The following is a 54,995-nucleotide window of genomic DNA, read 5'->3' as shown; positions in this document are numbered from 1 at the left end:
CCCCGGCGGCGGGCCGCCCGCCGGCGGCGCGGGGGGCGGCTCACGGTACGGGTAGCGCGGGTCGTCGGGCTTGCCGGTGATCGCGTCCGGCAGGTTGAGCCTCGGCTCGCCGCCCTGACCGGTGCGCGGGAAAGGTACCGGCAGGGCCGGTGTTCCGGGCTGACCGACCTGCGGATCGGTGAGCTGGGACGGCAGCAGCACATTCGGGTCCAGACCCAGGTCGGAGAACGCGGCGTCGACGAAGGGCTGGATGAATTGCCCGGGGATGAGGTTGGCGATGTAGAAGTTGAACCAGGGGCCCGTGGACATCGACTCGCCGAGCGACAGCGCGTAGTCGTCGAACTTCTTGATCGCCTGCCGCACTCGTTCTTTGCGATTGTCGACGATCGCCAAGACCTCGTTCAGCTTGTCCAGCGCCGGTTTGAGGGTTTGGCGGTTGTCGGCGATGAACCCTTTGATCTGCCGGCTCACCGCCGCGATGTTGCCGGAGATCTGGTCGAGCGCCCGGCTTTGCCCCTGCAGTTGCACGAGCAGCGCGTTGCTGTCCGCCACCAGCCGGGTTATCTGGTCGCTGCGTTCGGATAACACGGTGGTCGCTTTGTTGGCGTTGGTCAACAGCTTTCGCAATTGCGCATCACGGTCACTCAATGTCTGCGAGAACCGCGCAACGCCGGCGACCGCGATCTTCAGGTCGGCCGGGGTGTCGGAGAACGTGTCGGCCAGCACGGCCAATGATTCGGACAGCCGGTTGGTGTCGATCCCGCTGATGGCGGCGCCGAGGTCACCGAGCGCCTCGGGCAGCTGGTAGGGCGCGTGGGTGCGCTCGAGCGGGATCGGTCCGGACAGCCCGCCGTCGCCGCGGGTGGTGATCTCCAGGATCTTGGCGCCCAGCAGGCTCTTCGTCTTGATCGACGCCTCGCTACGCTCTCCGAGCCGGATGTGTTTGTCCACCTCGAAGGTGACCAGCACCCGCGGGCCGTCCAGCGCGATGCTGTCCACCGTGCCCGCCTTGAAGCCCGAAACCTGCACGGCCGCACCGGTTAACAGCCCGCCCGCTTCGGCGAAGTACGCCGAGTATTCCCTGCCCGATTTGAAGAAGGGCAGCTTGCTGTAACTCAGCGACGCCGCCACCACCCCACCGACGACCACGATTCCGATCGCGCCGACGGCCAGCGGGTTGCGTTCCGAGAAGTACTTCATCGCGGCGTGCACCTCCCCGAGGGCTGGCCGATCACCTTGACGTAAACCGGCTGCCCCCCTTTGCCGTTCAGCTTGAAGAGCATCTCGCAGAGATAGAAACTGAAGAAGTCGCCGTACAGGCCCTGCCGGTTCAGCATCTGGTAGGCGTCCGGCAGCGTGTTGAGGAAATCGTCGAAATAGTCCCGATCGGCCAGGATGAGGGCGCCCGCCCGGTCGCCCTCGGTGAGGATCTTCGTCAGGGGCGCATGGCCTTTCGCGATGAGATCTGCGATCGATCCGGCAGCCGCATTGGCGTAGGCGATCCCGTTGCTGATGTCTCGCTTACGGTCGGCGAGCGTTGCCAGCAGCCGGGACAACGAGTCGACGGCCGTTGCGAACTGAGCGCTCTGGTCTCCGAGGGAGCCCAGGACGGTGTTGAGGTTGACGATGACCTGCCCGATGAGCTGATCCCGGTCCGCCAGGGTGTTCGTCAGCGCGGCGGTGCGCGCCAAGACCGAGCCGATCGTGCCGCCCTCGCCCTGGAACGCCTTGATGAGCTCGCTGGACAGGGTGTTGACCTGGTCGGGATCCAACGCGCGGAACAACGGGCGGAACCCGCCGATCAGCGCGTCCAGGTCCAGCGCCGGCGACGTCCGGGACAGCGGAATGGTGTCGCCGGGCCTGAGTTGCCTTGTGCCGCCGGGGCCTTCCTGCAGCGCCAGGTAGCGGCCGCCGATCAGGTTCTGGTAGCGGATGACCGCCCTGCTCCCCTCTGTCAGCACCACGGTGTCGTCGGCGCTGAAGTCGACCACCGCCGTGCCGTCGTCCTGGATCGAGATTTTGCGGACCTTGCCGACCTCGACGCCCGCGATGCGGACGAAGTTGCCGGCCTCGAGGCCGGAGACATTGCCGAACCGCGCCTTGTACGACAGTTCGTTGCCGAATCGCAGTTGCGCGAAGATGGCCAGCATCGCGGCCAGGCCCAGGGTGCACACGACCATGAAGGCGGCCAGGCGCCAGATGGTGCCCGGCAGGTTCTCTTTCACGGTGGTTGGCTCCTTGGTTGCGTGGTCGGCCCGACCGTCACGGCGGCGGCGGTGCGGGGGTGGGCTGCAGCTGGGCGGGGGCCGGGATCACGGCCGGCTCGGATCCCGGCGGCGGGGGCCCCGGTTCGCGTGGCGTGCCGGGCGGCGGGGCGGGCGGCAGACCGGGATACAGGGGCGTTCCGTCGGGGGCGTATCGGGGGGCGCCATAGGGTGGCGCTCCCGGATACGGGATCGGTCCGGGCGCGGGACCGCCCGGATAGCGGATGCTGGGCGGTTCGGGGATTCCCCGGGTGACGGGCAGGTAGTCGGCGTATCCCGGGAACGCGATTCCGGGGTTGGGCCGGATATCCAGACCGGTTCCCCAGCCGGTGTTGGTGATCAGTTGGCGCAGTGGCCAGTTGGCGGCGACGTCCGGCAGCGATCCGCAGCCCGGCTTTCCGCCGGGGCCCCCCTTGGCGCCGACGATCGGCAGGTTCTGCGGGTACCGGTACTGGTCCGCGCCGAACAGCGGTGTGCTGTCGATGATCAGCGAGTACCCGTTGGCGCCGCCCATCGCGTCCCGGTACCCGGTATCGAGGGCCGTCTTGGCGCCGACCAGCATGCACGTCAGCCCGGGTTGGTATTTCATCAGCAGGCTGGTCGTCGGTTCGAGCAGACTCACGGCCCTGATGAGGTTGTCTTTGTTGGGGCCGACGAGGTTGATACCGCTGCGCGAGAGGCCGATGACGCCGGCGAGCAGCGAGTCCAGCGCGCCCGCGTCATCGGTGATGGCGCCGCTGGTGCCGCTGGCCGCATCGAGCGTCCGCAGGATGTCTTGCGCGGCAGGGCTGTAGGTGTCACCGACACGCTTGACGGCCCGAAGGTCCGCCGCGACGGTGTCGGCGCGCGGATTGATCGCGCGCAGCACCTCGTTGGCGTCGGTGAGGCCCTGACCCATGGCCGGGCCGCGCCCGCGCAGGCCCTCCGCGACCGCGGACAGGACGCTTTGAAGCTTCGCCGGGTCGATCTCGTCGAGCACCTTGACGAGATTGGCGAACAGCGTGTTGACCTCGGTGCCAACGTTGTCGACGCTGATCACCGCCCCGGCCGCCAGGCGCTTCGGGGTGGGCCGGCTCGGGTAGACGAGGTCGACATATTTGGCGCTGAAGAACGTGGTGGCCCTGATGCGGGCGTGCACGTTCGCGGGGATGTACTTGACCTCGTCCGGGTAGAGGTCGAGCCTGAGGACCACCCGGTCCTTCCCGCTGGTGATCTCGGCGACCCGGCCGACCTGGACGCCACGCATCTTGACCTTGCCGCCGCGGTCCATCACCAGGCCCGCGCGGTCGGATATCACCGTCACCGGCACATACGACTTGAACGAACCGGAGAAGAAGGCGGACGTCAGCACGATGGTGCCGAGGGTGGCGACGACCAGGATCAGCGTCCACCACGCGGGATGCAGGCCCTCCGGGCGCGATTCCGTCATGTCCCTACCCCGACAGATTGAAGTGGCCGGACTGGCCGTGTACGGAAAGCGAGACCGTCAGCACGATGAGCGTCAACACGATCAGAGACGTGCGGACCGAGTGACCGACGGCCCGGCCGACGCCGGCGGGGCCGCCCGAGGCGTTGTAGCCGTAATAGGTGTGCACGAGCATGACGGCGATCGCCGCGGCGATCACCGTGACGAACGACCAGAGCAGGTCGATCGAGTTGAGGAACGTGCGGAAGTAGTGGTCGTAGACCCCGGTGGACTGGCCGTAGATGCCCGTCGTCCCGAACCGGGCCGCCTGAAAGGCACACACCACCGCCACGCAGTACAGCGGGATGACCACGACGACGCCCGCGGCGACCCGGGTGGAGACGAGGTAGGCGACGGACCGCACCGCCATCACCTCCAGCGCATCGATCTCGTCGGCGATCCGCATCGCGCCCAATTGCGCGGTGGCGCCGGCGCCGATGGTCGCGGCGAGGCCGACTCCGGCGACCGCCGGGGAAATGATGCGCACGTTGACGTAGGCGGAGATGAACCCGGTCATCGCCTCGACCCCGATGCCGGACAGCTGGTTGTAGCCCTGTACCGCGATGACGGCGCCGGTCGACAGGGTCAGGAAGCCGACGATCACCACGGTGCCGCCGATCACCGCCAGCGCGCCGGTGCCCAGACTCATCTGGGCGACGAGCCGGATGATCTCCTTCCAGTACCGAAGGAAGGCGGTCCGCATTTCGGTTACCGCCGTGGCATAGAACTTCACCTGCGCGCCAACGCGATTCCACCCCGCGGCGACGCGGCCGGCCGCCTCCGCCGGCCAGGCGCGTCGCTGGGCCGCGTCGTCGGCGGTCACTGCGGGCCCGTGTAGTAGACGGCAGTCGCCACGATGTTGATGACGAACAGGGCGATGAACGAGTACACGACGGTTTCGTTGACGGCGTTACCGACACCTTGCGGGCCTCCCCCCACGGAAATGCCCTTGTAGCAAGCGATCAGAGCGGCCGCCATCCCGAACAGCGCCCCTTTGACCAGTCCGAGGACCAGGTCCGGCAGGTGGGTGAGCAGGGTCAGACCCGCCGCGAAGGCGCCGGGCGTGACGTGCTGGATGAAAACCGAGAAGAAGAACGACCCGCCCAAGCCCACCAACGTCACCAGCGACACCAAGGACACCGCGACGACGGTGGCCGCCAGCACCCGCGGCGCGGCCAGCCGGCGCACCGGATCGACGCCCATCACCCGCAACGCGTCGAGTTCGTCGTGGATGGCACGCGCGCCGAGGTCGGCACACATAGCCGTGGCCCCGGTCCCGGCGACGACCAGAACGGTCACCACGGGGCCGATCTGGGTGACCGATGCCGTCGCGGCCCCCGTGCCGGAGAAATCGGCGGCCCCGAACTCGACCAACAGGATGTTCATGGTGAACACGACGAGCACGGTGAACGGGATGGTCAACAACAACGTCGGAATTATCGACACCCGTGCCACGAACCAGGTTTGCAACAGAAACTCGCGCCACGGAAAGGGCAGCTTGAACATCGCCACGAATGTGTCGAGCGACATGGCGAAGAATTCACCGGCCGAGCGGAGGGGTCTGGTGACGGACTCCGAGGAAATCATCACAACCCCCTCCCACGACCCGGAATCAGCACCGTCGTCGCGAGCCGTGTGCTCCTAACCCGGGGTCGCTTGTGAGGAACCGTACAACACGCCGTTAACCCGTGTGGGCGAATTCGCGGTGTTTGCCACCGGCGCGCGAAATTCACTCTGGTCGAACAAAATCCGCGGTTATCGGAATGGCTGGGATAAGCCGTTGATGTTGTCATCGCGTCACCGGAGTGGGCGCGACGTATCCGGCGGCCGATTGCCGTAGCTGCCAGATCTGGGCGGGGCACAGCTCACCGACGGCCTGGCTTATCAGATACGACGCCTGATGCTCGTCGGTGTTGTCGAAGTCCTTCTTGACGTCCGTGACGATCTGCGCATAGCGCTCCCCCGACCGCACCTTGTCGCAAATGCCGTTCCCGTAGGCCAGAGCGGCGTCCGCGTCGGCGAAGTTGTAGCCCGGGCGCACCGTCACGTTGACGAGGTAGGCCACCGCATCAGCCCGCGCGGCGGGCGGCGCCGTGCACAGTAGGACCGCCGCGACCGCAGCCGGACCGGTCAGCCGCGGGATGTTCATCTCGGCGCCCCGGCGCCGGGCGCGCCATACATGGCGACGACCACGCTACGGTCCAGGCTGTTCTCGGACCACACCCCCATCTGCGTGTAGGCACAATTCCGCATGATCGCGAGGTAGCCGGGGTTGTCATACCACTGCTGGATCACCTCCAGCCCGCTGATCGCCAGCGCCGGGTTGATCGCCACGGTCTCGGCCGCGCTGCCCGTGTACCCCGCGGCGTTCGCCCGGTCCTGCGGCGTCGAGCCGTCGGAGCCGATGTCACCGTCGAGGGAGCGGTTGACGAGCACATCGTCGGTGTGCCACTGCGCCGCCAGTTGCAGTTGCGGGTTGATCCGCACGTCGTTGGTGCAGCCGGCGTTGTGCTGAACGGTGTAGACGTTGGCGACGACTCCGTCGTTGAGCCGTTTGTTGTCCGCGTTGGCCGGCGCGCAGGCGAGCGCCGTACCGCCGAGGAGAACGGCGCAGCGACGAACGGCGTCGTGCCCGTTCATGCCGCCCCGCGGCTACCGCCGGGTTCGGAAATCCATTCGCGCGCCTCGCCGGCATCCGCCTGCGAAAACGTGCGGTACCTCCCGGGCCACAAAAAGCCCAGAAGTTCGCTGAGTTTCGCCACGTGCTTCACCCATGGCACGTCGCTGACGATTGCGCACCGGTCCCAGTCGAAGTAGTGGTCCACACCGAATTTCGAATCGGCCCATATCGCACCCGGGCCGAGAACGGTTAGGTCCGGCGCGATTTCGCAATATATCTGGACCTTTCTGTGCCGACTCCGCTTGTCTTCGAAGGTCGGTATCAGCACCGTGTCGTAATCGGCCTTGGTCACGTGTCCATGAATGGCGAACGCGGCCACATCGTCGGGAAAGCCATTGAGCATCTCGATCACGAGGCCTCCTTGAACAAACGCAATCTCTCTCGATCCGGTCATCGTCTCCACGCCGCGCGCGGGCGGCCTAGGGGCCAAAGTCATCGGAAGAAGCGACCGGTGGCCGTTAACGCGGGGGCCCGGTCGGGCCGCGGCGCGCCGGGCAAAAAGCTTGTTCCAAGCCCCCGGCGCGGTCCTAAAATTGCGCGATGAGAGTCGGCATCGACTTTGGCACCACCCACACCGTCGTTGCGGCCGTCGATCGAGGCAACTACCCCGTCATCTCCTTCGACGGCGAGGACGCGTGGCCGTCGATCGTCGCCGCCAACGCCGCGGGGGAACTGCGGTTCGGCGCGGAAGCCGCCGCCGTGCGCCACGACCCGGACTGGTCGGTGTTGCGGTCGTTCAAGCGTCTGCTCAACGAGGCCGGGCCCCAGACCGAGGTGAGCCTGGCCGGCCGCAGCCATCGACTGGCCGACCTGCTCACCGGTTTTCTCGCCCAGCTGAAAGCGGACCTGCTGGGTCGCTCCAACGCCAGCGTCGGCGCGGGCGAAACGATCGAGGCGGCGATCAGCGTGCCGGCCAACGCCTCGAGCGCCCAACGCCTGCTGACGCTGGACGCCTTCGTCGCCGCGGGTTTCCACGTCGTCGCGCTGCTCAACGAGCCGTCGGCCGCCAGCCTGGAATACGCGCACCGGTACCGCTCGACCATCACCGCCAAGCGGGAGTACGTCCTGATCTACGACCTGGGCGGGGGCACCTTCGACGCGTCGCTGCTCAAGATGACCGGGCACGCGAACGAGGTCGTCGTCAGCGAGGGCATCCAGCGCCTCGGCGGTGACGATTTCGACGAGGCGATCGTCGAGCTGGTCCTGGAGCGGTCGCGGCTGTCCGGTGTGGACGCGGCGGCCCGCGACCTGCTGAGGGAGGAGTGCGCCGCCCGCAAGGAGGCCGTCGGGCCGCAGACGCGCCGCTTCCTGGTTGACCTCACCGGGGTCGACGGGGCGGACCGGCCGCCGTTCTCCTGCCCCATCGACGACGTCTACGCGGTGTGCGCACCGCTCGTCGACAAGACGATGGACCTGCTCGACCGCGTGCTGCACAATCCGGCCGACGGCGGCCGGGACGTGACGTGGTCGGAGGTCGCCGGCATCTACGTCGTGGGCGGCGCCGGCAGCTTCCCGCTGGTCTCGCGGATGCTGCGCACCACGTTCGGCGACAAGCGGGTCAAACGCTCGCCGCACCCCTTCGCGGCCACCGCCATCGGCCTGGCGGTCTTCCTCGACAAGGAATCCGATTTCGCGCTCTCCGAACGTTTCTCGCGTAACTTCGGCGTCTTCCGCGAGGCGGAGGCCGGCGCCGGCGTCGTCTTCGACCCGATCGTGTGCAAGGACGCCTCGCTGCCCGCCGACGGGCACACCCCGCTCGTGGTCAAGCGGACCTACCGCGCGGCGCACAACATCGGGCACTTCCGGTTCGTGGAATGCAGCCGCCTGGTCAACGGCCGGCCCGACGGCGACGTCACGCCCTACGATCCCGTCCTGTTCCCCTTCGACCCCGCCCTGCACGACCGCGACGACCTCGGCCGTCAGCCGGTCGGCCGGTGGCGCGACGGACCCGACGTCGAGGAGCGCTACGTCATCGCCCCCAGCGGCGCGGTGGAAGTGACCCTGACGACGCAGCCGGCGGGATTCCATCGCACCTTCCGCCTGGAGCGCCGCGCCCCCGCGAGCGCGTGACGCGGCCATGGAACTGTACGACGTCATGCGAACGACGTTCGCGGCGCGCGAATTCACCGATGACCCGCTGCCCGACGAGGTGTTGTGGCGCATCTTCGACAACGCCCGGTTCGCCCCCAGCGGCGGCAACCGGCAAGGCGCCCACGTCACCGTGGTCCGCGACCCGGACACCCGTCGCCGAATCGCCGAGCTGGGCACCCCGGCGGCCCGGCGTTACTTCGCCCAGCTGCAGGCGGGCGAAAACCCATGGAACTCAGTCCATCCGAGCGCGGTGCCGCAGGGGGTCATCGACCACACCGAGATCCCCGACACGTTCGTCGCGCCGATCGCCAAAGCGCCGGTGGTCCTTGTCGTTTCGGTCGACCTGACGGTCGTCGCCTCGGTGGATCAGGACCTGGACCGCGTCGGGCTGGCCGGCGGCGCATCGGTGTACCCGCTGGTCTGGAACATGCTGCTGGCCGCCCGCTGCGAAGGTTACGGCGGCACCTTCACGACCATGGCCGTCGCGGCGGAGGACCAGGTCCGCCGCCTGCTGGGAATCCCCGAGCTGCACGCGGTCGCCGCCGTTGTGCCCCTCGGCAAGCCGGTGCGCCAGCCGACCAAGCTGCGCCGCCGGCGGGTCGCCGAGTTCGTCACCCAGGGGCGTTTCGACGGTCCGGCATTCGGCGGATGAACCGCAGTAACGTCGGGTATGACACAAATAGATCTCGACGACCTGTCCACTCCAGAACACGGATACACCGTCGACGACGAAGATGACGACGACCCGGTGCTACTGGATCGCGACGGCAATGACGTCCAGACCTGGCGGGAGCGATACCCCTACGACCAGCGGATGCCGGGCGACGAATACGAGCGGCTGAAACGGCGGCTGCAGATCGAATTGCTGAAGTTGCAAAGGCATAGTAAGCGCACCGGCGCGCGGCACGTGATCGTGTTCGAGGGGCGGGACGCCGCCGGAAAGGGCGGCACCATCCAGCGATTCATGGAACACCTCAACCCGCGCAACGCCCGGGTGGTGGCGCTGGAAAAGCCGACCGAACGCGAACAAACGCAGTGGTATTTCCAGCGCTACATCACTCATCTGCCCGCCGGCGGCGAAATCGTGTTGTTCGACCGGTCCTGGTACAACCGCGCGGGCGTCGAAAAGGTGATGGGATTTTGCACCCCGAAGCAGTACTCCGAATTCATGGAGCAGGCACCGCCCTTCGAACGGATGTTGGTCGACAACGGAATCAGCCTGACCAAGTTCTGGTTCTCGGTATCACCCGCCGAGCAGCGCACCCGATTCGCCATTCGCCTGGTGGATCCGGTGCGGCAGTGGAAGTTCTCCCCGATGGACATCGAATCTGTGCACAGATGGGACGCTTACACCGAGGCCAAGGAGGCGATGTTCGACGCGACCGACACCGACATCGCTCCATGGATCGTGGTGAAGAGCAACGACAAGAAACGAGCCCGCGTCAACGCCATGCGCTACCTGCTCGCCAAGTCCGATTACGACGAGAAGGATCACGAGGTCGTCGGCGAGCCGGATCCCTTGATCGTGGGCCGCGCACTGGCCGATTGACTCTCGATCATTTTCGTTTGGTTCACATCGCCGGTTGACGAGCAGCACGGCGGGTAGCCGCGACGGAAGGGTGCGTTTCGTCGCCGACTTTCGCACTGTTCAACTCCGACAACGACGGCAATCAGGATGACCGGACAAGATTCTGCGGCACGCAGCGCGATCACGGGAAAAACGGTCCAGGAATACATTGACGAACGTCCCAAGTGGTCGGACGGGACCGTGACGCCGTCGACGCCCATGACCTCCATGCAACTGCGAATCTGGGCGCTGGCCTCGGCGGGCAAATTCTTCGAGGGCATGGTGGTCTTCATGACGGGAGCCGCCCTGCCGCTGATCTCGATCGAGTTTCACCTCGCTGCTACCGAGCAAGGTCTGGTCACCGCGGCATCGTTGGCAGGCATCCTGGTTGGGGCGAGCGTCCTCGGCGGCATGGCCGACAGGTACGGGCGCAAGCGCATGTTCATCGTGGAGATGGTCATTTTCACCATATTCCTTGCAGCGCTGACCTTCTCACCCAACTTCGTCGCGTTGCTGAGTTTCCTCTTCGGAGCCGGCCTCGCGCTGGGCTGCGATTACCCCACCGCACACATGGTCATCGCCGAGAGCACCCCGACGTCGCGGCGTGGGCGGCTCGTGTTGAGCGCCTTCGCGTTTCAGGCGGTTGGAGCGTTGATCGGTACGGCGGCCGGCTTTGTCATTCTCTACAAGAACCCGGACGTGACCGCCTGGAGGTGGATGTATGGTGTCGGCGTCTTACCCGCGGTCGCGGTCATTGTGGGGCGGTTCTTCGTGACAGACAGCCCGCAGTGGCTACTGTCCGCCGGGCGGACGGAGGAAGCCGAGAAGGTCACCTGCAAGCTGCTGGAACGCGACCCGCAGTACCCGCGGAACGTGACGCTGCGCCGCGGTGGCACCCGGAATCCCAACCCGGAAAGCGGCTACCGGGCGCTGTTCGCCAAGAAGAACCGCCGGGCGACCATCTTGGCCTCGGTACCGTGGTTCCTCCAAGACCTGGGCCTTTACGGCATCGGCATCTTCACACCGACGATGCTGGCAGCCGTCATCGGAGAGAAGTCGCCGGCGCAGACTCTGCCGGGCACGATCCACAACGACATCCTGGGCATCAAGGGTTCGGCCCTGATGGACCTGTTGTTCGTGGCCGGCATCGTCACCGCCATCCTCCTGGTCGACAAAGCGGGACGCATGCGTTTGGAGATCACTGGCTTCATCGGTTGCGCAGTCGGCTTGGCGTTGGCCGCCCTCTCGATCCGGCCCGCCGGCGGCCACAACGTGGCATTGCTCTTCACCGGCTTCACGCTGTTCTATTTCATGTCGGACCTGGGCCCCAACTCCATGACCTATCTGGTGGCCGGCGAGGTGTTTCCGACCCGGGTGCGCGGCAAGGGCGCCGGATTTGCCGCCTCGTTCGCGAAAGTGGCGGCGGTCATGACCGCCTTCTTGTTCCCAATTCTGCTGAAGTCGATCGGCACCACCGCACTGCTCTACGTGCTGGTTGGCGCGTTCGCACTCGGTGCCGCGGTGACCTACCTCTTCAGAATCGAGACAGGGGGGACGAACCTGGAACGGATCGGTGACACAAGTGACGCCGGCAGCGCATCGCTGGGCAATATCCAACCGTAGGATCGCCGCATGTCCACCTGGCTCATCACCGGCTGCTCGACCGGGCTCGGCCGCGCACTCGCCGAAGCCGTCATCGCGGCCGGTCACAACGCGGTCGTCACCGCGCGCGACGTGGCGAAGGTCGCCGACCTGGCGTCGGCCGCCCCGGAGCGGGTGCTGCCGGCCGCCTTGGACGTCACCGATCCCGCGCAGGTCGACTTCGCGGTGCGCCAGGCCGGCGACCGGTTCGGCCCCGTCGACGTGCTGGTGAACAACGCCGGCTACGGGTATCGCGCCGCGGTCGAGGAGGGCGACGACGCCGAGGTGCGGGCCCTCTTCGAGACGCACTTCTTCGGCACGGTGGCGATGATCAAGGCCGTCCTGCCCGGGATGCGGGGCCGCCGCCGCGGCGCGATCGTGAACATCTCCTCGATCGGCGCAACGGTGACACCGGTGGGGTCCGGCTACTACGCGGCGGCCAAGGCGGCCATCGAAGGCATGAGCGGCGCGCTGCGCGGTGAGCTTGCCCCGCTGGGCATCTCGGTGACCGTCGTCGAGCCGGGCGCGTTCCGCACCGACTTCGCCGGTCGCTCGCTCGTCCAGTCGAACACGGTGATCGACGACTACGCCGCCACCGCCGGGCAGCGCCGCAAGGAGAACGACACCATGCACGGCAACCAGGCCGGCGACCCCGCCAAGGCGGCCACCGCGATCATCGCGGCGGTCGAGTCGGGCGAGCCCCCGGGGTTTCTGCTGCTCGGCCCCGACGCGCTGGCCATCTACCGCCATGTCGCGGACGCGCGGGCCGACGAGATCGGCCGGTGGGAAGAGCTGACCACGGGCACCGATTTCGCGCCGTAACCCGCCGCGGCCCGATCAGGCCCGTCCCGCCGCCGCGGGCGGCACGACGACGGCGTAGACCCGCTTGGCCCGGTCATTGGCCATGTCGAGGTGCACGAACTTCTGTTCGGTGTACTCGTCGAGCGCGCCGGGCCCGAGCTCGCGCCCCAGGCCGCTTTGTTTCACGCCGCCGAAGGGATACATCGCGTTGACCATGTGCCAGTCGTTGATCCACACGGTGCCGGATTCCAGCTCGCGGGCGATCGCCAGCGCGCGTTCGTTGTCGGTACTCCACACGCCGGCGGACAGCCCGTACTCGCTGTCGTTGGCGATCGCGACCGCTTCGGCGTCGTCGGCGCACTTGATCACGACCAGCACCGGCCCGAAAATCTCCTCCCGCGCCACCCGCATGTCGTTGGTGGCGCCGGTCAGGATCGTCGGCGCGACCCAATGGCCGTCGGCGAGGTCGGGCGCCGTGGGCGTCGCGCCCTGGAACGCGATCTTGCACCCCTCCTCCTGCCCGAGCGCCACGTACTTCTCCACTCGCGCTTTCTGTTTGGCCGATATCAGCGGGCCGACATCGGTGGCCGCGTCCATCGGATCACCCACGACAAGGGTGGACGCGCGGGCGACCAGCCGCCGCACGAACTCGTCGTGTATCGACGCGTGGAGCAACAGCCGGGTTCCGGACTCGCAGGCCTGACCACACATCAGCAGGAATCCGAACAGCGTGCCGTCGACCGCCAGGTCCAGGTCGGCGTCGTCGCAGACGATGTTGGCGCCCTTGCCGCCCAACTCCAGGGTGACCTTCTTGACGTTGCCGGCGGCGGCGCGCATCACGGTCTTGCCGACTTCGGTTGAGCCGGTGAACGCCACCTTGCGCACGTCGGGGTGTTCGGCAAGCCGCGCGCCCACGACCGGGCCCGGTCCCGTGACAACGTTCAGCACCCCCGCCGGCAGGCCGGCTTCGTCCGCCGCCCCGGCGAGTTCGAGCAGCGTCAGCGGAGTCTGGTCGTCGGGCTTGAGCACGATCGTGTTGCCGGCCGCCAGAGCGGGTCCCAGCTTCCACACGGCCAGCAGCAGCGGGAAGTTCCACGGCACGATGCCGGCGCAGACGCCGATCGGCTCGCGGCGGAGCACGCCCGCGGCCAGCGTGGGCGCTTCGATCAAGGGCCCCGTTTCTTCGAACGCGTACGAGCGCGCCAGCGAGGCGAAGTATTTCAGGTGGGCGATCGAGTAGCCCAGCAGAAATGCGCCCGCGGACCGTGCGGTCGCGCCGTTTTCGCGGACTTGCAGGGCGGTCAACTCGTCGAACCGGGCGGCGAGATTGTCGGCGATCGCATCGAGGATGCGGGCGCGTTCGGCCGGGGGGGTCAATCGCCAGACACCGCGGACATGCGCTGCCGTCGCCGCGGCGACGGCCTCGTCGGCCGCGGTGGCGTCGCCCGGGCGACCGTCGCCACCAACCTGTTGGTCGCGGGATCGCGCACCTCCAAGCTGCCGGACGCGTCGCGCCATCGCCCGTCGATGTACATCGAATAGTGCGGAATGCCGGTCATGTCGTTCTCACTCCCGTTCGTCGGATCCGTCGGCCCCATCGCGCGCAGCTCCTGAACCGGTCGGCGGCATGGTGCGCCACGCTGACCCCGGCCGGGATGCCCAGCGGGGCAGCAAGAATCACCACGATGGCGATGAGACCCATGAAAGTTTCAGAACCGGATCAGCCCACGCAGATTCACCCCGGCGTGGAGATCGGCGTAGCCGGTGTTGATCTCCTCGAGGGTGTACTCGCGGGTGACGAGTTCGTCGAGCTTCAGTCGGCCGGCGCGGTACAGGTCGAGCATCCGGGGTATGTCGTGGCGGGGATTGGACGATCCGAAAAGCGAGCCACGGACCTGCTTTTCGTACAGCGTCAGATCGAACAGCGACATGTCGACACGGGTGTCGGTCGGATGCGGGATCGCGGTCATCACCACCCTGCCGCGCTTGCCGACCAGGCTGAGGGCCTGCGCGACGTAGCTTCCCTCGGCCGAGTCGGTGCTGACCACGCAGACGTCGGCCAGTTGTCCGCGCGTCAGGTCGGTGATCAGCGCCTGGGCCTCGCCGACCGTCGCGGCGGTGTGCGTGGCGCCGAACTCGAGCGCCCGGGTGCGCTTGTACTCGACGGGATCGAGGGCGACGATGACGCGTGCACCCGCGATCCGGGCGCCCTGCACCGCGTTCACCCCGATCCCGCCCACCCCCATGACCACCACCGCGTCGCCGTCGCGCGCCTCGCCGGTGCGCACCATGCTGCCGTAGCCGGTGGTGACCCCGCACCCGACCAGCGCGGCGGTGTCGAGCGCGGTGGACGGCTCCACCTTGATCACCGAGGCTAGCGGTACCACCGTGTATTCGGAGAACGTTCCCAACACGCACATCTGGCCCAGCGCTTGACCTTTGGCGTGGAACCGGAAGGTGCCGTCGAGCTGTGGTCCGGCGATGATGGCGGCGCCCAGCACGCACAGATTGCTCATCCCCCGCGAACACGGCTCGCAGCGACCGCAGGCCGGGATGAAGCTCAGCGCCACCGAGTCGCCCTCGGCGACTTCGGTGACACCGGGCCCCACATCGACGACGACGCCCGCACCCTCGTGCCCGCCGACCACCGGTAGCTGCATCGGCATGTCGCCGGTGATCAGGTGGTCGTCGGAGTGGCACAGGCCGGCGGCGGCCACCTTGATCAGCACCTCGTTCTGCTTGGGCCCGTCGAGGTCGACCTCTTCGACCTCCCACTTCTGGTGCAGACCCCACAGCACCGCCGCTTTGGTCTTCATCGTTCCGGCGTCCAGGTCGCCGGCAGGCTGTTGACGCCGTTGATGAAGTTGGCCAGGGCGTAGTTGGGCTGCGGTGCCGAGATGTCCGGGATGCGCGTGTAGACCTCGGTCAGCAACGCCTTCAGCATGGTGCGGGCCAGGGCCGCGCCCAGGCAGAAGTGCGGACCGCCGCCGCCGAAGGCGATGTGCGGGTTGGGGTTTCGCAGGATGTTGAACGAATGCGGATCGTCGAAGACGTCCTCGTCGCGGTTGCCCGAGTAGTACCACAGCACCACCTTGTCGCCGGCCTTGATCTCCGATCCGCGCACGGTGACGTCCTGGGTGGCGGTGCGGCGCATGTGCAGCAACGGCGACCCCCAGCGCAACACCTCCTCGACCGCGGTGCCGACCCGGCCCTCGACGTCCTCGACGAGCAGCGCGCGCTGGTCGGGGAACTTCGAGAGGGCGGCGATGGCGTGCGCCGAGGCGTGCCGCGTGGTGTCGTTGGACGCGACGCCCATCAGCACGAAGAAGGCCTTCAACTCGTCGTCGGTCATCTTCTTGCCGTCGAACTCGGCCTGCACCATCCAGGTCATCAGGTCGTCGCCGGGGTTGGCCCGCCGCTGCGGGATCAAGACCGTCGCGACCTCGTGCAGATCCATGACGGCGCCCATGAACAGTTCCAGTTCGCTCTGCTCGCCGCGGATGTTCGGGTCGGTCCAGCCGACGAGCCGCTGGGCGGCGGTGACGGCCCTGTCGCGCAGTTCGCCTTCGGGCAGCCCGAAGAAGCTGCCGAAGATGCGGCCGGGCAGCTTCACCGACACGAGTTGGACGAAGTCGCCCTCGCCGAGGTGGGCCATCTCGCTGACCAGGTCGTGGGCGTGGCCGCGGATCCAGCCCTCCAGGCGGCGCACGTTCTTGGGCTTGAAGGCTTCCGTCGTGATCCCCCGCAGCTGGGTGTGCCGCGGGGCGTCCATGGCGATGAACGATTGCGCGATCTCCACCGCTTCGGGGGCGAAGTCCTCCATCGTGATGCCCTGGGCCGAGGAGAAGATCTCCGGGTGGCGGCTGGCCATCCGGATGTCGTCTTGCTTGGTCAGCGACCAGAACCCCCGGGTGTTGAGCTCGGGGGGCAGCAGGTCGGATTCCGCGGGGCGGCTCCACGGCACGGGGTTTTCCGCGCGCAGGACGGCGAAGGCCGCGTCCCGCTCTTCCGGAGGTTTGGCCCAGAACTCGCGGGCGCTGAGGTCGATGCCCTTGTGGGTGGGCGCGGTCGTGGGTGCGGTCATCGGAGGGCCTTTCTGGCGGCGCGCGGTGGTGCGCGTCACCGCGACTTCGCACCCATGCTGGTCAGCGCGGCGACGGCGCGGCACAGACGCAGGTGCCAATTGCTGGCCTGCACGGGCCAGCGGAACGGGCCGGCGATCAGCCGATGGGCGCGCGGAAGGTGGCGACCAGCCCGCCGCCGTCGCGCGCGGCGAAGTCCACCCGGCCGCCCATCGATTCGGCGATCTGCTGCACGATCCACAGGCCGAGGCCAGCGGTCCCCCGTTGGCCGCCGACGCTGACGTACTTGGTCGTCAGCTCGCCAAGGCTGTCGGCGGGGATCCCGGGCCCGCGATCGGCGACCGCGCAGATCAGCTCGTCGCCCTGCCGCGAACACATGACGTCGACCGGGGCGCGTCGGCCATGCCGCGACGCGTTCTCCAGCAGATTGGTCAGCACCCGGCGCAGCCCTTGGGCGTTCACGGCCACGGCGGCCAGGTCGCCGCTGACGCTCAGCCGCAACCGCGGTGGCGCCAGCCCGACGGCGTCGGCGGCGCCGACGACGAGGTCGGCCACGTCGACGCGGCGGACCCGGCCCGCGGAGAATGTCGGGCGGCGGCTCAGCGCGACGTCGGAGAGCGCGTCGAGCATGTCGGTCAGGTGGTGCACGTGGCGGGCCACCAGCGCCAGACTGGTGTCCCGGTCAGCCCGCGACATCGGCTGTTCGGAAGTAAGCGCCTCGGTAAGCGCCTCCAAAGACGTTACGGGAGTGCGGAGTTCGTGCACCAGGACCTGCAGTCCGTCCTGTTGGGACTGGTAGGACCGCAGCAGGCGCGCCCGCAGGTCGCGTTCCTCTTCGGCGGCGGCGTGCTCGGCCTCGGCCTCCACCAGCGCCCGCAGGCGGGAGCGGTGTTCGCGCTCGGCGAGCGCGGACAGCCCCGCGGTGATGATCGCGATGAAGATCAGATAGACCGCCGACCAGCCGGCCTGCAGCGCCGGGGCCGCGGTGACCGCGAGGCGCGGCGACGACATCAGCGCCACGGGGATGTAGGCGGCGCCCAGCAGGACCGCGACCAGCAGGGTTTCGCGGAAAGAGAGGCGGGCCGCCGACGCGATGACCGCCAGCGCCAACACGGCGACCACCGGACTGTATACGCCTCCGCTCAGGGCGATGAGGGCCAGCGTGAACGCCGAGTCGAAACCGGTGACCAGCCACGCGTACCGGGTGCGCCGGACCTCCAGCTGCGGATAGGCCATCACGACGGCCGCGTAGACCATCGCGCCGCCCAACACCGCCACGGTGAGCACCGTGTGCTGACGGACCCACTGGGGTCCGATCGCCAGCAGCACGCCGATCGAGATGACCACGGCGACCCGGACCGGACGACGGTGCGGGCCAGCCCGTAGTCCCCGCCGTCGAAGTCCGCCGTGGTTCCCGGCTGATCGAGCGGTCTCACCCAGCTGACCATAGGGTTGGGGCTAGCATCGCGGCAATGACTCGCTCGCCGTATGTCGTGGTGATCGTGGACGACCATGAGCTGTTCGCGCAGGGCCTGGCCCTGTTGCTCACCCGCGAATGGGGCGAATCGTTCACCGTCGGCGGCCAGACAACCTACGTCGAAGAGGCGGCCGACCTGGTGGCCCGGTGCGACGCCGACGTCGCGATCATCGACCTGTCGATGCCGCCGCTGGGCGGGGTCGCCGCCATCCGGCACATCAAGGCGCGCCATCCGAAAACCCGGATCCTGGCGCTGTCGGGGACCGATGACCTGGCGCTGGCCGAAGAGGCGTTGCGGGCCGGCGCCGACGGCTTTCTGCCCAAAACCGCGCGGCCCGAGGCGCTGGCGGGGCCGCTCTGGACGATCGCCGAGGGGTTGCGGGTCGTCGACGGCGCGCTGCTCGACGCGCTGCTCAGCAACACCCGCAAGCCGCCGTCTGACCTGCTGGACAGCCTGTCCGCCCAGGATCTCCAGCTGTGGACGCTGCTGGCGACCGGTATGGAGACCGTCGACATCGCCCGCCGGATGCTGGTGTCCGAGCGCACCGCCAAACGCATGGTGGCCGCGCTGCTGCACAAACTCGGGGTCGGCAACCGCATCGCGGCCGCCGCGCTGGCCGGCCGCTACCGGTTGCTCGACGACGTGGCCGAAACCGGCCGGCTCAGTTGAGGATTCGGATCGCCTGGGCGGGGCACATCGCGGCCGCGCGAACGACGCGTTCGCGGTCGGCTTCGGGCGGCTCCGGCTCGAGCACCACCACTTGTTCGGCACCGTCGGGAATGTCGAACACGTCCGGAGCGGCCATGAGGCACTGCCCGTGCCCCTCACAGAGGTCGTAGTCGACGGCGATGCGCATGCGGCCCAGTGTCGGCGTCGGGCGTGCGCCGTAAGCGGTCCACCTGCGCCAGATCTGGCCCCTGCGGGCCAGCTCGTCGTGGGCCTTTCAGCCCTACTTTGCCGCGAGGCGGGCGTCGTAGCATCTGCTCATCCTGGAGACCCCCGGTGTCCCTGCCAGAGCCGAGAACCCGAACATGACCACCACACACATCCCGCCCGCCCCCTCGCTCGAAACGCCCGCGATCACCGAGCAGCGCAGACGCGAAGTCGACGCGATCGTCGACAGGGCGGCCGCGGCGGCCCGGGCGTTCCGCCAGCTCGACCAGCAGCAGGTCGACGCGATCGTCGAGGCGATGGTGCGGGCCGGGGTACGCGCCGCGGGGGAACTGGCGGGCGTCGCGATCGAGGAGACCGGGTTCGGCGTCTTCGAGGACAAGGTGGTCAAGAACTATGTGGCCACCGAGTTCCTGCACGACTACCTGCGTGACAAGAAGTCGGTCGGCGTCATCGACGAGGACGTCGAACACAACATCGCCTACGTGGCCGAGCCGATCGGGGTGGTGCTGGGCATCACCCCGGTGACCAACCCGACCTCGACGGTGCTGTTCAAGGCGATTGTGGCCGCCAAGACCCGCAACGCCATCCTCTTCCGGCCGTCACCGTACGCGGTGCGCTGCTGCGAACGCAGCCTCGAGATCCTCCGCGCGGCGGCCGAGGCGGCCGGAATGCCACCCGGGGCCCTGCAGGTCATCCCCGACGCCGCGCACGAGGTGACGCACTACCTGTTCAAGCACCCGGGAGTCGACTTCATCTGGGTGACCGGCGGACCGAAGATCGTCGCGCTGGCGAATGCGGCCGGCAAGCCGGGGCTGTCCGTCGGCCCCGGCAACGCGCCCATCTACGTGCACAAGACGGCGGACCTCAAGGGCGCGGTCGTCGACATCCTGATCTCGAAAACCTTTGACTCGTCGGTCATTTGCCCGGCCGAGCAAACGTGCATCATCGACGACGAGGTCTACGACGAGGTGCTGGCCGAGTTCGAGCGGATGGGCGCCCAACTGCTCACCCGCGACCAGGCCGACGCGGTGGCGAAGTTCGCGTTCGGCTGCGGTGACAAGATCTCGCTCGAGGCGGTCGGGCAGCGGGCGTCGGAGCTGGCCGCCCGGGCCGGCTTCAGCGTCTCGCCGACCGTGAAGGTGCTGCTGGCCCAGCTCCCCGCCGACCTGGACGAACTCGCTTCACATCCGCTGTTGGCCGAGAAGCTGATGCCGGTGCTCGGGGTGGTGCGCGCACGCGGGGTCCAGCACGCCATCGACGTGGCCGTCCTGGTCACCGAACACGGCGGGCTGGGGCATACCTCGGCGGTGTACGCCAACGACGAGGATGTCATCCAGGCGTACGGCCTGGCGGTTCGCACGGGGCGCATCCTGGTCAACGCCCCGACCGCGGTCGGGGCCCTCGGCGGGGTTTACAACAACCTGACGCCGACGTTCTCGTTGGGTTGCGGCACGTGGGGCGGGTCGAGCACGACGGAGAACGTCAACTACCGCCAACTGCTGAACATCAAGACCGTTTCCCGGCGCCGCACGCCGCCGCAATGGTTCCGCGTCCCGTCGAACACCTACTTCAACGAGGGCGCGCTGGACAACCTGCGCGAACTCGACTGCGAGACCGTCGTGGTGATCACCGACGCCCTGACCGAGGAGCGCGGTGTGGTCGAGGCGCTGCGCGGCAAGCTGCGCGCCCAGCACGTGCAGGCGTTCAGCGAGGTGACGCCGGAGCCCGACGAGGCCACCATCCGACGCGGCGTCGCGCTGCTGCAGCGGGTGCAGCCCGATCTGCTGATCGCCGTCGGCGGCGGCTCGGTGCTGGACGCGGGCAAGGCGATCCGGCTGTTCTACGAGCACCCGGAGAAGAGCCTCGACGAGTTGACGATGCCGTTCCTCGACCCCCGCAAGCGGGTGGCCGACTATCCGACGGACCGCCATCGCGTCCAATTGGTCGCCGTGCCAACGACATCGGGGACCGGGTCGGAGGTCTCGCCGGCGGCGGTGCTGACGGTGCGCGGGAAGAAGGAGACGCTGGTCGACTACAGCCTGGTGCCCGACCTCGCGATCGTCGATCCCGTCCTGACCTCGTCGATGCCACCGAAACTGACGGCCGACACCGGCGTCGACGCGCTCACCCACGCGCTGGAGGCGATCGTCTCCATCTTCGCGTCGCCGTATACCGACGCGTTGTGCGCCCAGGCGGCACGACTGATCTTCGACGCGTTGCCGAGGGCATACGACGACCCCGACGACCTCTCCGCGCGGACCGACATGTCCAACGCGGCAACCCTTGCCGGGCTGGCCTTCTCGAACGCTTTCGTCGGGACCAACCATGCGCTCGCCCATGCCGTCGGCGCGAAGTTCGGCATCTCGCACGGCCGGGCGAACGGCATTTTCCTGCCGCATGTGCTGCGCTACAACGCAAGCCTGCCGAGCAAGTTCATGCCCGCGCCGGGATATTCCGCGTATGTGGCGCCGGACAAATACGCACAGCTCGGCCAGCTGATCTTCGGCGGCCACGAGCCCGACGACTGCCGCGGCCGGCTGTTTGGCGGGGTGGACGATCTGCTGGGACGACTGCAGATGCCGCGGTCGCTGCGGGACCACGGCGTCGACGAGCGGGAGTTCCTGGCGGCGCTGCCCGCGCTGGCGATGACGGCGTTCGAAGACCTCAGCAACCGCACCAATCCGCGGATGCCGCTGGTCAGCGAGATCACCGCTCTGCTGCGGGCGGGCTTCTACGGCGATCCCGAAGCGGTTCAGCCGCGGACCTGAGGCAGCACGTCACGCTCCCACGCCCCGAAGAAGCCGTCCATGTCGGGCCCGATCTGCTGCACGTATACCTCGTCGATGTCGGCGTCGATGTACTTGCGGACCTGCGCGATGTGCTTCTCCGGATCCGGCCCGCACGCGACGCTCTCGGCGACCGTCTCCGGCGGCACCAATGACATCAGGGCGGCGAAGTCCTTGGGTCGCGGCAAGATCTGCGACGTCTGACCGGGCAGGCCCTCGTTGCCCCACAGACGATGCGCGGTCTTCAGCGCGGCGTCGGGATCCCGGTCCCAGCAGACTTTGGTGCCACCCTGAACCGGCTTGTCACCGCCGCCGGCGTCCCGGAACTGCTTGACCAGCTCGCCGTCGGGCATCGAAATGCTGTAGCCGTCGCCAATCCGCGCGGCCAGCTCCACCCCCTTGGGGCCGAAGCCCGAGACGTAGATCGGCACCGGCTGCTCGGGCCGCGTGTAAACCTGGGCTTCCTGCACCTCGTAGTGCTTGCCGTGGTGGCTGATTTCCCCACCCTCGTGCATCCTGCGGATGATCCCGACCGCCTCCTCGAGCATCTCCTGCCGCACACCGACGGATGGCCAATTGTCCCCGAGGATGTGTTCGTTAAGCGCCTCACCGCTGCCCACCCCGAGCACGAAACGCCCGTCCAGTTGCACGGCCGCGGTGGCCGACGCCTGGGCGACGACGGCGGGATGCATGCGCACGGTCGGGCAGGTGACGGCGGTGCTGACGGGCAGCGAGGTCGCCTCCGACAGGGCGCCGATGACGCCCCAGACGAACGGGCTCTCACCCTGCTCGTCGTTCCAGGGATGGTAGTGGTCGGAGATCCACAGCGCGTCGAACCCGGCCGCCTCCGCGCGCTTGGCCTGGTCGATGAGTTCCTTCGGGCCGAACTGCTCGCTGGACAGAAAATATCCGATCTTGGTCATGGCTGGCGGGCTACCCGGTGTGCGGCGCATTATGCACGGTGTTCGCGGGAGGTCTCGCGGCACCGCGCGCCGACCCACCGCTCGGCGCTGGCTTGCCCGAACTGGCTTGCCCCAACAACTTTCGGCACCGGACCCGACGTGCGCCGTGGAACGGGCGAGCCGGGCGCCCGCTACGGGATCTTCCGCGCGATCCGTCTGGCGATCTGAGCACCCCGATCACCGACGTGGTCGGCGCAGGCGCTCACATCGACGACGACGTTGTTGGTCGTCGTCAGCGCCCGCTGGCATGCCCAAGCCCCGGCGCCTTCCTCTTGGACCCGGGTTATCGTCAAAACGCCGTCGTCGTCGGTGGCCTTGCTCAGCGTCCAGTAGTGGGCGTTCGGGTCGCCCGGGTCGTGGAGATCGACACGCCGGTTATCGCAGTCGGCCCAAGCCTTCACCTGGCCGGCATAGAAGTCGTGTGCGGCGGATGCCCCGGGGAACGCCACCACCGCCTGGTAGGCGATGTGGTCCGGACGATCGGGGTGGTCCTTGAGTTCCTGCACGCGCACAGCCGTCCAGCCGCTGCCTTCGTAGGAGTATTCCTGTGCTTCGGCCCACACCAGGCAGCCGTCTTCGAGGGGACGGTTCGTGTACATCGTGTCGGCCGAAGCGACGACCGCCATGTCGGCGTCCATGACGGCGCCGATGCCGCCGGTGTCGAGCAGCAGGCCGGCCAGCGCACCGGGCGCCAGCGGTCGCGGGGCGTGACCGATCGTCGGAGCCGCCACCACCCTCCCCTCGGTGGTGACGGTGCATCCCGCCGTCAGCGCGGAAAGCGCCAGGAGCGCCAGCGCTTGCCGCTTGCCCGCAATCCTCATTCGCCTAACTTCACCCCCCGCCACCGCAGCGTCATCGAGCCTATGCGGCGACGCGAGAACCGCTTCGTCGATTCGGAAGAATATGGTTCTCCCTGACCGAGAGACGAATTACGATACCGGTGATCCGTAAGATCCCGCCCCCGACGATGGGAGTCCGTCATCGACGCCTGGATCCTCGATGCGGTGCGCACACCCCGCGGCCGGGGCCGCCCCGACGGCGGGCTGCACGCCGTCCATCCGCAGGCCCTGTTCGCCCGCTGCCTCACCGCGCTGCGCGAGCGGATCGGCTTCGAACCCGCCGACGTCGACGACGTGATCGCCGGCAACGGCATCCTGGGCGGCGACCACGGCGACGACATCGCGCGCCTGTCGGTACTGCTCGCCGGCTGGCCCGAGACGGTGCCGGGGATGACGCTGAACCGGTTCTGCGGGTCGGGCCAACAAGCCGCAACCGTCGCCGCGTCGTCGATCGCCGCCGGCAGCGAGGACCTGGTGATCGCCGGCGGAGTCGAATCGATGTCCCGGTGGGACGTCACCGTCGGGTCCCCGACGATCGACGGCCGAAACCCCGATTTTCGGGCTCGGTATCCCACTGTCCCCCAGGGCATTTCGGCCGACCTCATCGCGACGCTGGAGGGCTTCACCCGCGATACCGTCGACGACTACGCCGCGCGGAGCCAGAGCCGCGCCGCCGTGGCGATCGACGAGGGAAGGTTCGTGCGTTCGCTGGTCGACGTCCCGACGCCCGCCGGGCCGTTCGGGCGCGACGAGCATCCACGCCCGGGCACCACCGCCGAGGCGTTGGGGCGCCTCAAGCCCGCCTTCGCCGCGATGGGCGAAACACGCGCCGACGGTGAGGAACTCACGTTCGACGAGATCTGCCTGCGGCGCTACCCCGGCATCGGCCGGGTCGATCACGTGCACCACGCGGGCAATTCGTCGGGGGTGGTCGACGGTGCGGCCGCGGTGTTGGTCGCGTCCTCCAACTGGATGCACGCGCAGGGTGTCACCCCGCGCGCGCAGGTCCGCGCCACCGCGGCGATCGGCAGCGAACCGATCATCATGCTGACCGCGCCCGGGCCGGCGGCCCAACTCTGCCTGGAACGCGCCGGCATGACGGTGGCGGACATCGACCTGTGGGAAATCAACGAGGCCTTCGCCGCGGTTCCGCTCAAGACGATGCGCGACCTCGGCATCGATCCCGAGGTGGTCAACGTCAACGGCGGCGCCATCGCCCTCGGCCACCCCATCGGCGCCACCGGCGCGATGCTCATCGGCACCCTCCTGGACGAACTCGAGCGGCGTGATCTGACAACGGGATTGGTGACCATGTGCACCGGCGGCGGCATGGGTACGGCGACCGTCATCGAGCGGGTATGACCGTGCCGAGCACGCTGGAAATCGATCGGCCGGGCGACGGGGTCGCCGTGCTGCGCCTGAACCGCCCCAAGCAACTCAACGCCATCAACGAAGCGATGCAGAGCGAATTGCGCCGCGCGCTGGCCGATGTGGCCACCGACCGCTCGGTGCGCGCCCTCGTGCTGACCGGCGCCGGGCGTGGCTTTTGCGCCGGGATCGACGTGCGCGACTTCGGCCCCTCGATGCTGGACGCCAGTGCGCCCGCGCTGGAGCGGATGCGATTCCAGGAGCGGATGGCCGCCCTGGCGGAAGCCGTCCGCGCACTGCCCCAGCCGGTCGTGGCCGCGGTCAACGGCCCCTGCGTCGGGGCCGGGCTCGCGTTGTGCCTGGCGGCCGACATCCGAATATGTTCGGAGACGGCCTCGTTCGCCAATGCCGCCATCCTGCTCGGCCTCTCCGGCGCCGAGATGGGCATGAGCTACCACCTGCCGCGCATCGTCGGCGCCGGCGTGGCCGCCGACTGGATGCTGACCGGCCGCACGGTTTCGGCCGGCGAAGCCGACCGGCGCGGCCTGGTCAGCGAGGTGGTCGAGCCGGACCGGTTGGCGGACCGGGCCGTCGAGGTGGCGGCACTGATAGCGAGCCATTCCCCGCTGGGCGCACAACTGACCAAGCGCGCGCTGCAGGTCAACACCGACGCCGCGAACCTGTCGGCGGCGCTCGAGCTGGAGAACCGCAACCAGGTGATCGCGCACGCCACGGACGAGGCGGCCGAGCGCCGCAGGAAGTGGTCGTCGTGACGGGCCCGCTGCGCGGCGTGCGCATCGTCATGATGGGCGGCCTGGGTCCCGGCCCGTTCTGCGGAATGCTGTTGGGCGACCTGGGCGCCGACGTCATCCGGGTCGACGGCCTCGCCGCCGTCGACGGCCCCCTACCCATCGATTACCCGGTGCGTCGCGGCCAGCGGTCGCTGGCCGCCGACGTGAAGGATCCCCGCGGCAGGGACCTGGTCCTGCGGCTGGTGGCCGCGGCGGACGCCTTCGTCGACGTGTACCGGCCCGGGGTGGCCGAACGCCTGGGCATCGGGCCAGACGAGCTGTGTGAGCGCAATCCCCGCCTGGTGTACGCCCGCATGACCGGTTACGGCCAGGACGGCCCCCTGGCCGGCCACGCCGGTCACGACATCAACTACATCGCCCTGACCGGTGCCCTGCACGGCATCGGCACCGCCGAATCCCCTGTGCCGCCGCTGAATCTGGTCGGCGACTACGGCGGCGGCGGAATGTTGTTGGCCGTCGGCCTGCTCAGCGCCATCCTCGAGGCCCGCGAGTCGGGCACCGGTCAAGTGCTCGACGTCGCCATGGTCGACGGCGTCGCCACGCTGCTGGCGCCGTATTTCGGCATGGTGCCCGCCGGCACCTGGCGCGACCGGCGCCACGACAACCTGCTCGACGGCGCCGCCCACTTCTACGGCGTGTACGCCACGGCCGACGGCGGCCATTTCGCCGTCGGCGCGATGGAGCCGAAGTTCTACGCGGAGCTGTGCGAGCGCCTGGGTGTCGACGTGCCCCACGACGATGACGCGCCGGGGAACTGGGCCGCGCACCGTGCCACACTGGCCGCCCGCTTCGCGGAGAAAACGCGCGACGAGTGGGAGCGGATCCTCGCGGCCCCGGGATGCTGTGCGACGCCGGTGCTTTCGCTGACCGAGGCGCCGGGGCACCCGCACCTCGCCGCGCGCAGAACGTTCGTCGAGGTCGACGGCGTCCCCCAACCGGCGCCGGCGCCCCGGTTCTCCCGGACCCGGCCGCAGCCCCCCACCGCGCCGTCGCTGCCGGGCGATCACACCCGCGCGGTGCTGCGCGAACTGGGGATGGACGCGCGAGGCATCTCCGAGCTGGTCCAAGCGGGCGTGGTGGCCCAGAGCAACCGGGAGGAGCGTTAGATGTCGTGGGACTTCTCCACCGACCCCGAGTGGGCGCGGCAGCTGGGGTGGGTCGAGGATTTCGTGCGGGAGGAGTGCGAACCCATCGACTTGATCGTCAAGGAGTCGCACGACCTCAACGATCCCGTGCGCCAGGCGCTCATCCCGCCGTTGCAGGAGATCGTCAAGGACCGCGGCTTGTGGGCCACCCACCTCGGTCCGCATCTGGGCGGCCCGGGCTACGGCCAGGTGAAACTGGCGCTGCTCAACGAGATCCTGGGCCGCTCGGAGTGCGCGCCGATCGTCTTCGGCTCCCAGGCCCCGGACTCGGGCAACAGCGAAATCCTGGCGCACTACGGCACGCCGGAGCTCAAAGCCCGCTACCTCGAGCCGCTGCTCGACAACCGGATCGTCTCCTGCTTTTCGATGACCGAGCCGCAGGGCGGTGCCGACCCGAAGGTGTTCCGCACCACCGCGGTGCCCGACGGGGAGCACTGGATCATCAACGGCGAGAAGTGGTTCTCGTCGTTCGCCTCGATGGCGTCGTTCATCATCGTGATGGCCATGACCGACCCGGACGCGCCGCCCTATCAGCGTTATTCGATGTTCGTCGTGCCGGGCGACACCCCCGGCATCAACGTGCTGCGCGACGTCGGACTGGGCTACCAGCCGCTCGGCGGGGGGCGCGAGGGTTACGTCCGCTACGAGAACGTGCGGGTGCCGGCCGATCACATGCTCGGCCCGCGGGGTGGGGCCTTCGCGGTCGCACAAACCCGGCTGGGCGGCGGCCGGATTCACCACGCGATGCGCACCGTCGGGCTGGTTCGCCGGATCTTCGACATGCTCTGCGAGCGGGCGGTCTCGCGGTACACCCAGGGCGAGGTGCTGTCCAACAAGCAACTCGTCCAGGAGATGATCGCCGACTCGTGGATGGAGATCGAAGCCTTCCGGCTGCTGACGCTGCAAACCGCTTGGAAGATCGACCAATTCAACGACTACCGGGCGGTGCGTGCGGACATCTCGGCGGTGAAGGCGATGATGCAGAAGGTGCTGCACGACGTGTCGTCGCGGGCGCTGCAGTTGCACGGGTCGCTGGGCACCACCCACGAGATGCCGTTCGTGCAGTACCTGGTGGAGTCGTTCGTGCTCGGGCTCGCCGACGGCCCGACCGAGGTGCACAAGGTGACGCTGGCCCGCCTGCTGCTGAAGGACCGCGAACCCGCGCCCGATCTGTTTCCGTCGGAACATTTGCTGCGGTTGCGCGCGGCGGCGGAGGCGAAGTTTGCCGACAGGCTGGCCGGCATCCATCGGCCACGTGGCGATCGCTAGCGCGGCGGAGCCGGGCGAAGCGGGTCGCCACCATCGGCCACGTGGCGATCGCTAGCGCGGCGGAGCCGGGCGAAGCGGGTCGCCACCATCGGCCTTAGACGGATTTGGTGACGCCGACGTACGACAGCACCACGTCGGACAGGTCGGTCATCCGGGTCAGCACCGCGTACGAGCGGATGAACGACTGGCCCACGCACCCATCGATCTTGATGTGGAAGTTGCTGATCATGACCCAGGGGTTGGCACCCTTGAATTGTTTCTTGATCACCGGCACCGTGATGACGAGGCCGGGCTTCATCCCGACGCTCATCGCGCCGTTGACGGGCGCTGAAATGTAGGGCAGCAGGGGTGGCAACGTGCCGGTGGTGTCGAAGGTCGGGCTGACGCCCGGGATGAGGCCCGCGCCGCCCTCCATGATCACGCCGTTGGACGTACTCATGTCGATCCCGCAGCCGATCTGGTAGCCCACCTCCAGGACGCCGTGGGGTTCTTCGGATCCTTTCAGCGAGCCGACGAAGATCCCGCTGGCCACGTATTCGCGGGACGCGACGGAGGTGGTCAAGGGGGCCACGGGAACCTGCGCCTCGTCCTTGGCGCCGAGCCCCAGCGTCCAGCCGTCGGGAGTGTTGAGGATGACGGGTGGGTTCGAGGGCACCGCTCCGTCGGGCGGCGGCGCCGCGGCCGCACCGGCGGGCTCGACCTCGGGATCGGCGCCCGTCGCCGGCGCCGTGACCACGGACATGACGAGGCAAAAGGCGACCACCAGGGCGCGACGAACGACCACGGCTATCGGCCTCACGGACGACAACGTACGCATGCGCCGTCTCGCGTCGCGAAATTTGCTGGGCGGCCGAGCAAAGTCGTTGTCCGTTCGTAACTCTTATGCGATGTGGACAACGAAGGTAGAATGGATCGGCAGTTCGGGCAGCTGATGGAAGGGCCGCGATGATGATCAGCAGGTTCGCCGGTCTGCTTGTTGCGGGTTCGGTGGTCGCCGCGGTGTTAACGGGCGGCGCCGGATTTGCGACCGGAACCGCGCTCGCGTCTCCGGACCCCGCCCAACAGCCCGACATCTCCGACGCGATCGACGAATGGGAGATTCAGTACCCGACCATGCTCACGAACCCCCTCGATGAGAGCGGCCCGTCGGGCGACTGGGGTGGGGTCGGAATGTGGTGCCAGAATCTCCGCGCCAACTGCAGCTGATCAGCCGCATTGATCCAGGATTGATCGCGCCCGGTCCAGCAGCCCCGGAAGTGTCGCCGCCATGGCTTCCCAATCCGCCCGCGGTGCGCGCCTGCGCCGGTTGTGCTTGACGATCAGCGACCATGTCGCCGCCGACTTGAAGCACGCCAGCGCGCGGAACCAGCCCAGGTCGGTGACCCGACGGCGCAGCCGCTCCTGGTAGATCTCGGCCAGCTCGGCCACCGGCGGTGCCAGGCCCGCCGCGCTCGCGACGCGCCGGTAGGTGTCCGGGTCGCAGTTGATCAGGAACCAGCCGGCGTCGATGCGGGGATCACCCACCGACCAGATTTCCCAGTCGATCACCGCGTTGATGGCGGGCCCGTCGGCCAGCAGATTGCCCAGCCGGAAATCACCGTGCACCACGCTCGGTGCCATTGCCGTTGGCGCACAACCCAAGAGTGCGTCACGCACCCGCGTCCAACCGGGCACGAGCGCCGCGTCGACCGTCTCCAGCGTCTGAGACCATCGCCGGACCTCGGCGACCGCATCGACAATCGGTTCACCACCAAGGCCGATCTCGGCCGGCTTCACGTTGTGCAGCGCGGCCATGGCCCGGCATGCGTTGCGGTAGCGTTCGGGAAGCTCGGGGGCAGCGGCACAATCGTCGAAAAGCGGTTCCACACAGTCGCCTTCGACGCGTGACATCACGAACAGGGGCGGCCGCACCGGTGGGTCCCCCCTGTCCTCCCACAACACCTGCGGCACCGGAACCCCGCTCCCGGCGAGGGCTTTGACGATGCGGGCCTGGCGCAGCACGTCGCGATGACCGACCGGTTCGACCCCCGGCGGGGCGACCTTGATCACCACCGGCCGGTCGTCGAGGGCGCCTTCGAACGTGAGGCTGGAGGCGCCCCCGGGCAGGGGGGTGACGCCGCTGACGCCGGCGACCTCCAGCCGCCGCCTCAGCTCCCGCGAATCGAGCTCGGTCATTCAGCCGGCGGGGTTGGTCCAGCCGACCTCGGCGAGGAAGTCCTGGGTGTGCGCGATGCGCCCGGTCAGGACCTTCGGATCGCCGGTGCACAGCCGCAAGGCGGTCTCGGTGATCAGTTCGATGTCCTCGGTGTCGGTCTTGGCCAGGTCGAGCGTGCCGGCTCCCGGCGTGGCCACGGGATTGCTGGGGGCGGCGGCGTTGACGGCGATCCCGTCGTCGTACAGTTCGGCCGCAAGGCTTTTCGTCAGCCGGTTGAGTGCGGCCTTGACCGTCCCGTAGATGCCGAAGCCCGCGGTGCGGTCGAATTCCGAGAACGGGGGCCCCGGCGGCAGATCGCCGCCGACCGAGGTGAGGTTCAGGATCCAGCCCCGCCCGCGCTCGCGCATCGCCGGGATCGCCAGCTGGCTCAACTGCAGCGGGCCGAGAACGTGCATCTCCAGCATCAGGCGGGCCCGCCGTTCCGGAAACCCGTCCAGCGGCCGTAGGAACGTCACCGCGGCGTTGTTGACCAGGATGTCCGGGGCGCCGACGGCGTCGACCACCTCGGCGAAAAGCCGTTCCCTTTCCCCCGATTGGGACAGATCGGCCGGGATCGCGACGGCCTTGCCGCCGGCGGCCATGATCTCGTCGCGCGTCTGGCTCAGCGAGCCCTGGTACTTGGGATCGGGCTCCATCGTGCGGGCGGTCAGCGCGACGGTGGCGCCGCGCGCGGCGAGTCGTGCGGCGATCGCCTTGCCCAGCCCGCGGCTGCTTCCGGTGACCAGGGCCACCATCCCGTCACACCTGGGGGCAGCGCCCATCCTGAACCTCCTACGGAAATAGCTTCTCCGTATCAGAGAATGCCATTATCACCGGTGCGGGGGAAGTGCCCGCCCGCGCAGCGCGTCGATCGAGTAGCTCCCGCCGCCCGTGAAGACCAGCAGCAGGAACGCGAAACAGAACAGGATCGCCAACGCGCCGCCGTTGCCCGCCGGCGGATCGGCGACCGGCCAGAACGCCTGGGGTTGATGGATCCAGAAATAGGCGACCGCCATCTGCCCCGAGGCCACGAAGGCGACGGCGCGCGTGCAGAGCCCGGAGGCGATGAGCAGGCCCGCGATGACTTCGATCAAGCCGGCGTACCAGCCCGGCCACGACCCGAACTCGATGCGGACGGGCGAGGCAACGGGAAAATCGAACAGGCTCCTCGAGCCGTACGCGGCGAACAGCAAACCGTAGACGCAACGAAACACACTCAGCGCGGTCGGGGCGTGGCGTCCCAGTCGCCGGTCCCAATCCTTTGTCACGCCCCACAGGTTACGGACGCGGTCCAGTCGAGCAGGCGTCGCCAAAGCCGATGCCGACTCGACGCCATGTTGTGGCAGTGCGCGCTGTCGGCCAGGACGAGGGTGGTGATGTCCGGGCAACTGCGATACATACCGGCCTCGGCGCGCGGGTCCGGTGACACGTCGACGACGCCGTACCCGGTCAACACCGGGACATCGATCAGCGCGGCCTGCTCGGCAACCACGCCCGGGATCATGGCGGTACCGAACACGCGCGGCACCGTCGACTTCGCGACGACGCAGTCGGCCGCCACGACGTCGGCGGGGACGTCGGCAAGGTGAAACCAGCCGTGCAAGTGCTCGCGCGGGCCCTCGAAGTACGGCTGCGGCAGGGCCGAAAGGATCTCCCCCGCCAGCTCGGCGCGGCCCTGCGCCGTTGCCGACCGGGCGATGAAGGCCGGATCGAGGTTGAGCGGCGCGACGTGTTGATTGGTGCAGCCGAGCAGGGCCAGCGCGGCGAAGCTGGAAAACCGCGCTTGTTGGGTGATCGCCAGATAACCCCCCAGGGAATGCGCCATGGCCACCGGTGCCGCGTCGATCCCGGTTACCCCCGGCAACTCGGAGACGGCACGCGCGAGCGCGGCGGCAATCTCACCGAAGCCGAAATCGCATGCGGGTTGCGAGCTTTCACCGGTGCCGAGGGGATCGATCGTCACCACGGCGTAGCCGCTCGCGGTGGCGAAGTCGGCGAAGCTGTAACCATGCTGGCCGGGGATGCGCAGGTCCCAGTATTCCCTGCTGTAGGTGCCGCCGGGCAGGCAGACCAGCAGTCCCCGCGCCCCTGTTCCGGTGCGCGCGGGATGGTAAGTCGCCGCCAGGGACGCGTGCTCGCCGATCACGTCGCTGACGTCGAACGTCAATGGGCGCGCGGCAAAGGTCATACGGCGCAATCCTTCCACAGCATGTCCTGTACACAGTTACATGTACTTCGGTCCGCAAGGAGGCGTCTTGACCTATCTGTTTCTCTTCTGCGCCATCTTCGTGGAAGTGATCGCGACCAGCCTGCTCAAGAGCACGGACGGCTTCACCCGGCTGTGGCCGACCGTCGTATGCCTCACCGGTTATGCCATCTCCTTCGCGCTCCTGGCGCTGTCGATTGCGCGGGGCATGCAGACCGACGTGGCCTACGCCTTGTGGTCGGCGATCGGCACCGCCCTCATCGTGCTGATCGCCGTCCTGTTCCTGGGCTCGACCATCACGGTGGCGAAGGTGGCAGGGATCGCGTTGATCATCGCCGGCGTGGTCACGCTGAACCTGTCCGGTGCGCACTGATCGCCGTCAGCGCCGTTTCGTCGCCGGCCCGTGAGCCGGTGTTTACGTAACGGCCTTCAACTGCGCGCCTGATGTGCAAACATCGCTGCCAGACTGACGCTCTGCCGCCCGCGGGCGGCTCGGTTGAATTGCGGCAACCTCTAGGGAGCAGGACACCATGACCGATGTCGATCGCACGCCGCCGGACGGTCTCACTCCCGCCAGCCCCGCCCGGGCCGATCTGGTCGAGCACTCCCGCACCGGGATGGGCGCGGCCGCGCTGCAGCGGGCGATCAACGACCACCTGCGCTACTCGATCGGCCGCCCGGCCGCCGCTCGGCGGCCCGAGCACTACTACCGTGCGCTCGCGCTGGCCGTGCGCGACCGCATGCAGGACCGCCGCGTCGTGTCCACGCAGACCTCACTCGATCTGGGCCGCAAGGTGACCTGCTACCTGTCGGCCGAATTCCTGATGGGCCCGCAGCTGGGCAACAACCTGCTGAACCTCGGCATGGAACGGGTCGCCCGCGAAGCGCTGGCGGCGATGGGCCAGAACCTGGACACGGTGCTGGCGTGCGAGGAGGAGCCGGGGCTGGGCAACGGCGGCCTCGGCCGGCTGGCCGCGTGTTACCTGGACTCGCTGGCCACCCTGGAGCGGCCGGCCATCGGTTACGGAATCCGCTACGAATTCGGCATTTTCGACCAGGAGATCCACGACGGCTGGCAGGTCGAGCAGACCGACAACTGGCTGGACCACGGGAACCCTTGGGAGATCGCCAAGCCCGACGTCAACTACTTGGTCAAATGGGGCGGCTATGCCGCGCACCACACCGACGACGACGGCCACGACCGCGTGCGGTGGGTGCCGGGCCGGGTGCTGAAGGGCGTCGCCTATGACACGCCGATCCAGGGTTACGGCGTCAACACCTGCAACGTGCTGACGTTGTGGAGCGCCCGCGCGGTCAAGTCGTTCGCCCTGGACGCCTTCAACACCGGCGATTATTACGGGGCGGTCGAGGACGAGGTGATGTCGGAGACGGTCACCAAGGTGCTCTACCCGAACGACGAGCCCGAGGCGGGCAAGCAGCTGCGCCTGCTGCAGCAGTACTTCTTCGTGTCCTGCTCCCTGCAGCACGTCCTGCACATCATGGACGACCTCGCCGACGTTTCGGTCAGGGAGCTGCCCCAGCGTTTCGCCTTGCAGCTCAACGACACCCATCCCTCGATCGGCGTGGCCGAGCTCATGCGGTTGCTGGTCGACGAGCGCCGGCTGGGCTGGGACGAGGCGTGGGAGATCACCGTCGCGACGTTCGGCTACACCAACCACACGCTGCTGCCCGAGGCGCTGGAGACCTGGCCCCTGGAGTTGTTCGCCGAGTCGCTACCGCGCCACCTCGAGATCATCTACGAAATCAACCGCCGGTTCCTCGACGAGGTGCGCACGCGGTTCCCCGGCGACGACGAGCGCGTCGGCAGGATGTCGCTCATCGGCGAGAACGGCGGCAAGAACGTCCGGATGGCGCACCTGGCCACCGTCGGCAGCCACGCCATCAACGGTGTCGCCGCGCTGCACTCGGAGCTGCTGAAAAGCAGTGTGCTCAAGGACTTCTACGAGATGTGGCCGGAGCGGTTCAGCAACAAGACCAACGGTGTGACGCCGCGCCGCTTCCTGGCGCTGGCCAACCCGGGGCTGCGGGAACTGCTGGACCGCACCGTCGGCGACGGCTGGCTGACCGATTTGGGCCGGCTGCGGGGGCTCGAGCCGTTCGTCGAGGACGCCGCCTTCCGCCGGGAATGGCGCGACATCAAACGCAACAACAAGGCGCGCCTGGCCAAGTACATCCGCTCGGTGGCCGGCGTCGAACTCAACCCCGACTGGATGTTCGACGTCCAGGTCAAGCGCATCCACGAGTACAAGCGACAACACCTCAACGTCCTGCACGTCGTGGCCCTGTACCACCGGATCAAGCAGAATCCCGGGCTGTCGATTCCGCAGCGCGCCTTCATCTTCGGCGGCAAGGCCGCACCCGGGTATTTCATGGCCAAACGAATCATCAAGCTGATCAACGCGGTCGGGGAAACCGTCAACGCCGACCCGGACGTCAACCGGTTCCTGAAGGTGGCGTTCGTGCCCAACTTCAACGTGCAGAACGCCCACCTGATCTACCCGGCCGCCGACGTGTCCGAACAGATCTCCACCGCGGGCAAGGAGGCGTCGGGCACCGGGAACATGAAGTTCATGATCAACGGCGCCCTGACCGTCGGCACCCTCGACGGCGCGAACGTCGAGATGCGCGACGAGGTGGGCCCGGAAAACTTCTTCCTGTTCGGCCTGACCGAGCAGGAGGTCGAGGCCGTCAAGGCGGGCGGATACCACCCGGCCGACTACATAGACGGCGACGACGATCTGGGCGCGGTTCTGAAACTCATTGCCGATGGCACCTTCTCGCGCGGCGACACCGAGGTGTTCCGGCCGCTGGTGGACAACCTGCGCCACGACGACCCCTTCCTGGTCTGCGCCGACTACGCGTCGTACGTGGCCTGCCAGGAACGGGTGAGCGCGGCGTGGCAGGACACGGAGTCGTGGACGAAGATGTCGATTCTCAATACGGCTCGCAGCGGCAAATTCTCGTCGGATCGGGCCATCACCGAGTACTGCGACGACATCTGGAACGTGTGGCCGCTCACCGTCAAGATCTAGCGGTACCCCGGTAAGTCCGGCACCCCGCTGGCGGTCAGCCATCCGCCGCCGTCGACGACGAGCGTCGCCCCGGTGACATACGACGCCGCATCGCCGGCGAGGAAGAGCACGGCCTCGGCGACCTCGGTGGTCGAGCCCGGCCGCCGCAAGGGATTCTGCATGGTGCGGTGCGCGGCGTCGCCGGTGATCCTCTTGACCCCCTCGGTCCCTGACATCGCCCCGGGCGCAACGACATTGACCCGGACCCCGTCGGGACCCCACTCGATGGCACAGGCGCGGGTGAACGCATCGATGCCGGCCTTGGCCGATACGACGTGGGACTGCAACGCCATCCCGCGGTACTGGGTCGCCGCGCTGATGTTCACCACGGATCCGCCGTGATCGCGCAGCCAAAGCTCGTAGGCCGCCTTCGACACGTTGAACGTCCCCAGGAGGTCGATGTCGACCACGGCCTTGAATCCGCCCGGGCTCAGGTCGCTGATCGGCACGGGAAAGTTCCCGGCGGCGTTGTTGACGACAATGTCGAGGCGGCCGAACGCGCGTATCACCTCCCCGACCACGGCCGTCACGTCCTCGTGCCGCCGGACGTCGCAGACGCCGTAAACGGCTGCTATCCCCGCGTCTTTCAACGCCGCAACGGCCGCCTGGAGGTTCGCCTCCTTGCGGCTGCAGATGGCGATCCGGGCGCCGTGACTGCCGAGCACCCGGGCGGTTTCCAGGCCCAGGCCGGTGGCGCCGCCGGTGACCAACGCCACCTTGCCTGCCAGCAGATCGGGCCGAAACGGGCTGCGCCGGTCGCTCACGCCGTTCAGGTTACGACGGGCGACCGTCGCACGACAGTGGACGTTTTCCCGGCGCACGGCAAGGATCAGCATTGCGACCCCTGGCAGGAGGAAAGTGACCCGACGATTCCGTGGGCTTGTCCTGGCCCCGTTGACCGTGGCGCTGGCGATGCTGCTCGCGCCGGCCGCTTCGGCCGACACCTACACCGATCAACTGGTGGGCAAGTTCAACGCCCAGACGCACGTGGTGGCCGATCCGGGGGCGAGGCCGCCGTTGCCGGACCCGGACAGGCTGAACGACCAGATCCTGGCCAGCCGCTGGACGTGGAGTTCCGCGCCGCCGATCTGGGTGGCGGCGGTCGCCCCCCGCCAGACCGGGGTGACCACCCCGGACGCCATCCACGACGTCATCCTCGGACGCGATCCCGCATTCAGCGGGATCATTCTGGTGATCGACGCCAGGGGTTATCACGTGCGCGCCTACAACGTGCCCAAGGCGATCGCGGACAGCGTCGACCCGCTCATGAGCCAGTCGGCCAGGGCCCACCGGAACGACCCGCAGGGCGCGACGAGTGAATTCGTCGGCAGATTGACCCGGGTGGACGTGTCCTCCGCAGGGCCCGCGGCCACCACCTCACCTGCCGTGCACCAGAACCCCGACCGCTGGGCATGGCTGTGGAGCCTGCTGGTCTTCCTCGCTGTCGCGTCGAGCGTGGTCGCCTTGATCTGGTTCGGTGTCAGCCGAAACCGCAAGCGCCGCAACGACGCAGCGGCGCGCGAGCAGATCAAGCAGGAACTGATCACTGCGACAGCGGACGTCGGCGACCTCGACAACGCGGTGCTCACCAACAGCGAAACGGACGTCAGCGCCGAGTCGACGAAGGCCAACGCCAGCCTGTACGACGCCCGGAAGGCCTACGAGACCGGCGACTACGGCGCGGCGCGCGCCCACCTGCGGGTGGTGGAATCGACGGTGGCGAAAGCCAACCAGAAGCTGTACCCGGGGCGGGCCGCGGGAGACGCCGCCGCCGCCGGCGCGGTGCCGGAGGACGAGCGCAAGCAGGCTTCGGTGCGGACGAAGAACCCCGACACCGGCGAGTACGTGACGATCAACAACACCAACTACAGCACCACCCCGCAGCCCGGCTACCCGCACTACTACGGGGGCGGCTACTACAACGGCATGTTCTTCTATCCGGGTTACTACCCGTACGCCTTCTGGGGTCCGGGTTGGGGCTGGGCGCTCACGGACGTCCTGCTGATGGATGCGCTGCTCGACGACCACTGGGGCGGCGGCGGGTACGAGCGAGGGTTCGAGGCCGGCCGCGACTCGGCGTACGCGGATGCCGGCGATAACGGCGGCCAGAGCGCCGGCTATGACAGCTCGCAAGGCGATGTCGGGTTCGGCGGCGGTTACGACTCCGGCGGCGGGGACGTCGACTTCGGCGGCGGCTGGGACTTCGGCGGAGGCTCGGACTTCGGCGGAGGTTCGGATTCGGGCGGCGGCGACTTCGGGTTCTGATTTCCAAGAAGTAAGGTTGCCTAAATGAGTACCGACCGGACAAGGCCCATCGTCGGCGAGGTGGTCCGCGACCGGAATCGGTGACCCGAAGGAGTGCGATAGTGACCGAGGGTGCGTTCGGCCTGCTGACCGTGATCAGCCTGGGGCTCGCGTTGGTGCTCGCCGCCGTTGGCGCCGTGTACGTCCGGCGGATGGAGAGGCGGACAACCAGCCCGCTGAGCGAGGAAATCGGCAGCGCCAAAACGGTCGTCCGCAAACTGCGCAAACGTGAGCCGATGTCTGTCGAAGAGCTGGATTACGCGCGGCAGATCGTCGCCGACCGTGGCTCCTTCATGGCACTTTGCATCCCGGGCGCCTTGTTCATGCTGGGCTGCTTCTACGTCTTCGGCAGTCTTTATCACCTGCACGGAGCTACGCCCTCGGAGCGGACATTTCTCGGGTTGATCCCGATGTTCACCTCCACGAATCTCGCTCTACGGCTGCGTAGTAGCGCGCGGCTGAAGAGGCGTCTGCACAGCGCGCCCGTCGCGTCATGAGAGGTCCGCGACCGAGGTTAGGCCCACCCGGATCGCGCCGGGGTCCCGGTTGCAGTAATCTTTTTACCGGCTTATGTCAACCTGCTTGATATATGCCGGGCTCCTGGCCGTCCCGATGTGGGCGGAGGCGAAGCGAGAAGGTAACTAGGACCGGGGCGCGAAAGGTGATCGAGTGAGCCGTCGTTCATTCGGCAGGACTGCCTTGGCGCGAGGCTGGATGCCGTTGGTCACCGTCGTCGCGGTCGGTGTGGGCCTGCTGTGCATGTACAAGGTGCACCAGTTCTCCGAACCGGAGCCCGTCATCACCGTCAACGGCCCCCAGGCACCCGAGCAGTTCAATCTCAAACGCATCACCTACGAGGTGTTCGGCGACGCCGGAAACGGGGGCAAGCTCGTCTACATCGACATCGACGGCCACCCGCACCAGGTCGAGATCACCTCCCTGCCGTGGTCCCACACGGAGACCACGACGCTCTCGGTGGCGTCGGGAAGCATCTCGGTTCATGTTCGCAGCGGTCAGGTGAGTTGCCGGATGCTGGTGGACGGCGTCGTCCGCGACGAGCAGTCGGACGACCATCCGGACGCCGACGTCGAGTGCAGGGTGAAGTCGGCATGACCGAGCATCGCCTCGACGAGCCCCGGGTCAAGCGCCCGTTCATCCCCAGGATGGTGCGGGCCTTCGCGATCCCGATCATCTTCTTCTGGGGACTGCTCGCGGTCGCCACGAATACGTTTATGCCGCAAGTGGAACGGGTCGCAGAAGAGCTCGCCGGACCGATGGTCCCGCACTACGCGCCCTCGCAGCGGGCGCTGCTACACATCGGCGAAAAGTTCCACGAATCCAACTCGACCAACCTGACCATGGTGGTGTTCGAGGCGAACCGCCCGCTGGGCGACCAGGATCACCGGTACTACGACGATCTGATGCGTCGCCTGCAGCACGACACCCGGCACGTGCAATACGTGATGGACCTGTGGGGCAAGCCATTCACCGCGGCGGGCGCCCAAAGCGTGGATGGCAAGTGCACGTACGTGCTGTTGCGGCTCGCCGGCGACATCGGGCAGATCCAGGCCAACGAATCCGTGGCGGCCGTCCGCGACATCGTCAAGAAGGACACGCCACCGCCCGGCCTCAAGGTCTACGTCAGCGGCGCCGCTCCCCTCGCCTCGGACACGCTGGCCATCGCGAACGCGAGCCTGAACAACGTCACGATCGTCACGATCTGCCTCATCGTCGTGATGCTGCTGCTGGTCTACCGCGCCCCCTCCACCCTGTTGGTGCCCCTGCTCGGCGTGCTCATCGAGATGCTCGTCGCGAAAGGGGTCATCTCGACGCTCGGGCACTACGGATACATCGAGCTCTCGTCGTTCGCCGTGAACATCGTCATCGCGCTGACCCTGGGCGCCGGAACGGATTACGGCATCTTCCTGATGGGCCGCTATCACGAGGCCCGCCAGGCCGGCGAAAGCCGGGAGGACAGTTTCTACATCGCCTACAAGGGTGTCGCGCCCATCATCATCGGCTCCGGGCTGACGATCGCCGGCGCGTGTTACTGCTTGACGTTCGCGCGCCTGAACTACTTCCACACCATGGGGCCCGCCGTCGCGATCACCATGCTGTTCACCATCGCCGCGGCGATGACGCTGGGCCCGGCGGCGCTGACCGTCGGCAGCCTGTTCGGGATGTTCGACCCGAGGACGAACGCCAAGGGTTATCTGTATCGGCGCATCGGGGCGAGCGTGGTGCGGTGGCCGGTGCCGATCCTGGTGGCCAGTTCGGCCGTCGTCATGCTCGGGGCGATCTTCGTTCCCACCTACCGGCAGAACTACGACGACAGGCAGTACCAGCCGGCCGGCGCGCCCGCCAATCTGGGTTTCCAGGCGGCCGATCGGCACTTCCCCAAGAGCAAGCTCTTCTCCGAGATGCTGATGGTCGAAACCGATCACGACATGCGCAACTCGGCCGACTTCATCTCGCTGGACCGCGTCGCCAAGGCCCTGATCCGCCTGCACGGCGTGGCGATGGTGCAGGGCATGACCAGGCCCTTGGGCCGCGCGCTCGAGCACGCCAGCATCCCCTACCTGTTCACCACGCAGGGCAGCGGCAACGGACAGCAACTCCCCTTCAACCGGGAGCAGAACTCCAACACCGACGCGCAGGCGGACATCCAGGCGCACTCGGTCGAGGTGTTGCGCAAAGAGATCGGCTTTTTCCAGAAGGTGTCCGACGAGCTGCACCAGACGGTGCTCACCGTCGAAGACCTGCAACGGGTCAGCGACGACATCAGGGACGAGGTCTCCAACGTCGAGGACTTCTTCCGGCCGATCAAGAGCTACTTCTATTGGGAGAGGCACTGTTTCGACATCCCCATCTGCTGGACGTTTCGTTCGCTGTTCGAGACGATCGATCAGGTCGACAAGTTGGCCGACGACATCGCGGACGCCAAGGTCTCCCTCGAGGAGGTGGACAAGGCCTTCCCGCAGATCATCGCCCAGTTGAAGGCCACCGCCGACGACACCGAGGCCCTGCAGAAGAAATTGGTCAACAGCTACGGGTCCGCCGATCTGCAGACCATCCAGACCGAGCAGACGTTCGATGATCTGATCAACGTGGGCAACGACTTCGACAAGTCCCGCAGCGACGACTACTTCTACATCCCGCACGAGGGTTTCGACAACGACGACGTCAAAACGGGGATGAAGTTGATGATGTCACCGGACGGCAAGGCCGCCCGGTTCATCGTCACCCACGAGGGCGACGCGATGGGCCCCGAAGGCGTAGAACACGTCGAGCAGTTCCCCGACGCCATCAAGACGATCCTCAAGGAGACCTCGCTGGCGGGCGCGCGGATCTACATCGGCGGCTCGGGGTCCAACGACAAGGACATCAAGGAATACGCGATGTCCGATCTCATGATCGCGGCGATCGCCGCCTTCGTGCTGATCTTCCTGATCATGATGTTCATCACGCGAAGCCTGGTGGCGGCCTTGGTGATTCCCGGAACGGTGGCCTTCTCCTACGCCGGCGCCTTCGGCCTGTCCATCCTCGTCTGGCAACACCTGATCGGCCTGCATCTGCACTGGCTCGTGCTGCCGCTGACGTTCATCATCCTGGTGGCCGTCGGGTCGGACTACAACCTGCTGCTGATCAACAGGGTCAAGGAGGAGTTGCACGGCGGAATCCACACCGGCCTGATCCGCGCGCTCGGCAGCACGGGCGGCGTCGTGACGTCGGCCGGGTTGGTCTTCGCCTTCACCATGCTGGCAATGCTCACCAGCGATCTGCGCACCATCGGTCAGGTGGGTTCCACCGTGTGCATCGGCCTGCTGCTCGACACGCTCATCGTGCGTTCGTTCGTCGTGCCGTGCATCCTGCGCATCCTGGGCCCGTGGTTCTGGTGGCCGACCCTGGTGCGCGCCCGGCCGCTGCGGCAGGCGTAGCCAGTCAGCCGGCGCCCTTGCCGTTGTCGACGCGATAGAGGGCGCCGTGCACGGCGGCCGCGGCGTCGCTGGCCAGGAAGGCGATCACGTTCGCGACATCAAGGGGCCGCATCATGCCGCGCGGCGATGCCGTGCGCATGATCAGGTTGTAGTCGGGGTCCTCCGGTGCGCTGAAGTGTTCGATCTGCGGTGTCAGCATGCCGCCCGGGCAGATCGCGTTGACGCGCAGGCGATCCGCGGTGTACTCCACCGCCAGGGCGCGGGTGAGCCCGATCAGCCCGTGCTTGGCGGCGCAGTAGCCGGCCGAGTACGCCTGCCCCTCGACTCCGGCGATGGAGGCGACGTTGACGATGTTGCCGCCCCGCTCCAGCAGCCGGGGCAGCGCGGCCCGGCAGAGATAGAACGGCCCGTTGAGGTTGACCGCGAGATCGTGCGCCCAATCCTCGTCGGTCATCGACTCCGTCCGGCGCATCTGGTGGCTGCCGGCGACGTTGACCAGGATGTCGAGTCCGCCCAACTCGCGCACACACCGCTCGACCGCATCGCGACACGCCCGCGTGGAAGCGACGTCCACCGATGCGTACGAACCGTTTTGCACATCGGCGAACACCTCGGCCAGGCGCGCGGTGTCGCGCCCGATCCCGAAAACCGTTGCGCCCTGGCGGGAAAACAGCCGGGCCGTCTCAGCGCCGAGTCCCGACGACGCTCCGGTCACGAACGCGACCTTGCCCTGCAGTGCCGACATGTCGGTCCTCGTGGTCAGTAGGGGCGAATCCGCGCCACGCTACCGCGCAGCAGGCCCAGCGGTGCAACAAATCTCGGCGCCCACAGCGTCATCGCACGGCGCGCGGTGAACAACACGAGCAGACTGATCGCGAGCCGGCCCAGGGCGACCCGGCTCGTTCGCCTCTTCCAGCTTTGCGGCGTCGATCCCGCGCGCCGGCCGAAGTAGTACCCGACGCACGCTGCCACCGCGAGGGCCGCGATTCCCGCAAGCACCGTCATGATGATGAGCGTTTCGCGTCAGCGTCGCGGCGGGGTCACGCGCGTGACACACCTTGGCCACTACGCGCGACGAATGCGCGTCAAACGTTCTCGCTCACGACGTAGACGGCGACATACCCGATCGGAATGCCGGTCCAGGTGGCGATGCATTCGCGTGCCGCCAGCTCCACCGTGTTCCGACGGCCGGCGCGGGTGACCCTGCAGATCTCCGGGATCTGGATCAGCCAGCCGTCGGCGTCGCGAGTGACCTCGATATCGAAGCACTGACCGACCATGGGGCACTTCACGCGGGGAGCGACCCGCGAGGCACGGGCGCTGCGCAACGATTGACGGCGCAGCAGGGTGGGCTGAATGGGCATGGCTGCTTTCGGAGAGTCGCGATCAGAACCGCGGGAAAGAGTAATGCGCATTCAGGCGAAAACCTAATCGGTCGGGGGGCCGGTTCCAGGCCGGTGCGCAGTTTCTACCGAGTCGTTGCCGAGACTTAATGTTCAGTTCGAATCGCAGGCCGGTTCGTCGAAGGCCCGGCGTGCGCGCGAGACAGCCGAGCGCGCCGGCCGGGCGCGCATGTGATCGCGGGCGCGGCCCATGATGTCGCCGAGGGCGCGCACGTCCTCGCCGGAAAGCGCATCGAAGAGCAGGTCACGGACGACGTCGATATGTCCCGGCAGCACTTTGGCCAGCCGCGCCTGGCCCGCTTCGGTGATCCGAACGACCGTGGCGCGCTGGTCGGCGTCGCTGGCCTCGCGGGCGATCAGGCCCGCGCTCTCCAGCAGACCCGCCTGATGGGTGAGGCCGCTGCGGCTGTAGACCACGCCGTCGGCCAGCTCCGTCATGGTGAGCGGCCGGTCGGCATCGGCGAGCTTGGCCAGGATCTCGAACTGCACGTAGCTGAGGTCGCCCTCGGCCCGTAGTTGCCGTTGCACGGCGTACTGCAGCAGGCTGACCGACTCCATCAGCGCGAAGTACGCGCGCATCTGCCGAGGTTTGAGTGCGTGCGCCATGCCCAGATCATAGTGCTTCGAACTCGAAGCAATGTGGCGATCATCACCCGCGTCTTCGGGATTGCTTCGAACTCGGAGCAAGTTATGCGGGATGCACTGCTTCGAGATCGAAGCATCTAGGGAACGGAGAAGATGATGAAGGCTGTGCAATATCACCGTTACGGCGGCAGCGACGTGCTGCAGTACGAGGAGGTCCGCCGCCCGGCGCCCGGACCGGGCGAGGTCCTGGTGCGGGTGGCCGCGACCTCGTTCAACCCGGTCGATGCGGGCATCCGCGGGGGCTACCTCTCGGAGGTGTACGAGATTTCCTTCCCCCACACGCCGGGAATCGACGTCGCGGGAACGATCGCCGAACTCGGCCCTGAGGTGAGCGGCTGGAAGATCGGCGACGCCGTCGTGGGCATGCTCCCCCTGGACCGGCCCGGCGCCGCCGCCGAGTACGGGATCGTGCCGGCCGCGGTGCTCGCGGCCGCGCCGAAGTCGGTGCCGCTGGCCGACGCCGCCGCGCTGCCGACCGTCGGTTTGACGGCGTGGCAGGCCTTGTTCGAAATCGCCGAATTGACGGCGGGCCAGTCCGTTCTGATCAACGGCGCCGGCGGAGCGGTCGGCGGCTACGCAGTGCAGCTGGCCAAGCGGGCCGGAGCCGTTGTCACCGCGACGGCCTCCGCGCGAAGCGCGGAGCGGCTGCGCCGCCACGGGGCCGACCGGATCATCGACTACATCGATTACACGGTCACCCCGCTGCCCGTCGCCGGGCAGCCGTTCGACGTGGTGCTCAACCTGGTCAGCACCTCACCGGAAGAGACTGCGGCCCTGGTCGGCCTGGTCGCCGATGGCGGGTTTTACGTCGGCACCATGACATCTGGTGAGGAGGACGCGGCACGGCGGGTGCGCGCGCAGCGGGTATTCGTCCGCAGCGACGCGGCCCAGCTGGCCAAACTGGTCGGCCAGGTCGACGCCGGACAGCTGGCGATCGACGTCGCCGACCGCCGCCCGCTGACCGCCGCCGCCGCCGTGCACGACGACTCTGACGCCAATCGGCTGCCGGGGAAGACGATTCTCGTTCCTGGACAGTGACTTTCGCCGTCCACCGCTTGTCCCGCCGGCCACCCGCCGGCGGGACTTCCTAATCCGGTCGGCCCGGCGGAAACTCGGCGCGCTTCTCGATGGCCTCGCGATAGGCATGCACCCGACCGGGCATCGTCCCGAGCACCGCGATCGTGCGACCGCCGCGCCCGTAGGCGGCGACGAACTCCCCGGAGTTCTGGTCGCCCTCGACGACCTCGACGGCGTCGTAATCGGTCGGCACACCCAGCATCTGCAGCTTGACGTCGTAGTGGTCGGACCAGAAGTACGGCACTTCGTCGAAAACTTCGGCGCGCTCGGGCCCGGCCAGCAGGGTGCGCGCCGCGGCCGCACCCTGACGGCCCGCGTCGTCCCAGTGCTCGGTCCGCAGGTGCCGTTCGTAGAGCGGGTGCCACCAGCGCGCGACGTCACCGGCCGCGACGACAATTCCATCGCCGTCGTTGCCCTCGGCGACACCTTTCGCATCGCAGACCACTCCGTCGTCCAAGTGCAGTCCCGAGCCTTCCAGCCAGCCGGTGACGGGCGTGACGCCCAGGCCGACGATGACCACATCGGCCGGGACCTGCGAACCGTCGGTGAGTCGGACGGCTTCCACGTGCCCGTTGCCGACGAATTCGGCGACGCCCACGCCGACGCGCAGGTCCACGCCGTGCTCGCGATGCAATTTCGCCCAGCACGGCGCCAGCTCCGCGCCCAATGCTTGAACCAGCGGCCCGGATGCCTTCTCGACGAGCACCACATCCAACCCCAGCAATCGGCAGGTCGCGGCGACCTCACTACCGATGAATCCGCCTCCGACCACCACGACACGTGGATGCGAGCCGAGCCGTTCCCGAATGGTCAGACAGTCCTCGACCGTCCGCAGCAGGAACACGCCTTCGGGAGCTTGGCCGGGCCACCGGCGTGGCTCGGCGCCACTGGCGACGACGACGCCGTCGAAGTCCAGGGACAGGGTCTGACCCTCGTCGCGGACCCGGACGGTGCGCGCGGATAGGTCGAGCCCGACCGCCGTGGCACCTCGAAGTACCCGCGCATCCATGTCGAACTGCGGCGCCATGTCGATGCCGGCTCGGTGCACCTGCCCGCTGAGCAACTTCTTCGACAGCGGCGGTCGATGGTAGGGGGCGTGCCGTTCGGCGCCGACAATCGTCAGAGCACCGTCGTAGCCGTCCCGTCGTAGCGTCTCCGCCGCACCCATCCCGGCCACGCCGGCACCGACGACGACGACCTGGTTCAGTTGCCCGGGCATCGCGTCAGTCCTCCACCACGATCGCGCCGGTGGGGCACGACACTTCGGCAGCCTTCAACGGTCCGCGTAGCTCCCGTCGCGGCTCGTCTTGGAGCAAGTGCAACCCGTCCTCGCGCACGTCAAAAACCTCGTGGCACAGGCTCATACAGACGCCGTTGCCGTCGCAGGTGTCGAGGTCGACCGAAACCTTCATCGAACCGCGGCCTTTCCTTCTAACTGGGCCCGTTCGCGGGCGGCCTTGGCCGCCGGCGACTTCTTGATGTATTCGACCGCCATCTCCGTGACCGCTTCGGGACCCGGGTGATGATGGGGGCTCATGTACCTGGCGGGTTGCGTCACCATCAGCTGCCAGGGACCGGGCAACTTGTATTCGCGGGCCGCACGAAGCCAATCGCGCCAGCGCCATTTCTGATCGATGGTCGGGTCATGAGCCATCAGGTATTTGGCTCCGGCGATCCACCACCCGTAAAACAGCGGGGTGGTCATCACCATCGAGAAGGCCCTGATGAAGTAGTTGCCACACACATGCTGGTAGACGTCGAACACCAGCGAGCGATGTTCGACCTCCTCGGCGCCGTGCCAGCGCAGCAGATCCAGCATCATCGGGTCGGTGCCCGCATAATCCAGCCCTCGGTTCTGTAGCACCCATTGCCCCAACATCGCGGTGTAATGCTCCAGCGCCGCGACGTCCGCCAACCGGCGATACAACCACCAGCGCTTCATCGCCGGCGGGAAAAATTTCGGCGGATCACCCAGCGCAACCGACAGCATCTTCCGGAGCCGGGAGGTGTACGGCTTGGTGTCGATGCCCTGTTCGGCCAGGTGGTCGAGCACCACTTGGTGCGCCCACGCGTGCCAGGACTCCTGTTGGATAAACGGTTTGATCGCCGCCTCCAGCTCGGGGTCATCAACCAGCGACGACGCTTCCAGGACGGCCTTGATGAAGTGCCGCTCGCCCTCGGGGAGCAGCAGATGCAGAACGTTCATCATGTGGGTTGCGAAAGGGTCGTCGGGCACCCAGTGCAGTGGCGTCTCGGACCAGTCAAATCGCACCATCCGGCGATATCGTGGGTGTCCGTCGTGATGAAGTTGGACCTCGGGCATCGAAAGCTCCCTCGCGACTCGCTGCGAACAACCGTTCACTCGGCCGCGTACCCACACTGGTCGCCGGTTATGCGTACCGGCGGTACGAGGTTTCTGAGACTTCCGCCAGCGCTTCAGTCATGGACTCGACACGGTCAACCGCGGAAACCGATTTGATATCGACTGCTACGCGCCACTTCTGTTGACAAAAGTCACAAATTTAACATCACGCGATGCAGAAATTGCCGGCGAATGTGCGTCGGCCGCGCCCCATTCCCCGGCGGGACTTGTTGCGCTACGCGATTGCCATGCCCGCACTGCCAGGGTTGTATGCGGCATCGACCAGCGTCGCCGTCCCGACGGCGGCTGCCATCCCTACCGCGGCTGGCGCCACCCCCAAGCTGATCGATTTCGCCATGCGCCAGATTCCGGCGGAGCACATTCGCGCCGCCGGTTACTCCGGGGTCATCAACTACGTCTCGCAATCACGTCCCGGGTCGTCCATGGGCGCCAAGCCCATCACGCGGCCCTACGCCGAGCAGCTGACCGCCGCCGGGCTCGTGATCGTCAGCAATTACCAATACGGCAAGCCGGGCGGAACGGCACCGTCGGACTTCAGGCGCGGGTTCGAGGGCGGCGTTGCCGACGCGCGAACCGCCTGGGCGCTGCATACCGCCGCGGGCGGCGGTCAGAGCGCCCCGATCTTCTTCAGCGTCGACGAGGACATCAACCGCGACACCTGGAACAACTTGGCGCTCAAGTGGTTTCGCGGAATCAATTCGGTACTGGGGGTGCAGCGCACCGGCGTCTACGGCGGTATCGACGTGTGCCGATGGGCCGCCGCCGACGGCGTCATCGGCAATTCGCGTACCGCCGGCCACCGGTGGGCCTGGCAGACCAAGTCCTGGTCCCACGGCCAGGTCGACCCGGCCGCGGTTCTCTACCAACGCGTGGTGAGCACGGCGTCGAATCCGGGCCCGGTGGTCGGGGGGCTCGAAGTCGACGTCAGCGACGTCCTTGCCGGCGATTGCGGCCAGTGGAACCTGCATCCGTGAGCCGGGGTGTCGTCGAAGATCAGGTGGCGCTAAGGGACTCGAACCCCTGACCCCCACACTGCCAGTATCACGGGGCCTGTCCGGGTGGTGTTGGCACGTGGACCACAGACGCGGTTCGGCGGCGCAGCCACTTATCGAGGGCGACGACGCCGCTTGCCACGACCGCGATGCCGAAGATGCGTAGCCACGCGCCGAAGCCGATTGGCGCCGTGCCGAACATCGTATTCATCGCCGGCAAGTAGGTAATGGCTAGTTGTGCGAGGCCTTGGGCGGTGACGCCGAGAATGATCCACCGGTTTGAGAGCACGCCGATGCGCCAGGCTGAGTGAGTCAACGACCGGCAGCTGAATAGGTAGAACGCCTCGACGGCGACGAAGAGGTTCAGTGATGTCGCTCTGGCCTCTGGGAGGCTGGCGCCCCTGCTGATTTCCCACTCAAACAACCACCACGCGCTGGCGACAAGCAGCGTCGACACCAGGAGAATTCGCGTGACGAGCGCCCGGGTGAGCAGCGGCTGGCCGGGGTCGCGCGGCGAACGAGTCATGATGCCGGGTTCCTTCGGCTCGAATGCGAGCATCAGGCCGAGTGCGACGGCGGTGGTCATGTTCACCCACAAAATTTGGGTGGGCAGAATCGGCAGCGCGGCGCCAAACGCGATGGCCACCAGAATGACAAGCCCCTCACCGATATTCGTGGGCAAGGTCCAGGTAATGAACTTGGTGAGGTTGTCGAACACCCCGCGGCCCTCTTCGACCGCGGCTTCGATGGTGGCGAAGTCATCGTCGGTCAGCACCATGTCAGCCGCATCCTTGGCGACCTCCGTGCCACCCTTCCCCATCGCGACGCCAATGCTGGCCTGCCGCAACGCCGGCGCGTCGTTGACTCCGTCACCTGTCATTGCCACTACGTGCCCCCGGGCCTGCAGCGCCTCCACGAGCCGCAGCTTCTGCTCGGGCGACACCCGGGCGAACACGCTCGCGCCGTCCACCGCGTCGGGATAGTCCTCGGACTTCAGCGCGGCGAGGTCAGCACCCGTGAGAACCGTGCCCGGCGTGGGTTCACCCTCTACGAGCAATCCCACTTTGGTGGCGATGGAGGCAGCGGTCCCCGCGTGGTCGCCGGTGATCATCTTGACCGCGATGCCCGCGGTGTGGCAGACAGCCACCGCAGATTTCGCCGCCGTTCGGGGCGGATCGAGCATCGCCTGCAAGCCGGTCAACATCAGCGAACCCGCGAGCGCATCCTCATGGAAGTCCTGGCCATCGGTCGCGGGCCGCACACCGGTGGCCAGCACCCGAAGTCCCCGTGCGGACAGCATCTCGGCGGCTCGTGTGACCTCCGCACGATCCAGAGGTTGTGGCGCGCCGTCGGCGCCCATTTCACTGCCGCACAACTCGAGCATCCGCTCCACCGAACCCTTGGCCAGCACAACCTCCTCGCCGCCACCGTCGCCATGCAGTGTGGCCATGAATTGACGTTCGGAACTGAAGGGAATTGCCGCCAGCCGGGGCAGTTCCGCAACGAGCCGATCCCGATCGAGGCCCGCCTTGGCGGCGACCACGAGCATCGCACCCTCGGTGGGGTCACCAACGACATCCCAGCGTCGGCCATCATGGGTCAGCGCGGCGTCATTGCAGACTGCGCCGGCCAGCAGTGACCATCGCAGCGCCGCGTTGGCATCAACCGTCACCGGGACACCATCGCGGCCCCGCAATACGCCTTCGGGGACATATCCGGTTCCGCTCACCTCAGCGACGCCGGCCGGGGTCCAGATCGCCTGCACCGTCATCTGGTTCTCCGTCAGCGTTCCGGTCTTGTCCGCGCAAATCACGGTGGTACTTCCCAGCGTCTCCACGGCAGGAAGACGCCGGACGACCGCGCGGCGCTTAGCCATTCGAGCCACGCCGATGGCCAAAACGATCGTGACCGCGGCCGGCAGGCCCTCGGGGATCGCGCCGACCGCAAGCGCGACGGCCGCGGTGAATGTCTCGACGGCATCCTGCCGGCGCAACAAACCGACGGCGAAGGTGACCGCGGACAAGCCCAGGATGGCGATGGTCAGAACTCTGCTGAATGACGCGAGCTTCGAAGTCAGCGGTGTGGTGAGAACCTCCGCGGCACCCACGAGGCGATGGATTTCACCGAGCTCGGTTCCGGCGCCTGTCGCCACGACGACACCGGCACCGTTACCCGCCGTCACCAGGGTGCCCGAATACGCCATATTTCGGCGATCCGCCACCGGCGTTGCCGGCGGCAGCAGCACCTCGTCCTTGCGCACCGGTGCCGATTCCCCGGTGAGCGCCGATTCGTTCACCCTCAGCTCGCTCTCGCGCACCACCCGCACGTCGGCAGGGACCTTGTCACCGGCCTCGAGCAGCACCAGATCACCGGGGACCAGCTCTTCCGACGGCACCGTATGCTCGTGGCCGTCGCGCACCACTTTGGCCTGGGTCCGCACCATGGAGCGCAGGCTGTCCAGTGCGGCCTCCGCCTTGGACTCCTGGATGAAACCCACGATCCCGTTGATCACGACGACGCCGAAAATCACCGCGGAGTCAACGAATTCATGCAGACCCGCGGTAATTACGCCCGCGACGAGCAGAACATAGATCAGCGGGTGATGAAACTGACGCAGTATCCGAATCAGCAAGCCGGGGCCCGCGGCTGCCGGCAAGGCGTTGGGCCCGAAGCGCTCGAGTCGCTCGGCCGCCTCAGCGTTGGATAGGCCGCGGTGTGGATCCGTCTCCAACAGCAGCACCACTTCATGCGCCGGCAAACCATGATGACCCGTCGTCGGCGACACCGATACCGCCAAGAATCTCACCTCACAAGTGGCCACCCGACCCGATCACGTGATTTCCACACTGCTCCTGCGGGCGGGTGTCCATTAGAGCCGTAAGTCACCCGCCGCGTGGCCGGCGAATCCAGCAAGACGCGGGCCTACTGGCGAATCAAAACAAAAAACCCGGCCGACGGCCGGGGAATCTGTGACCGATGACGCGACTCATGTGTAACCCATAACTCGACTCATCACCTCGGTGGAGCTAAGCGGGACTCGACCCCTTGTGTGACCAGGCAACATGCGTCTGAACTGCCAATTCGTTTCGCCTCCGTCGGGTCCAGTCCCGTTGGTTACCTGCGGTTTCGTTTTGCGAGATTCTCCATCCTGAACACGTTCAAGGGGATTCGTGGAAACAGCGCCGAACCTAGGCCGTTTGATCGCAATCGCACCCGCACGGTGTGGCCGCACGAGGCCCATAGCTTCACACCGTGGCTGCTCAACAGCGTCGACGTTCTCAGCAACTTGCTTGAAATGGATCTTGAGCTTCAGGTAGCAGAGCACCCAGTCGGAGGTTTTTCGTTGGACCTCCTAGGCCGAGATCTCTCCGATGAGAGTGTCGTTATCGTCGAGAACCAGCTGGAACTGTCCGACCAGACGCACCTCGGACAGATCCTCACCTACGCGGCGGGAACCGATCCAAAAACAATCGTCTGGATCACCGCTGGATTCCGGCCCGAGCATCGCGGTGCGCTCGACTGGCTGAACGAACTACAGCACCGCGAACTCACTGTCCGGCAAGCGCCAACGCCCTTCCCTGTGTGATGGCTGGTACGACCACTTCGTGCAAATAGGCGCATTTCAGTGACGACCAGTTCCCACGCGACGGGTGTCGAAGTGACACCCACACAAATCGGTTACCGTCCAGGTCGCATGCGACCACATTTGCAGCGACTGACCGGGTGACTCCAAGGGTGGAGTAGAGCGTGTTGTCGAGGCCCGCACCCTGAGAAATCACAAGAGTTGGTTGGAGAATTTGGAGAGTTGCGCGCAGATGCCGTGAGCACGAAGTACGCATGATGCCGGTAGCCCGCGACTTAGCGTCCCGTGATCGACCGCTGAACACAGCAGGAGGTTGGTCATTGCGTATGCCTCAAATAGGTGCGCGCTCGATCCGTCGACGAACTGAATGTGCTCGGTGTCCGCGTCCACCGGGAGCCCGAACGCCAGGCGGAGCGCGAAGGTCACCCCTTTCATGTGCTGATTGCGTTGGTTGAAGGTGAGCTTGCCGGAATTGAGCACGTCCTCGGTGCGCTGCTCGACCGTCCGGTGCTGCTTCGGTTCGCCCGTTTCCATCGGCAGGACAACAACGCGGAGTGGAGTGCCGTCTACGCGCATGTCGTAGCACGGGCCGACCATGTGCCCTTGGCCCTCGTAGAAGCTGGCACCACCCTTTTCGGCAGACGAACGGCAGCTGACCGCCGACTTGCATACGAAGCCGTCATGCGGGTTCCAAACATTGTCCGACAGATACGACTCAAGGTCTGCCTTCCGCCGATCCGAGGCAATGCGATCAACCGAGAAGGCGCGCAAGTCGCTTTGCGGGGTATCGGCTTTGGGCACGTCGATGCCCGCACCCTGTGGAGCCTGTTGGGCGACGTCCGGCTCCCTATTTCGGTCGTTCATGTACTTGGCGTGCCTTATCGGCGGGACAAGATAAGGCGAGAACACCGACCGCCCTCGGAACACTCGCGGCATCGCGGCGTGCAGCCAGATCATCGTGATCACCAGCGGTGCGTCTGTTTCGAGGTAGGTCCAACCCGAGTAGTCGTTTCGGACGGTCTTCGAACCGTCCTCCTTCGTGATGCCGATCCGGAAGCCCATTGGGTTGTCGGGCCGGAGATAGAGCCAGACGCCCTTTCCAAGCACGCAGATGGCATCGAGCGGAGGCTGCGGAGTGTTCGCTGCATCTTGCTCCCCCGTCGGCTTGCCTACCGGCGGCGGGATCAGATCCGCCTCGCGTAGCCGATCACCAATCGTGTTGATGGTGACCTTGTTGTCGAACGCGACGACGAAGTACGGCGGCACCAAGCCGATCTGCTGCATGTACGCCTGTTCTTTGCTCGTCATGACGCGATCCGACTCGTTGATCGTCATCCGCAACCTCTTGAAGGCTGCGCCCTTCGCGATGCTGTCGGTGAGTGCAGTCCCGTCGAGACAGGACTTGACCTCCCCGGCGGCAGCGACACCGTCCACGACGTAGGTCCCCGACTTGCCCTCGGGAAACGACAGCGGATGATCGGGGGTCGTGATCACAACATCGGTCTGACGTGAGCCGTCGCCGAAGGCGTCGTAGACAATGCCCTTGCCGACGCTATAGCCCGAGGGCAAATAGCTGCGCAGCGTCTTGCGTACTGCCTCCTCGGCTCCGTCTCCGATCGTGGTGCCGTGATCGGATTCCACGCGGGCCTTCGCCAGGGCGGTCTGCAACTCCTGCTCGACGGTCTCGAGTATCTTGTGAAACCGCAGGTCAATGTTGTAGCTGCCCTCTTGGGACTGCTGCTCGGTCATGAGCGAAGTATGCCCCCGGGCACCGACATGGCGGGTGTCAGCTATCCCCCAATGCGACGGCGGAGATATTCGGGAATCGACGTGACCGGGCGGGCGCGCACCGTCGACAACTTTTACCCCCACGATTTCGGAGAAGCGGCCCAGTCGATTAGTTCATCCGTGCCAGTCCCTTGAGTCATAATCCCGATGGAACGGCGCGAGGTTCGCGCTCAACAGGGGGGACGATGTCGGGCATGGCCGCACGCCTGTACGAACCACTACTGCCACATGCTGAAAAAATCGCTGGCTCTGCGGACGCACAGTGCGTGCGTTATGTGCCTTCAACTTGGCGCACCTGGCTGGCTCTCGCCGGTTTGAGTAACGGCGTGACTGACCACGTCTTCTCAACGATTGGCCAAAATACGGTTACCCGATCCGAAATCCGAACCCTGGCAAAAGATGCCGCGTCAGCCGATGGACGACTCGCACTGCTCATCGCAGTTCTCGTGTGGGGGCGAGGCACTGCGAATGGCAGGATGCGCGATCCTATCGTTCGAGCCCTCACCCACCCAGACCGTGATCAAGTGCTTCACCAGACAGCCGAGCGGGCTCAGCGAGGCGCGGTTGCCGAGGCCTACGCCGCGTGGACCCTGCCAGGCCTACAGGCAGCCTTCTTCACAAAATGGCTGTGGGCAGCCAGCTCTCGCAGGCCGCAGACCTGCTGCCTCATTCAGGACAAGAGGGTGTGGAACAGTCTCGGCGCGCTTGGCTGGGACAGCCTAGAAGCTTCGGGGAGGAAGGACTGGCCGTCGCGCTACGCCGCCTACGTTGCCGATGTCCATGACTGCGCGGATCGAATGGGCAGCGGCGTCAGCGCCGAAGACATCGAATACACGTTGTTTCGAGCCAACGGGGACCTTGACCGTCTGTGACGACGAAAGACGCTCTTCTTGTGCGGACCGAAGGCCCGTGTATCACAGTCGGTGTCGATCTCGCATCACAACCGGACAACACCGCGGTTTGCGTCATCACCTGGAGCTACGAGTCGGCAGAAGTCAGCGCTCTCGCCTCTGGGTCCTTGTGCGGCAGGAAACTTGACGACTCCACCCTCCTGTCCATCGTGGGTGGCCTGACCCCGATCGGTTGATCCGCGGCTTATGAGAGTCTTGCGGCCCACGACGTGGGCAGGAAGGCTCAACAAGATCATGGCGACGAGGAAGCGGCACAGCCCCGAGCAGATTGTGCGCAAGCTGATGGCGGCTGATCGGCTTTTGGCCGAGGGCAAGGACACTGCTGCGGTGTGCCG

The 54,995-nt window shown here is 67.2% G+C and carries 51 protein-coding genes and 1 pseudogene; 22 read left to right on the top strand and 30 right to left on the bottom strand.

Annotation, left to right across the window (positions count from 1 at the left end):
• The 8 genes from HMPREF0591_RS23610 to HMPREF0591_RS23575 form a co-directional block, all read right to left on the bottom strand.
• Positions 1–1,200 (bottom strand): MCE family protein (locus HMPREF0591_RS23610; protein ID WP_083802059.1); only part of this gene is annotated, 1,200 nt, incomplete at its 3' end.
• On the bottom strand, positions 1,197–2,225 hold the full coding sequence (locus HMPREF0591_RS23605; protein WP_007171212.1) for a virulence factor Mce family protein: 1,029 nt from the start codon (positions 2,223–2,225) through the stop codon (positions 1,197–1,199). The genes HMPREF0591_RS23605 and HMPREF0591_RS23610, both read right to left, overlap by 4 nt.
• Positions 2,226–2,262: 37 nt before the next feature.
• Positions 2,263–3,693 carry an MCE family protein gene (locus tag HMPREF0591_RS23600; protein ID WP_007171211.1) on the bottom strand — a complete coding sequence of 477 codons (1,431 nt, stop codon included), beginning with the start codon at positions 3,691–3,693 and terminating at the stop codon, positions 2,263–2,265.
• A 4-nt stretch (positions 3,694–3,697) separates the two neighbouring features.
• Positions 3,698–4,552 (bottom strand): ABC transporter permease, encoded by an 855-nt coding sequence (locus HMPREF0591_RS23595; RefSeq protein WP_007171210.1) that lies wholly within the window; start codon positions 4,550–4,552, stop codon positions 3,698–3,700.
• The gene (locus tag HMPREF0591_RS23590) at positions 4,549–5,316 is read right to left on the bottom strand and encodes an MlaE family ABC transporter permease (RefSeq protein WP_040623803.1); all 768 of its coding nucleotides are present in this window, start codon (positions 5,314–5,316) and stop codon (positions 4,549–4,551) included. Before HMPREF0591_RS23590 ends, HMPREF0591_RS23595 begins: the two co-directional genes overlap by 4 nt.
• A gap of 202 nt (positions 5,317–5,518) precedes the next feature.
• Entirely contained in the window at positions 5,519–5,878 is a 360-nt protein-coding gene (locus tag HMPREF0591_RS23585; protein WP_007171208.1) for a DUF732 domain-containing protein, read from the bottom strand.
• Positions 5,875–6,369, bottom strand: coding sequence for a CAP domain-containing protein (locus HMPREF0591_RS23580; protein WP_007171207.1), 495 nt, complete (start codon positions 6,367–6,369; stop codon positions 5,875–5,877). The genes HMPREF0591_RS23585 and HMPREF0591_RS23580 overlap by 4 nt, the downstream gene beginning before the upstream one ends.
• Positions 6,366–6,752 carry a SpoIIAA family protein gene (locus HMPREF0591_RS23575; protein ID WP_244269097.1) on the bottom strand — a complete coding sequence of 129 codons (387 nt, stop codon included), beginning with the start codon at positions 6,750–6,752 and terminating at the stop codon, positions 6,366–6,368. Before HMPREF0591_RS23575 ends, HMPREF0591_RS23580 begins: the two co-directional genes overlap by 4 nt.
• A gap of 197 nt (positions 6,753–6,949) precedes the next feature.
• Here HMPREF0591_RS23575 and HMPREF0591_RS23570 point away from each other — a divergent pair, with 197 nt between their 5' ends.
• From HMPREF0591_RS23570 to HMPREF0591_RS23550, 5 genes are all read left to right on the top strand, one after another.
• On the top strand, positions 6,950–8,479 hold the full coding sequence (locus HMPREF0591_RS23570; RefSeq protein WP_007171204.1) for an Hsp70 family protein: 1,530 nt from the start codon (positions 6,950–6,952) through the stop codon (positions 8,477–8,479).
• 7 nt (positions 8,480–8,486) lie between these two features.
• Positions 8,487–9,152: a nitroreductase family protein gene (locus HMPREF0591_RS23565; protein WP_007171203.1), complete on the top strand. Its 666-nt coding sequence runs from the start codon at positions 8,487–8,489 to the stop codon at positions 9,150–9,152.
• Positions 9,153–9,170: 18 nt separating this feature from the next.
• Entirely contained in the window at positions 9,171–10,049 is an 879-nt protein-coding gene (gene ppk2 / locus HMPREF0591_RS23560; RefSeq protein WP_007171202.1) for a polyphosphate kinase 2, read from the top strand.
• A 126-nt stretch (positions 10,050–10,175) separates the two neighbouring features.
• Positions 10,176–11,690, top strand: a complete 1,515-nt coding sequence (locus tag HMPREF0591_RS23555) for an MFS transporter (RefSeq protein ID WP_007171201.1) — start codon at positions 10,176–10,178, stop codon at positions 11,688–11,690.
• A 9-nt stretch (positions 11,691–11,699) separates the two neighbouring features.
• Positions 11,700–12,530 carry an oxidoreductase gene (locus HMPREF0591_RS23550; protein WP_007171200.1) on the top strand — a complete coding sequence of 277 codons (831 nt, stop codon included), beginning with the start codon at positions 11,700–11,702 and terminating at the stop codon, positions 12,528–12,530.
• 15 nt (positions 12,531–12,545) lie between these two features.
• On the opposite strand, the pseudogene HMPREF0591_RS23545 reads toward HMPREF0591_RS23550, so the two are convergent.
• From HMPREF0591_RS23545 to HMPREF0591_RS23530, 4 genes and pseudogenes are all read right to left on the bottom strand, one after another.
• Positions 12,546–14,068: pseudogene (locus HMPREF0591_RS23545) on the bottom strand (aldehyde dehydrogenase family protein).
• A 150-nt stretch (positions 14,069–14,218) separates the two neighbouring features.
• Positions 14,219–15,325, bottom strand: coding sequence for an NDMA-dependent alcohol dehydrogenase (locus HMPREF0591_RS23540; RefSeq protein WP_007171197.1), 1,107 nt, complete (start codon positions 15,323–15,325; stop codon positions 14,219–14,221).
• Positions 15,322–16,593 carry a cytochrome P450 gene (locus HMPREF0591_RS23535; RefSeq protein ID WP_007171196.1) on the bottom strand — a complete coding sequence of 424 codons (1,272 nt, stop codon included), beginning with the start codon at positions 16,591–16,593 and terminating at the stop codon, positions 15,322–15,324. The genes HMPREF0591_RS23540 and HMPREF0591_RS23535 overlap by 4 nt, the downstream gene beginning before the upstream one ends.
• 136 nt (positions 16,594–16,729) lie before the next feature.
• The gene (locus HMPREF0591_RS23530) at positions 16,730–17,938 is read right to left on the bottom strand and encodes a sensor histidine kinase (protein ID WP_007171195.1); all 1,209 of its coding nucleotides are present in this window, start codon (positions 17,936–17,938) and stop codon (positions 16,730–16,732) included.
• Between the two features lie 125 nt (positions 17,939–18,063).
• On the opposite strand from HMPREF0591_RS23530, the gene HMPREF0591_RS23525 reads away from it, so the two are divergent.
• Positions 18,064–18,738, top strand: coding sequence for a response regulator transcription factor (locus HMPREF0591_RS23525; RefSeq protein WP_007171194.1), 675 nt, complete (start codon positions 18,064–18,066; stop codon positions 18,736–18,738).
• Here HMPREF0591_RS23525 and HMPREF0591_RS23520 read toward each other — a convergent pair.
• Positions 18,731–18,925 (bottom strand): ferredoxin, encoded by a 195-nt coding sequence (locus HMPREF0591_RS23520; protein ID WP_007171193.1) that lies wholly within the window; start codon positions 18,923–18,925, stop codon positions 18,731–18,733. The genes HMPREF0591_RS23525 and HMPREF0591_RS23520 overlap by 8 nt on opposite strands.
• A 175-nt stretch (positions 18,926–19,100) precedes the next feature.
• Between HMPREF0591_RS23520 and adhE the strand changes: the two genes are divergently transcribed.
• Complete coding sequence (adhE, locus tag HMPREF0591_RS23515; RefSeq protein ID WP_007171192.1) at positions 19,101–21,731, top strand: bifunctional acetaldehyde-CoA/alcohol dehydrogenase; 2,631 nt, start codon at positions 19,101–19,103, stop codon at positions 21,729–21,731.
• Here the strand turns inward: adhE and HMPREF0591_RS23510 are convergent.
• Positions 21,716–22,672 (bottom strand): LLM class F420-dependent oxidoreductase, encoded by a 957-nt coding sequence (locus tag HMPREF0591_RS23510; RefSeq protein WP_007171191.1) that lies wholly within the window; start codon positions 22,670–22,672, stop codon positions 21,716–21,718. The genes adhE and HMPREF0591_RS23510 overlap by 16 nt on opposite strands.
• A 170-nt stretch (positions 22,673–22,842) precedes the next feature.
• Entirely contained in the window at positions 22,843–23,532 is a 690-nt protein-coding gene (locus HMPREF0591_RS23505) for a sensor domain-containing protein (RefSeq protein ID WP_007171190.1), read from the bottom strand.
• A 183-nt stretch (positions 23,533–23,715) separates the two neighbouring features.
• Here HMPREF0591_RS23505 and HMPREF0591_RS23500 point away from each other — a divergent pair, with 183 nt between their 5' ends.
• From HMPREF0591_RS23500 to HMPREF0591_RS23485, 4 genes are read left to right on the top strand one after another with little or no spacing between them, the layout of a single operon-like run.
• Complete coding sequence (locus tag HMPREF0591_RS23500) at positions 23,716–24,912, top strand: acetyl-CoA C-acetyltransferase (protein WP_007171189.1); 1,197 nt, start codon at positions 23,716–23,718, stop codon at positions 24,910–24,912.
• The gene (locus HMPREF0591_RS23495) at positions 24,909–25,691 is read left to right on the top strand and encodes an enoyl-CoA hydratase/isomerase family protein (protein ID WP_007171188.1); all 783 of its coding nucleotides are present in this window, start codon (positions 24,909–24,911) and stop codon (positions 25,689–25,691) included. Before HMPREF0591_RS23500 ends, HMPREF0591_RS23495 begins: the two co-directional genes overlap by 4 nt.
• On the top strand, positions 25,688–26,836 hold the full coding sequence (locus tag HMPREF0591_RS23490; protein WP_007171187.1) for a CaiB/BaiF CoA transferase family protein: 1,149 nt from the start codon (positions 25,688–25,690) through the stop codon (positions 26,834–26,836). Before HMPREF0591_RS23495 ends, HMPREF0591_RS23490 begins: the two co-directional genes overlap by 4 nt.
• Positions 26,837–28,144 (top strand): acyl-CoA dehydrogenase family protein, encoded by a 1,308-nt coding sequence (locus HMPREF0591_RS23485; protein WP_007171186.1) that lies wholly within the window; start codon positions 26,837–26,839, stop codon positions 28,142–28,144.
• A gap of 94 nt (positions 28,145–28,238) precedes the next feature.
• Here the strand turns inward: HMPREF0591_RS23485 and HMPREF0591_RS23480 are convergent, their stop codons facing one another.
• Positions 28,239–28,886, bottom strand: coding sequence for an MspA family porin (locus HMPREF0591_RS23480; protein ID WP_040623913.1), 648 nt, complete (start codon positions 28,884–28,886; stop codon positions 28,239–28,241).
• Positions 28,887–29,092: 206 nt separating this feature from the next.
• Between HMPREF0591_RS23480 and HMPREF0591_RS23475 the strand changes: the two genes are divergently transcribed.
• Positions 29,093–29,350: a hypothetical protein gene (locus tag HMPREF0591_RS23475; protein ID WP_244269089.1), complete on the top strand. Its 258-nt coding sequence runs from the start codon at positions 29,093–29,095 to the stop codon at positions 29,348–29,350.
• On the opposite strand, the gene HMPREF0591_RS23470 is transcribed toward HMPREF0591_RS23475, so the two are convergent.
• The 4 genes from HMPREF0591_RS23470 to HMPREF0591_RS23455 are packed head-to-tail and all read right to left on the bottom strand — an operon-like array spanning position 29,351 to position 32,526.
• Positions 29,351–30,319 carry a phosphotransferase family protein gene (locus tag HMPREF0591_RS23470; protein WP_007171183.1) on the bottom strand — a complete coding sequence of 323 codons (969 nt, stop codon included), beginning with the start codon at positions 30,317–30,319 and terminating at the stop codon, positions 29,351–29,353.
• A complete protein-coding gene (locus HMPREF0591_RS23465) occupies positions 30,320–31,120 on the bottom strand; it encodes an SDR family NAD(P)-dependent oxidoreductase (RefSeq protein WP_040623800.1) in 801 nt (266 codons plus the stop codon).
• Between the two features lie 48 nt (positions 31,121–31,168).
• Positions 31,169–31,606 (bottom strand): DoxX family protein, encoded by a 438-nt coding sequence (locus HMPREF0591_RS23460; protein WP_007171181.1) that lies wholly within the window; start codon positions 31,604–31,606, stop codon positions 31,169–31,171.
• Positions 31,603–32,526: an alpha/beta hydrolase gene (locus tag HMPREF0591_RS23455; RefSeq protein WP_007171180.1), complete on the bottom strand. Its 924-nt coding sequence runs from the start codon at positions 32,524–32,526 to the stop codon at positions 31,603–31,605. The genes HMPREF0591_RS23460 and HMPREF0591_RS23455 overlap by 4 nt, the downstream gene beginning before the upstream one ends.
• 67 nt (positions 32,527–32,593) lie before the next feature.
• Between HMPREF0591_RS23455 and HMPREF0591_RS23450 the strand changes: the two genes are divergently transcribed.
• Positions 32,594–32,917: a DMT family transporter gene (locus tag HMPREF0591_RS23450; RefSeq protein ID WP_040623798.1), complete on the top strand. Its 324-nt coding sequence runs from the start codon at positions 32,594–32,596 to the stop codon at positions 32,915–32,917.
• A 244-nt stretch (positions 32,918–33,161) separates the two neighbouring features.
• Entirely contained in the window at positions 33,162–35,597 is a 2,436-nt protein-coding gene (locus HMPREF0591_RS23445; protein WP_050790131.1) for a glycogen/starch/alpha-glucan phosphorylase, read from the top strand.
• Here the strand turns inward: HMPREF0591_RS23445 and HMPREF0591_RS23440 are convergent.
• A complete protein-coding gene (locus HMPREF0591_RS23440) occupies positions 35,594–36,400 on the bottom strand; it encodes an SDR family oxidoreductase (protein ID WP_040623911.1) in 807 nt (268 codons plus the stop codon). The genes HMPREF0591_RS23445 and HMPREF0591_RS23440 overlap by 4 nt on opposite strands.
• 94 nt (positions 36,401–36,494) lie before the next feature.
• Between HMPREF0591_RS23440 and HMPREF0591_RS23435 the strand changes: the two genes are divergently transcribed.
• The 4 genes from HMPREF0591_RS23435 (at position 36,495) to HMPREF0591_RS23420 (ending at position 41,878) form a co-directional block, all read left to right on the top strand.
• Complete coding sequence (locus HMPREF0591_RS23435; protein WP_007171176.1) at positions 36,495–37,901, top strand: hypothetical protein; 1,407 nt, start codon at positions 36,495–36,497, stop codon at positions 37,899–37,901.
• A gap of 101 nt (positions 37,902–38,002) precedes the next feature.
• Positions 38,003–38,437 carry a hypothetical protein gene (locus HMPREF0591_RS23430; protein WP_007171175.1) on the top strand — a complete coding sequence of 145 codons (435 nt, stop codon included), beginning with the start codon at positions 38,003–38,005 and terminating at the stop codon, positions 38,435–38,437.
• 217 nt (positions 38,438–38,654) lie between these two features.
• Entirely contained in the window at positions 38,655–39,053 is a 399-nt protein-coding gene (locus HMPREF0591_RS23425) for an MmpS family transport accessory protein (RefSeq protein WP_007171174.1), read from the top strand.
• On the top strand, positions 39,050–41,878 hold the full coding sequence (locus HMPREF0591_RS23420) for an MMPL/RND family transporter (protein WP_007171173.1): 2,829 nt from the start codon (positions 39,050–39,052) through the stop codon (positions 41,876–41,878). The genes HMPREF0591_RS23425 and HMPREF0591_RS23420 overlap by 4 nt, the downstream gene beginning before the upstream one ends.
• A gap of 4 nt (positions 41,879–41,882) precedes the next feature.
• On the opposite strand, the gene HMPREF0591_RS23415 is transcribed toward HMPREF0591_RS23420, so the two are convergent.
• From HMPREF0591_RS23415 to HMPREF0591_RS23400, 4 genes are all read right to left on the bottom strand, one after another.
• Entirely contained in the window at positions 41,883–42,623 is a 741-nt protein-coding gene (locus HMPREF0591_RS23415) for an SDR family NAD(P)-dependent oxidoreductase (protein WP_007171172.1), read from the bottom strand.
• A 14-nt stretch (positions 42,624–42,637) separates the two neighbouring features.
• On the bottom strand, positions 42,638–42,883 hold the full coding sequence (locus tag HMPREF0591_RS23410) for a hypothetical protein (protein WP_007171171.1): 246 nt from the start codon (positions 42,881–42,883) through the stop codon (positions 42,638–42,640).
• Between the two features lie 80 nt (positions 42,884–42,963).
• The gene (locus tag HMPREF0591_RS23405) at positions 42,964–43,158 is read right to left on the bottom strand and encodes a hypothetical protein (RefSeq protein ID WP_040623797.1); all 195 of its coding nucleotides are present in this window, start codon (positions 43,156–43,158) and stop codon (positions 42,964–42,966) included.
• Positions 43,159–43,374: 216 nt separating this feature from the next.
• Positions 43,375–43,887 carry a MarR family winged helix-turn-helix transcriptional regulator gene (locus HMPREF0591_RS23400; RefSeq protein ID WP_007171169.1) on the bottom strand — a complete coding sequence of 171 codons (513 nt, stop codon included), beginning with the start codon at positions 43,885–43,887 and terminating at the stop codon, positions 43,375–43,377.
• Between the two features lie 135 nt (positions 43,888–44,022).
• On the opposite strand from HMPREF0591_RS23400, the gene HMPREF0591_RS23395 reads away from it, so the two are divergent.
• Positions 44,023–44,964, top strand: coding sequence for an NADP-dependent oxidoreductase (locus HMPREF0591_RS23395; protein WP_040623910.1), 942 nt, complete (start codon positions 44,023–44,025; stop codon positions 44,962–44,964).
• 49 nt (positions 44,965–45,013) lie between these two features.
• Here the strand turns inward: HMPREF0591_RS23395 and HMPREF0591_RS23390 are convergent, their stop codons facing one another.
• Genes HMPREF0591_RS23390 through HMPREF0591_RS23380 form a run of 3 tightly spaced genes read right to left on the bottom strand, consistent with a single transcriptional unit; the run spans position 45,014 to position 47,326 of the window.
• A complete protein-coding gene (locus HMPREF0591_RS23390) occupies positions 45,014–46,222 on the bottom strand; it encodes an NAD(P)/FAD-dependent oxidoreductase (RefSeq protein ID WP_007171166.1) in 1,209 nt (402 codons plus the stop codon).
• Positions 46,223–46,226: 4 nt separating this feature from the next.
• The gene (locus HMPREF0591_RS23385; protein ID WP_007171165.1) at positions 46,227–46,415 is read right to left on the bottom strand and encodes a ferredoxin; all 189 of its coding nucleotides are present in this window, start codon (positions 46,413–46,415) and stop codon (positions 46,227–46,229) included.
• Positions 46,412–47,326: a metal-dependent hydrolase gene (locus HMPREF0591_RS23380; protein WP_007171164.1), complete on the bottom strand. Its 915-nt coding sequence runs from the start codon at positions 47,324–47,326 to the stop codon at positions 46,412–46,414. Before HMPREF0591_RS23380 ends, HMPREF0591_RS23385 begins: the two co-directional genes overlap by 4 nt.
• Before the next feature lie 212 nt (positions 47,327–47,538).
• Between HMPREF0591_RS23380 and HMPREF0591_RS23375 the strand changes: the two genes are divergently transcribed.
• Positions 47,539–48,360: a DUF1906 domain-containing protein gene (locus HMPREF0591_RS23375; RefSeq protein WP_007171163.1), complete on the top strand. Its 822-nt coding sequence runs from the start codon at positions 47,539–47,541 to the stop codon at positions 48,358–48,360.
• Between the two features lie 67 nt (positions 48,361–48,427).
• Here the strand turns inward: HMPREF0591_RS23375 and HMPREF0591_RS23370 are convergent, their stop codons facing one another.
• Entirely contained in the window at positions 48,428–51,175 is a 2,748-nt protein-coding gene (locus HMPREF0591_RS23370) for a cation-transporting P-type ATPase (RefSeq protein ID WP_050790130.1), read from the bottom strand.
• 252 nt (positions 51,176–51,427) lie between these two features.
• On the opposite strand from HMPREF0591_RS23370, the gene HMPREF0591_RS23365 reads away from it, so the two are divergent.
• A complete protein-coding gene (locus HMPREF0591_RS23365; protein ID WP_007171161.1) occupies positions 51,428–51,964 on the top strand; it encodes a hypothetical protein in 537 nt (178 codons plus the stop codon).
• A 189-nt stretch (positions 51,965–52,153) separates the two neighbouring features.
• Here the strand turns inward: HMPREF0591_RS23365 and HMPREF0591_RS23360 are convergent, their stop codons facing one another.
• Positions 52,154–53,710, bottom strand: a complete 1,557-nt coding sequence (locus tag HMPREF0591_RS23360) for a DUF6602 domain-containing protein (protein WP_007171159.1) — start codon at positions 53,708–53,710, stop codon at positions 52,154–52,156.
• A gap of 233 nt (positions 53,711–53,943) precedes the next feature.
• Here HMPREF0591_RS23360 and HMPREF0591_RS32570 point away from each other — a divergent pair, with 233 nt between their 5' ends.
• Positions 53,944–54,621, top strand: a complete 678-nt coding sequence (locus tag HMPREF0591_RS32570) for an 8-oxoguanine DNA glycosylase OGG fold protein (RefSeq protein ID WP_139093852.1) — start codon at positions 53,944–53,946, stop codon at positions 54,619–54,621.
• Positions 54,622–54,995 lie beyond the last annotated feature (374 nt).

Origin of the sequence: Mycobacterium parascrofulaceum ATCC BAA-614 (assembly GCF_000164135.1) — a bacterium.
In the GTDB taxonomy this organism is placed as follows: Bacteria; Actinomycetota; Actinomycetes; order Mycobacteriales; family Mycobacteriaceae; genus Mycobacterium; species Mycobacterium parascrofulaceum.
This window is presented reverse-complemented; position numbering and strand designations above follow the sequence as displayed.

Bases quoted from the DNA above. Each gene is read 5' to 3' on its own strand.
- HMPREF0591_RS23495 (WP_007171188.1), top strand. From the start codon at position 24,909: ATGACCGTGCCGAGCACGCTGGAAATCGATCGGCCGGGCGACGGGGTC.
- HMPREF0591_RS23400 (WP_007171169.1), bottom strand. From the start codon at position 43,887: ATGGCGCACGCACTCAAACCTCGGCAGATGCGCGCGTACTTCGCGCTG.
- HMPREF0591_RS23385 (WP_007171165.1), bottom strand. From the start codon at position 46,415: ATGAAGGTTTCGGTCGACCTCGACACCTGCGACGGCAACGGCGTCTGT.
- HMPREF0591_RS23445 (WP_050790131.1), top strand. From the start codon at position 33,162: ATGGGCGCGGCCGCGCTGCAGCGGGCGATCAACGACCACCTGCGCTAC.
- HMPREF0591_RS23420 (WP_007171173.1), top strand. From the start codon at position 39,050: ATGACCGAGCATCGCCTCGACGAGCCCCGGGTCAAGCGCCCGTTCATC.
- HMPREF0591_RS23505 (WP_007171190.1), bottom strand. From the start codon at position 23,532: ATGAGGATTGCGGGCAAGCGGCAAGCGCTGGCGCTCCTGGCGCTTTCC.
- HMPREF0591_RS23470 (WP_007171183.1), bottom strand. From the start codon at position 30,319: ATGACCGAGCTCGATTCGCGGGAGCTGAGGCGGCGGCTGGAGGTCGCC.
- HMPREF0591_RS23360 (WP_007171159.1), bottom strand. From the start codon at position 53,710: ATGACCGAGCAGCAGTCCCAAGAGGGCAGCTACAACATTGACCTGCGG.
- HMPREF0591_RS23480 (WP_040623913.1), bottom strand. From the start codon at position 28,886: ATGTCCGTGGTCACGGCGCCGGCGACGGGCGCCGATCCCGAGGTCGAG.
- HMPREF0591_RS23405 (WP_040623797.1), bottom strand. From the start codon at position 43,158: ATGGTCGGTCAGTGCTTCGATATCGAGGTCACTCGCGACGCCGACGGC.
- HMPREF0591_RS32570 (WP_139093852.1), top strand. From the start codon at position 53,944: ATGGCCGCACGCCTGTACGAACCACTACTGCCACATGCTGAAAAAATC.
- HMPREF0591_RS23570 (WP_007171204.1), top strand. From the start codon at position 6,950: ATGAGAGTCGGCATCGACTTTGGCACCACCCACACCGTCGTTGCGGCC.
- HMPREF0591_RS23540 (WP_007171197.1), bottom strand. From the start codon at position 15,325: ATGAAGACCAAAGCGGCGGTGCTGTGGGGTCTGCACCAGAAGTGGGAG.
- HMPREF0591_RS23510 (WP_007171191.1), bottom strand. From the start codon at position 22,672: ATGACCAAGATCGGATATTTTCTGTCCAGCGAGCAGTTCGGCCCGAAG.
- HMPREF0591_RS23380 (WP_007171164.1), bottom strand. From the start codon at position 47,326: ATGCCCGAGGTCCAACTTCATCACGACGGACACCCACGATATCGCCGG.
- ppk2 (WP_007171202.1), top strand. From the start codon at position 9,171: ATGACACAAATAGATCTCGACGACCTGTCCACTCCAGAACACGGATAC.
- HMPREF0591_RS23580 (WP_007171207.1), bottom strand. From the start codon at position 6,369: ATGAACGGGCACGACGCCGTTCGTCGCTGCGCCGTTCTCCTCGGCGGT.
- HMPREF0591_RS23455 (WP_007171180.1), bottom strand. From the start codon at position 32,526: ATGACCTTTGCCGCGCGCCCATTGACGTTCGACGTCAGCGACGTGATC.
- HMPREF0591_RS23520 (WP_007171193.1), bottom strand. From the start codon at position 18,925: ATGCGCATCGCCGTCGACTACGACCTCTGTGAGGGGCACGGGCAGTGC.
- adhE (WP_007171192.1), top strand. From the start codon at position 19,101: ATGACCACCACACACATCCCGCCCGCCCCCTCGCTCGAAACGCCCGCG.
- HMPREF0591_RS23485 (WP_007171186.1), top strand. From the start codon at position 26,837: ATGTCGTGGGACTTCTCCACCGACCCCGAGTGGGCGCGGCAGCTGGGG.
- HMPREF0591_RS23535 (WP_007171196.1), bottom strand. From the start codon at position 16,593: ATGACCGCACCCACGACCGCGCCCACCCACAAGGGCATCGACCTCAGC.
- HMPREF0591_RS23395 (WP_040623910.1), top strand. From the start codon at position 44,023: ATGAAGGCTGTGCAATATCACCGTTACGGCGGCAGCGACGTGCTGCAG.
- HMPREF0591_RS23525 (WP_007171194.1), top strand. From the start codon at position 18,064: ATGACTCGCTCGCCGTATGTCGTGGTGATCGTGGACGACCATGAGCTG.
- HMPREF0591_RS23465 (WP_040623800.1), bottom strand. From the start codon at position 31,120: ATGGGCGCTGCCCCCAGGTGTGACGGGATGGTGGCCCTGGTCACCGGA.
- HMPREF0591_RS23590 (WP_040623803.1), bottom strand. From the start codon at position 5,316: ATGATTTCCTCGGAGTCCGTCACCAGACCCCTCCGCTCGGCCGGTGAA.
- HMPREF0591_RS23410 (WP_007171171.1), bottom strand. From the start codon at position 42,883: ATGACGGTGCTTGCGGGAATCGCGGCCCTCGCGGTGGCAGCGTGCGTC.
- HMPREF0591_RS23550 (WP_007171200.1), top strand. From the start codon at position 11,700: ATGTCCACCTGGCTCATCACCGGCTGCTCGACCGGGCTCGGCCGCGCA.
- HMPREF0591_RS23390 (WP_007171166.1), bottom strand. From the start codon at position 46,222: ATGCCCGGGCAACTGAACCAGGTCGTCGTCGTCGGTGCCGGCGTGGCC.
- HMPREF0591_RS23415 (WP_007171172.1), bottom strand. From the start codon at position 42,623: ATGTCGGCACTGCAGGGCAAGGTCGCGTTCGTGACCGGAGCGTCGTCG.
- HMPREF0591_RS23575 (WP_244269097.1), bottom strand. From the start codon at position 6,752: ATGCTCAATGGCTTTCCCGACGATGTGGCCGCGTTCGCCATTCATGGA.
- HMPREF0591_RS23375 (WP_007171163.1), top strand. From the start codon at position 47,539: ATGCAGAAATTGCCGGCGAATGTGCGTCGGCCGCGCCCCATTCCCCGG.
- HMPREF0591_RS23555 (WP_007171201.1), top strand. From the start codon at position 10,176: ATGACCGGACAAGATTCTGCGGCACGCAGCGCGATCACGGGAAAAACG.
- HMPREF0591_RS23475 (WP_244269089.1), top strand. From the start codon at position 29,093: ATGATCAGCAGGTTCGCCGGTCTGCTTGTTGCGGGTTCGGTGGTCGCC.
- HMPREF0591_RS23425 (WP_007171174.1), top strand. From the start codon at position 38,655: ATGCCGTTGGTCACCGTCGTCGCGGTCGGTGTGGGCCTGCTGTGCATG.
- HMPREF0591_RS23585 (WP_007171208.1), bottom strand. From the start codon at position 5,878: ATGAACATCCCGCGGCTGACCGGTCCGGCTGCGGTCGCGGCGGTCCTA.
- HMPREF0591_RS23600 (WP_007171211.1), bottom strand. From the start codon at position 3,693: ATGACGGAATCGCGCCCGGAGGGCCTGCATCCCGCGTGGTGGACGCTG.
- HMPREF0591_RS23565 (WP_007171203.1), top strand. From the start codon at position 8,487: ATGGAACTGTACGACGTCATGCGAACGACGTTCGCGGCGCGCGAATTC.